Source organism: Paraburkholderia elongata (assembly GCF_013177735.1).
Classification (GTDB): domain Bacteria; phylum Pseudomonadota; class Gammaproteobacteria; order Burkholderiales; family Burkholderiaceae; genus Paraburkholderia; species Paraburkholderia elongata.
Genome location: NZ_WOEZ01000199.1, coordinates 1 through 56180 on the forward strand (window position 1 = coordinate 1; position 56180 = coordinate 56180).

Consider the following 56180-nt stretch of genomic DNA (forward strand, 5'->3'; position numbering starts at 1 on the left):
TGGACGCGCAAGGCAAGCGCCTGGGCGTCCCGGTCTCGACCCTTCTTGGCGGCGCTGTCCGCAAGACGCTTCCGGTCCTTTGGACACTCGCGAGCGGTGATACACAACGAGACATCGATGAGGCAGAAACGCTGCTGGCCGAACGTCGCCACAATACATTCAAGCTGAAGATTGGACGGCGTAGTGTTCGTGACGACGTAGCGCACGTATCGCAAATCAAAGCCGCGCTTGGCGACCGCGCCAAAGTCACGGTAGACGTGAATCAGGCATGGAATGAAGTTGACGCAGCGCTGGGAATCGAAGCGCTCGAAGCTGCTGGCATTGACCTCATCGAGCAACCCACTCCGCGAGAGCAACGCGGAGCACTCGCCAGACTTGCATCGCGTTTCATCGTGCCCATCATGGCCGACGAAGCAGTAACAGGCCCGGAGGATGCTCTTGAACTCGTACGCGGTGCATGTGCGGACGTATTTGCATTGAAGATTGCGAAGTCCGGTGGAATCTACGGAATGATGCGTACAGCCGCCATTGCGGATGCAGCCGGGGTGTCCCTGTATGGTGGCACGATGCTTGAGGGCAGCATTGGGTCGGTTGCATCGGCGCACGGATTTAGCGCTCTTCCGCAACTTGCCTGGGGTACAGAGCTGTTCGGACCTCTCCTGTTGAAAGACGACATCGTCACTGCGCGTCCCCAATATCGGGACTTCGACCTTCATATGCCGGAGGGACCGGGCCTGGGCCTCCATATTGATGAAGACAAGCTCGCCTTCTACCGTCGCGACAAAAACATCTGAGCGCAGGCGCTCAACGCAGAACTAACCACTTCGATTTTTTCCTGCCAGTGAACTAGCAGGAGCGTCGTATTTTTTTGGAAGAGAACCATGCTTTATCTCGTAAGAATGGATGTACACCTGCCACACGATATGCCATCTGCTCAGGCCGATGAAATCAAGGCTCGCGAGAAGGCATACTCGCAAGAACTTCAACGGCAAGGTAAGTGGCAACAGCTGCACCGCGTGGTCGGTGAATACGCGAACTACAGTGTCTTCGACGTCGACTCGCACGACGAACTGCACACCATCCTCTCAGGTCTGCCGTTGTTTCCCTATATGACGATGAAGGTGACCGCGCTTGCAAGTCATCCGTCGTCCATCCGCTGAAGCTGCAACAGTCACACTCCCTGCTATCACGTATATGGCGTCGGATTGGGAGCCAGGCGCCGCCCTGACTGCGGAGGTCGTCGTGGCGGTGTCTGTAACCTAATCAAAACGTCGTTCAGGTGATAGTCGCTTACCGTCCGACGCCACGAGTATGAAACCTTGCAAGTAGCCTGAAACGATTGACCGGCGTGTACTAGAGTGTACTTACGACGCCTTCAACGGAGTTTCTTCCATGGATACTCATTCGATTCTGGGCATGATTCACGCCGAAGAGGCTTTACTGGTCTCCATCGTACGGTCGTTACCACCGGACATAAGACGCAACGTCGCCAACGATTTTCATGAGCAAGTCCAGCTCGCCGGGACTTCGCACCTGAATCCGACAACCGATCGAGAAGCGAGCGACGCGTTCAAGGCTCACATCAGAAGGTTGTCGATCATGCTTGCCTCGCTGTCATGAAGAGAAGTCGACCAGTCCGAGGCGCCACGTGTGGCGTGCGCGAGCGAATTGCATTTGCGTCTTGCGCCGACCATACTCGTTCCGTCGTGCATCTGCGGCTCTTTGAGCTGACTGTCGCTAGTGTCTTCAGCGATTTCGGTTACAAGGCTGCTGCAACTGCTTATTCAAACGACGGAGGAATTGACGTGGTATTGGAAGATGGCACCGGGGGAAGAATAGGTGTTCAAGTAAAAAGACAAAGAAGATCAGTGGAAGTGGAGCAACTCAGAGCCTTCTTGGGTGCCTTAACACTGGGAGGCTTTACGAGCGGTGTATTTGTATCATCTTCCCGCTTTTGCAGAGGGGCGATTCTTGTAGCACAGAGAAGCACGGAACGCATTATGCCGATCGAGATCGTCGATGCAAATCGTTTCTTCGATATGCTTGGTTTCGCCCAGTTGAACCATGCGCCAGGGCCGGAAGATTGCGGTATCACTCGAACTGACCCCTTGAAATTTCGTTGCAACAACTACAGCCACTTAAACACTCTCTGACAGAATTTTAGGGCGCAACTTCCCTGTAAGACATGGAGACAGCCGATCTTCGCGCGCCGTGTACGACAAGGCTGAGTATGCCGCGCGCCGGCACATGCTTCAGGAGTGGGCGAATATGGTCGATGCTTGAGCGCGGGGCGACGCAGCTGGTCCTAAGCCGCAAGAGTTCCCTTACGTGATGAGTCGGAAGGTGCGCGTCGCGGTTTCTGGTGAGGTAGTCGATCACTGGCCGTGGATCCCCTGCCGGCCTGATTCATGAGCCTAATTCAAGCTGTCGGCCTTGAGGATCGAGTAATAGCTGTCGGCGGACGTCTCGTCGGCGCGGAACACCTTGCGCTTCACGCTGCCTTACCTTAAAGTAAGGAAAATGAGAATCAGGAGGTGAAAATGACTTCTGCCACCGTAACATCAAAGGGACAGGTCACGATTCCCGTGGACGTTCGGACCCGTCTCGGACTGGCGACGGGAGACCGGATCGAATTCGTCCTGAATGAGGAAACCGATCGGTACGAGGTGGTGCCAGCTACGCGCTCGGTAACCGCGCTTAAGGGCGTCATCCGCAAGCCCACCAAGCCGGTGACGATTGAGGAGATGAATGCGGCGATCGCCGAACAGGGGGCCTCGGCCCGATGATCGGTCTCGATACGAATGTGTTAGTGCGATATTTCGCGCAGGACGATCCTGTGCAGGCGAAAAAAGCGGGCGCACTCATCGAGTCCCTGACGCCCGAGCGCCCCGGCTACGTCACCCAGGTGGCACTCGTCGAGGTCGTCTGGGTGCTCGGCCGGGCCTACGACGTCGAGCGCGCCGAGATCGCGCAGGTGATCGAGACGCTGCTTCGCACTAAGGAAGTGGTTGTGGAGGCGGCGGAGACGGTATGGAAGGCGCTGCGACTCTACGCGGGCTCGTCCGCAGATTTCGCTGACTGTTTGATCGAGCGAGCGTGTCATGAGGCGCAGTGCGAATACACGGCAACGTTTGACATCAAAGCGTCCAAAGCAACCGGCATGCGTCTGATCAAGTAAGGGAAAGCAGGAAAAACGCCCTGCCGGGCGTCGCAATCAACCAGAAGAGTGTCTTGAACGAGCTGACGACGCTGACGCAGCCGGAGGATCAGCGGGAAGCGGCGCTCAAATATGCACTTGAGGTGTTGGGTGCTGGGAAGGTGGTGAGGCCGACGACTTTCTGCATGACTTTGCAGGATTCGATCCTCACACGGCTTGGTGCATTGAAGAGCAATTCCCGAATATTGTGATGAACGCGTATCTCGAACTGCGGAATGACCTGCAGGACGCGATCGCCTTTCGCGAATGGGCAACGGCATACCAGAGGACCGATACGGGCGACACATTCGGCGACGATCGCAATACAGTCAGTGATATGCATCATCGGTTCAAGCCGGACATGGACGTAGCTGTGAGACGAATGAAAGAGGGCGCTGGTCGGCTTGAAGGCGATCCAGAAGGAAATGAAAACTGCACTGGCACTTCATGAACTCAAGGCGTCGCGATCGAAGGCGTGATCCGGCAGACCAGCACCGACGACGTAACCCCGCTCGCGGCTCGCCCCCCACAGTCATAGCTTTGACGACTGCACACGGGGGGCGAGATGTTCTCGCACTAGTCATGCTGCCGTCCGGAAGGCACCCGCTCCATCGTTCGTGAACTTCAACACAAATCCGTAGAGGCAAGGGTTAAAGCAGGGCAAGCAATCAGGAGAGCGGCATGGCCAGCAGCACAGTGACCGCGGTAGAAGATAAATTCCTGAGTGCCCGGGCTTCACCTGGCGCGAGGCGGCACGAATCGTTGGCGCGCAATACCTCCGTACCGGCATCCGTTTCCACGGTCAGCTCCCCTGACAACACGACGTAGTGCTTCTCGACTGCAGATGCGGAAAACGACGTATAACCACCCGGCCGAATTGTGGAAACACCAAGCCATAGCGCGTCCGATTCTCCCGCCTCATGCCCTTGCAGCCTCACGCAGCGCATCAAAAAATGGTTCTCCGGGAAGTACTCGGGCGCCGAGTCGAATCGGGTGACGTTCATGGCTTGAGCAGGACACGGTCGGTGCTACCGCGCAACACTGCCTGATAGGCACGAACGGCATCGTCGATCGAGAATACAGACTCCTGGTTGATTGGAAACGGCTTCAGCTTTCCGCTGACAAACAGGGGGAGCAACTGGTCCAGGATTTGGGCGCCATCAATGCTGTCCAGTGCAAGCGTGTCGATTCCGACGTACGTGTGCTGACCACGGTAGAAAGCAAAGATGTCGAACGGGACCGCACGATCGAGCGTGGAGATGAAGATTTGCGTGCCGCGCTTTGCTAGTGCTGCGTTGGCCTGTTCGAAATACGGACTGCCAACCGTGTTGTAGACAATGTCGGCGCCGTGGCCGCCCGTATTCTCACGCACGATCTCTGCAATCTTTTGCGATGATGCATCGATCATGATCACTTCGCCATTCGCATGCCCGAGATAGTTTTGAGCGGTGCGTTCGACACCAAATACCTTTGCACCAGCGTTCGTCGCAAGCTGAATGGCTGCTTGACCCACTTTGCCGTTTGCGCCGAACACAAGTACGACATCGCCCTTTTTCGCACCCCCGGCACGTCGCAGTCCTTCATATGCCGTAATGAACGGAACGCCAATGGAACCCGCTTCCTCCATCGACAGATTGGCGGGCTTCTTGCGCACACCAGCAGTGGGAACGGTCAGATAGTGGCCATGTGAACCGTTGCGCCGAATACCGAGCTCTCCTCCGCTTCCCCAAACCGCCTGGCCGATCAGATCAGAAGGGCCATCGAGAACAATCCCTGCATAATCGCGGCCAGGTGTACGGGGCCACACCGCATGCGGCATGCCGCCAAGCACAGCCTTCACGTCGCTCGGGTTGACACCCGCGCTCACCACTTGTACCAGGCATTCTCCGGCGTCGGCGGTCGGTGCAGACTGGGGAGCGATATTCAGGTCGAGTGAATCTACGTTGGCGCTGGGCGCCGTAACATGCACTGCTTTCATCTTTGGTATTCCTAAAATGTCAAAGTAACGAATTGATTGGTCTTATAGCGATCAATAAGTGCGACATAGCGCGAAGCGGCCAAGCCCAAACTTGTGCGTTCCTCATCGGTGAGGGGGCGCAGCAAGCGCGCAGGGCTTCCCGCCCAAAGTTCTCCAGTGCGGACGATTTTGCGCGGTGACAGCACGGCGCCGGCGGCAAGCATGCCCCCGGATTGGACGACGGCGCCGTCCAGGACGCGCGCCCCGAAGCCGACAAAGGAGCCATCTTCGAGTGTGCAGGCGTGCAGGATCGCGCCGTGACCGACGGTGACGTCATCGCCAACAATTGTCGGCAGCCCGTTGGTCGTGCCGTGAACGATCGATCCATCCTGGATGTTGGTCCGTCGTCCAATTGAGATCTTCTGGACGTCACCGCGCAAGACACAGTTGAACCAGATGGACGACTGTTCGCCGATCGTCACGTCCCCGATGAGTTGTGTACCCCGAGCCACGAAAGCGCTGGGGTCGACTGACGGAACGAGAGGCAAGGAGCTCAGGGCTGTATTCACCGGCGCAGCCCCAACTGTTCGCGTGCTTCCTGGGCGGTCGCCAGCTCGCCGCCAAGGGAATGCACAATGTCGCTTGCCCGTTTGACGAGCGCGGCGTTGCTTTCCGCCAGCACGCCGTGGGAAATGTAGATGTTGTCTTCAAGGCCCACGCGGACATGACCGCCTGCCAGCCACGCCTGAGCAACCATGGGAAACTCGAAGCGGCCGACGCCAAACGCGGCCCATTGTGCGCCTGCGGGCAGCAGGCTACGGGCGTACATCACGGACTCGGGTGAAGCGGAGAATCCATACTTCACGCCCATCACGAAAGTCCACAACCCGGGACCTTCCAGAGCACCTGATTTGATCAGGTCCAGTGCGAGATGCATGTCGCCTGAATCAAAAATCTCGAGTTCAGGTTTGACGCCGGCTTCCCGGATCACTGCCGCCATGCGCGTGACGTTCTTCGGCGTATTGATGACGACATCCGCACCAGAGTTCATGGTGTTCAAATCGAGGCTGCAGATGTCGGGGCGCAGCGCCAGGATATGTTCGACACGATCTTCGGGGCGCATCAGCGTCGTTCCAAGGGCCGCAACTTTGGGATCGTCATCGCTCGGGATAAAGCGCCCACCAGGTCCCGTCGTCAGGTTGATGATGACGTTAGTGTCTTTTGCGCGAATGCGTTGAATGACTTCGCGGTACAGCTCAATGTCCATCGAGGGGCGACCGGTTTCGGGGTCCCGCACGTGGATGTGTACCACTGCCGCGCCGGCGCGTGCTGCATCGAGCGATGCGTTGGCAATTTGCTCAGGGGTAACTGGCAGGCCAGGGTGTTGCTCGGGTTTGGTCAGATTCCCGGTTACCGCGCAGGTGATGATGGTCTTGCGTGAATGCATTTGTTACCTCGGAACGAGTTTGAACTAGTTCAGTCGGCGACCGCCATCGACGACGAGCGTCACACCAGTCGTGAATTTCAGGTGAGTGGCGCACGCCTCGATCGCGGCTGCGATGTCATCGGGGGTTCCGATTCGACCGAGCGGGGTGGTTGCCGCCACCTTGTCATTGAAATCTGCCCCGCGGCCTGGCACGAATGTCGTATCGACAACGCCGGGAGATACATTCACAACCCGGATCCGTGGTGCCAGCGCACGGCCAAGAGATACCGCCATGATGTCGAGGCCGGCTTTCGCTGCGCAGTACGCGATGTTGCTGCCAACGCCGGTCGTGGCCGAGATCGAAGACACATTCACGACCAACCCGTCGCCCGACTCAGCGAGCAGCGTGTGGAACGCCCGGAGGGCGGCAAACTGACCTCGCCAGTTCACCTTGAACATGTCGTCGATCAGATCATCAGTCAACGCGTCGAGGTTGTCGTGTTTGACCGGTTGCGTGAAGCCGGCGGCGTTGACCAGGATGTCGGCACGACCATAGCGGTGGCGCACAGTGCCGGCGAGATCGTTGAGCGTAGCGCTATCGGTGATCGATGCAAGTGCAGCGCAATGTCCTTCCCCCGGCAAGCCTTCGGCCACAGTTCGCGCGTGCGAGAGATCGTCTCGACCGACTACGACAACGCAAGCGCCCGAAAGTGCAAGCCGGTGTGCCGTCGCGGCGCCAATGCCGCCGGTGCCGCCAAGGATGACTGCTACCTTCTCGTCTAACGTTTGGGACATGGGAAGTTCCTCCTATTTGATTGGCGGCGTGGGGTAGGTCGGAGCGCCTTCCGCGAGCACGAATTTGCAATGGAGCGTGTAGTACGGCGCCTTCTGCTCGGGATGAGGGCCGGTGCTCGCCTCATGGCGCTCGAATTTGCCAACCAGATCGCGCGTGACGCCGAAGACGACGTCGGAGTCCAGGTACTCGGCGTCGTCGGCAAAGATCTGCGAGATGAGTGTCGAATGGCCTTCCGCGATAACTACGAAGTGCAGGTGAGCCGGCCGGTACGGGTGTCGATGCTGTATGCGGAGCAGCTCGCCGACTGGTCCGTGGGTGGGTACCGGGTAGCCGGCCGGCCTCAAGCTCTGGAAATGGAACTGGCCGTTCGTGTCGGTAAAGAAATGGCCCCTCAGGTTCATGTCCGGTTGGGTCGGATCCTGATTCTCGTAAAGGCCGACCGGCGATGCCTGCCACACATCGATCTTCGCGTTGCGGATCGGCTCTCGCCGTGTATTCAAGACTTGCCCGCTGACAAAAATGCGCGCTCCAGACGCATTGTCCTGAACGATCGACGCGCCGAGCTCATAGTGCGGCGAGCCGCCACGAAAGAACGGCCCGAGCAAGGCGCCGCCCGTTCGCTCCTCATGCGCTGAGTTGTTCAGCACTTTGACCAGAGTGGACAGGCCAAGCACGTCCGCCAACAGCACGACTTCGTTGTGGCTGTCCGTGCAGGTCAAGCCCACGTTTTTCAGAAAATCCAGGCCCTGCTCGAACTCCTCGTCGCTCAGCTTGACCTGATTCAGGAACGCGTGGCCGTGTTCTACGAGCGCGTTCAGGATTTCCTTCAGGCGCGGGCTTTCGGTCTTGCTCATGGCGGCAAGTACGATGCCCGTCACCGATGCGGCATCGCTAACGATGCTGTTGCGTTGTTCAGATTCCGTCATCTCACGTCTCCTGTGCAATCGATTGCATGATAGTCCAACAGATTCCGGCTGTCAAAAACTCTTCTTTTACGTGCGTTATATGATCGAGGCGTGGACGGCTGGATGTGATTTGGAGCTATATTGGCAATCGTTTGCAGCATCAACTACGAATTTGCGGCGTGCTTAGGCTCGACGTAGGTGTGCCGCCGGGAAAAAGGGTCGGGAAGAACGCGCGGCACTACGCCGCGCGGACGGTGGCTATCTGGCGATCGTGGATTCGCGGACGACGAGTTCAGGCCTCAGTACAACGTTGACATATGCCGTTGTACTGCCATCGAGATTTTCCAGCATCAAGATCGCGGCACGAACCCCCATTTCGTACAGAGGGATGCGTACGGTAGTCATCGGAGGGGCAACGGAATCCATCAGTGGGATATCGTTGTGGCCGACGATTGAAATGTCCTGAGGGCACCGGAGACCGCGTGCGCGAATGGCGTCGTAGCAGCCGAGCGCAAGCAGGTCGTTGGCGGCGACGATGGAAGTGATACCGGGATGGGGCTCAAGCAGCATGTCGCATGCGGCACGACCTTCGTCACGGGAGAACGCTTTGGATTCGAACACCGGACATTCGGCTATCGTTAGGCCGTTCTCCCGGATTGCTTCAAGGAAACTCCGGTGGCGCTCGTAGCCGGTCGACAGATCACTTGGGCCGGCGACGTGAGCAATGCAGGTATGACCAAGCTCCGACAAATGCGTTACCGCCTGCAGCATCGCCAACTGGTTGTCACTGATGACACAGGAAGCGCGGCCACTGTATTCACTTCGATTGACGACTACTACCGGTATTCCCATCTCAAGACAATGCTCCAGGATGGGGTCGTTGCGGCCGGAAGTCGCCAGGATCAAGCCGTCAACCTGACGCTCGACCATCTGATCGATAACGAACAGTTGCCGTTCCTTTCCACCTTCGGCGTTTGCGATCAACGGAACGAACCCCTTTTTGGCGAGTTCGTCTTCAATGCCGCGCAGAATGGGTGGAAATACCTGGTTGGCAATATCCGGCTGCACGACGCCAATGATGCGGGAGCGCCCGGTGTGAAGGGTGGCGGCGTTCCGGTTTGGGGAGACATTCAGTTGTCTTGCAGTCCTGAGGACCTGCTCGACCACAGCTTCGCTGATCAGATGGCGAGTCTCAGGGTTCAACACGCGCGAGACCGTGGACATATGAACGCCAACGGATTCCGCTAATTCCCTGAGGGTCGTCCGCTTTTTTCTCGTCATGGTTACGATAACGCGGTGTCAGTTGCCGCGCTCCAGCTAGTTAAGGGTGCTTCCGCTGTGGCGCCTTGACGACGCGTGGTTCCTCCAAGTAGCATGCAATCGATTGCAACAGCCAAACAGGGTGGAACGTGGAAGGGAATCTGAATGCTTTTACTGTCCTCGGCTTCGAGGGCGCATTTAACTTGCCGATATGGGTTGGTCAAAAACGGCAGTACTTCGAAAAGTACGGACTGGACGTCGGTCTCGAGTATGTAAAGGGTTCCGTCGACATGATCAACCGCATGACGTCCGGCTCCGCGCACGTAGCCTTGACAAGTGTGGACAACGTACTCGCATACAGGGGCGGGCAGGGAGAGACCGCGGACGGAAGTGCTCCTGATCTGGTTGCATTCATGGGAGGCGATCATGGTTTCCTGTCTTTGATGGCGAAATCGGAGGTCACGTCTGTGTCGCAGCTGCGAGGCAAAACTCTTTCGGTCGATGCACTGACAACCGGCTTTGCGTTCGTGCTGAGGGAAATCCTTGTGGCGAACCAGATCGCGGTGACCGACGTGACATTCGATGCAGCTGGAGGCACCGGTAATCGCTATCGCGCATTGGTCGCCGGAAAGCACGATGGGACGCTGGTACGCTCTCCTTTTGAGCGCCTGGGAGAGCGCCAAGGGCTTAACGTGCTGGTGCATGGCAGTTCGCTGTTTTCTGACTACCTGGGTACGGTTGGTGCGGTCATGCAGTCGTGGGCCTCTAAAAATCAAGATCAACTTATCGCATTCATTCTGGCCTACCGGGAAGCATTGAACTGGATCTTCGAAGTTAGTAACAACGACGCTTCAGTCGAAATACTGCGAGAAGAGTTCGTTGACCTGACGGACGACGATGCCCGCGCAGTACTCGAGGATCTGATCGATCCGGCTCACGGACTCATTCGCGATATGAGCATTTCAGACGCGGCTCTGGAGCAGGTCTCGCGCATTCGCGATGCCCACGCGCTTGTATCGACAAACCAATCGCGCCACGGCTGTGTGGATCGTCAGTATCTTCAAATGGCCCAAAATTCGACTCGCTGGGCGCGTTAGGCCACGGTGCCGGACTGAAGCAATTGGGCGGAGATGCTCCTGCATCTCCGCCCGTTCAGGTACTCAGTCGACTACTGCAATAGCCTGCACCTCGATCAGCATTTCCGGTTTGGCCAAGCCCACCACCGTAATCAACGCGCTCGCGGGAAAGTTGTCCCCAAAAATCTCCTTGCGAATTTTGGTGAATTGATCGCCAAAGCGCGAATCCGTAATTGAAACCGTCATCGTGACGATATCCGCGAGCGTTCCACCGGCTTGATCGAGCGTCTTGGCAATCCGGGAGAAGATCTCCCATGCTTGCCCCGAAAAATTCCCTGCCAGGGAGTTGCCATGTTCGTCGTCGACCACAGTTTGTCCCGCCAACCACACGATCTTGCCCCCCTGCGTAATGACTGCCGGGGAGTACGCGCGCTCTTGCGCGCCATCGCGTTTGATATAGCTTCGAACGTGTTTCTTCTGCGCATCATTTGTCATACATACCTCGCTTTCATTGACTTGAAGTAAACCGGAACGTGCTGCATGTAGGTCGTGAGCGCCCCTCATGGTCGCGGAGACACGGCAGTCGCGAGTGACCGGGAGGCGCGAGTGACCGGGAGGCGCGCGCGATGCAGGCGGGATTGAAGCGGGTCGCTTAGCCGCGGTTGCGATCCCGAACTCCACGTTCACTACCACTTGAGACTGCAAACGATTGCAGCATAGTGATTGAAGCCAGAGTTGTCAAAAGGCTTTTGATCCAGGGTTTTCCCTTTCTACAGACGTAAATAGACCCTATGTGTCGCATTATTTTGAGTTCGCTCGGAGCAATTCTGCTGGTAAACCATAGTTTGTATTCTGCAATCGATTGCAATAAATTCGCTTTTGCAGACTTTTGGCACAAGCAGTCGCCGGAGCTGGCATGTGGGCCGGCGTTGCGTCAATAGCCAAACCCGGCGAACAAGATCTTTGACCTCAGGGGCGTTGCGTATGAAGTACACCGAACAGAACAAGCGAGACCAGTCCTTCTTTTCACCGGAGACGATGCAATGAGTACGGCCAGTAAAACGGTCCTTGCCGCAGCCGTACTTTCCGCTTCCGCTTCATGCATGGCTGCTGACAGCGTGACGCTGTTCGGCTATCTGAACACCGACATCGAGAACGTACGAGGGAGTGGCGGAAAGGGTATTCCGTCCACCTGGCGGGAGTCGAACAACCTGTCGTTCCTGGGCATGAAGGGAACGGAGGATCTCGGTGGAGGTTGGCGTGCGTTCTTCCAGATTCAGGGGAATGTCTTCCTCAATCGAGGGGCCGGTGGCGTGAATGACCGCGACACCTATGTCGGTCTTGGTGGTCCCTATGGTCAGGTATCGATGGGATTTCAATTGACACCTTACCGTGCCTCGACGTGGCTTCCGATCGATCCATTCTTCATGAACACAATCGCCGGTGCGAACAGCATCATGGGCAATGGCTTCTTCCCCGGTGGGAACGCACAGGGAAGTTCGTCGTTCGACCGCCGGCAGGCCAACGGCGTACTTTATACGTCGCCGAACTGGCACGGCTTGACGGGACAATTGATGTATTCGCTGCCCAATGAGAAAACAGCGACGCAAACGCCGTCGCTGTTGTCGACGTCTTTGGCATACCAGACCGGCTCTGTCTATCTGTCTTACGCGTACGAACAGCACAACAGCTATTTTGGGCCTGGCACCACGGATAGTGGACACCGGTTCGGTATCGCCTACACGTATAACAGTCTGAGTGTCCGCGGCGCTGCCGAACGTCTGCATTACGAGCCGACGCCGTCCACTTACACGAACCGTTGGGCATGGCAGTTGGCTGCCGTGTACCAATGGACTGTGCAATCGATCAAGGTTTCATACATCCAGGCGCAGGCGGCAACAGGGAATGCGACTGTTCCCATTGGCGGTATCGGACGGCCCGGTGTGGATTCCGGTGCTCGCCAGATATCGGTGGGTTACGACTACGCGCTTTCCAAGCGCACCACCCTGTACGCGGTGTTTAGCCGACTGATGAATCGAGCCGGTACTTCATACAACTACTCGACGAACCCATTGCCGGGTTCCGTGACCGGTATGACCCTCACCGGATTCGGCGTGGGCATCGCGCACTCGTTTTGATCTACTCGTTTTGGTCGATTACCCGAAGCGTTTCACACGCAATAGGAGCATTAGGATGCTAGCAACACAATCCATCTCGGTTCGAGCGTTCATTAACGGGCGGAAGATGTCGGGATTTCAGATAAGAACACTCGTTCTCTGTTTTCTGATTCTTGTCCTGGATGGCTACGACACGGTCGTGGTTGGCTTCATTGCCCCCGCACTCAAATCACATTTTGGGGCAAGCCCGGTGCACTTCGCGCCGGTGTTCGGCGCCGGATTCTTCGGCCTCGCCATCGGTTCGTTCGTCTTCGGGCCGGTTGCGGATCGCTTTGGACGAAAGACTACGCTGATTTGCGCGGTTCTCCTGTTCGGTCTGTTCAGCATTCTTTCGTCGACGGCCACATCGCTCGAGACATTGATCGCGCTGCGTTTCGTGACCGGCCTCGGATTGGGCGGAGCGATGCCGAACGCCTATACGCTGGCCGCTGAATATAGTCCGGACCGCATGCGCTCGACGCTCATCGCACCCCTTGGATGCGGCATCTCCGCAGGCGGTGTGTTGGGTGGTCTCGTCGCATCGCATATGATCAGCCACTACGGTTGGCAATCGATGCTGCTTCTGGGTGGCGTACTCCCTTTGCTGTTGTCCGTATTTCTGATCGTCTGGTTACCGGAGTCGGCGTGTTATCTGGTGGCACGTGGCCGCCAGTCCGATGCGCATGCCATCATTCAGCGCATCGAACCGCAAACGCCGCTGGGCGATACGCGCCTTACGCTCGATGAAGAACCCGCTCGGGGATTCCCGCTGAGCCATCTGCTGCGTCCCGGGCTTCGCGGTGGCACCATGCTTCTCTGGGTCACGGGATTCATGGCTTTGCTGGCCGTCTATTTTCTCGGCAACTGGTTGACCCTATTGATCCAGGAGAGCGGCGTGCCGTTCGGCCGTGCATCGCTCATGACGGCACTCTATTTGACTGGTAACGGTCTCGGTGCGATCTTCCTCGGGTTCTTGATGGACCGGATGAATCCGCAGTACGTGGTGGCCGGCGCGTTCCTTTGCGCAGCAATTTGCCTCGCGTCGTTCGGTCATCTGACGGAGATTCCGGCGCTTGCGCTGGTCGCGCTCTTCTTGACTGGTGTCGGCACCGGCGGCGCGATGACGGGAACAAGTATCCTGTCCACGAGTTTCTATCCGACAGCGACACGAGCCACCGGCGTGGCGTGGACTTTGGGGATGGGGCGAGTGGGCTCGATTGTTGGCTCGATGATCGGTGGTGTTATGCTCGCCGCGCAATGGGCGCCCACGGTGATGTTCGCCGTGGTGTCTGTTCCGATCGTTGTAGCCGCAGTCAGCGTCTACGGACTTGCATTCTATCGTCGTCGATATCCGATGCCCGTAGCAACGGTTCTTTCAACGCAATAAGACGGTCTGCGGCCGGGAAAGTCGGGGCAGGGCATCGATATCCCTGGATAGTGTGGCTCACATTGTTCGCTATGTGAGCCGCAGCGTCGAAATATCTCGACGTCCCCGCTCTGGGTCCGCTTTGCCGGTTACAGGGTCAGACGTTCCGAGACGCTTTGAATTGCTCTGCGGTGAATGGCGTTTTCCGAATGCGAACGCCCGTGGCGTGAAAGATGGCATTTCCCACAGCCGGGGCAATCGTCAGCGCCGTCGGCTCGCCTGCGCCGACCGGTGCCTTGTCCGGGCGGTCGATCAACGAGATGGTCACTTCTGACGGGCATTCGCTGAATCGCAGGATCGGGTAGCTAGCCCAGTCGAGGGTGAGCATTTCTTTCGAGCTAAAGCGCACTTCCTCCTTCAGCGTACGACTGAGCGTCTGCACGACGCACCCCTGAATCTGATTGCGCAAACCATCGGGATTGACGATCAGGCCGCAGTCATGCGCGACGAATACACGTGTCACCCGCGTTTCGCCACTTTTCATGTCGAGCGTTACGCTGCACACCGTTGCAACATAGGCGCCTCCCGGTTCGAGTTGCGCGACACTGACGCCGATGCCTTCCCGGCTCGGCGCTCCAGTCCGATTTGCCTGTTTCCGACGAGATATCCAGTTTGAGAGTCGCCTGACTTCCTCAAGCACCGCGATAGCGCGCTCGTCGCGCAGATGCGCAATTCGGAAATCGATCGGATCGCGATTCGCCAGATTTGCCAGTTCGTCGAGAAACGACTCATTGGCAAACGTGTTGGGAACGGCACCCAAACCACGCATGGCTGAGGGCCGCAGGGCGCCATCCGGAAGCCAGCGCACGACGACCCGTTCGTTCGGGAAGGTGTAAAGCGTTCTCGCGCAATGATCGCCGCCGATTCGGACCGGCTTGGGCGGTAAGCCCATCATTCGCCCGGGTAGCAGGTTCCCTGCGCTACCCATCGGACGGGAGATGTGGGTCGGTGTCGATACCATGTACGACCAGCTCCGGATCTTTCCGTCCGGACCGACACTTCCCTCTACTTTGGACTCCGTAGCGGGGCATTTCGGATCCCAGCCGTGCTCGTCATTGCGCATCCATTGAACGCGCACTGGGCGTCCGAGCGCCTGAGACACGACTGCCGCCTCGGCCGACGCGTCGTCAGCCCCATTCTGACCGTAGCAGCCCGCACCTTCGGTCCAAATCACGCGGACTTTGTCCTTCGGCAGGCCGATCAAGGCAGCAATGGCATCACGCAGCGGAAATGAACCCTGCGTGGCAGACCATACGACAGTGGAGTCGTGTTTGACATCGGCGACACCACACGACGGGCCGATCGAGCCGTGGGTCTGGTACGGTGTACGGTACGTCGCGCTCAAGCGCATCCTGCTTTGACTGAACGCAGTGTCAGCATCGCCAATCTTGCGTAGCTCGTCAACATGTCCATTGGCCGCGCGCATGGCGTCATAGACAGCCGAGCTATCAATGCCATTTGCCGGCGTTTTCCACTCAATGGTCAAAGCACGCGATGCGGCAACCGCCTGAAATTCCTGCTGGCAAACTACTGCAACGAAGTCGCGTTTGACAACGATATCGATAAAGCCCGGTAATTCCGCCACACTTTTGCGGTCCACCTTAACTAGCGTTGATCCGGTGATCGGTGGGTGAATGACACGCGCATGGACCATCCCGGGCAAGCGAAGATTCTGCAGGTAGGGATGACTTCCTTTCACCTTCCCAGGCAAATCCACGCGAGGCACCGGCTTGCCGATCACTGAGAATTCACGGACCCGCTTGAGTGGTACCGCTTCGTCTACCGTCAAGGTGGCCCATTCGGCGGGGACCAGGTCGCGATAGGCTGCGGATCGATTAGGATCGGTGGTCACGTAGACGCGCCCGGCGCGAGTCGACAACTGATCTGCAGGAATGCCGAAAACGTTCGACGCCCGGGCGATGAGAAGCGCGCGTGCAGTCGCAGCAGCTTTGCGCACCGGTAGTGTGCTGGATTTCATTGTCTGACTACCTACGGTCGGACCTTGATCAACCGCCAATGACGTATCGCCCATCGTGACAACGATGTTGTCTATGGATACGTCGAGCTCTTCGGCTACGAGCTGGGCCAATGCGGTTTGCATACCCGTTCCCAGCTCAACCTTGCCGGCGTGAAGCGTGACGTTTCCGTTGTTGCCTATCGCGAGCCAGGCGGCTACATGTGTGGGGTCCTGAGTTTTTCCCGCGGCGATTGCATCGGTGATGCCGCGGCCGCCGACTTCAGCCCCTTGCACGAGAGCTGAGCGCTCCAGCAAGACCACCGGCAGCGCGAACGAAATGGCGAGGCCGCCTCCAAGTCTAAGAAACTGGCGACGATTCGTCATGCCGGCTTACCTCCCGCCGCCTCTTCGACCGCGTCCAGAATTCGCAGATGTGTTCCACAGCGGCAGAGATTGCCATCGAGCGCCGCGACGATTTCATCTCGCGTCGCATGCGGCCTTTGCTTAAGAAGCGCTGCGGAGGCCATCACCATCCCATTGATGCAATAACCGCACTGGGCCGCCTGATGCTTGATAAAGGCAGCGATGACGCGATTCTGCGGGCGCTGCGCCGCCAGGGCTTCCACCGTTGTCACCGGTTGCGATACGGCGGATATCGGAATGACACAGGAACGAATCGCGTCATCGCCCAGGTGCACGGTGCAAGCACCGCATTGTGCCAAACCACATCCGAACTTTGGCCCGTTCAGCTTCAGTTCATTGCGCAATACGTAGAGCAACGGCGTTTCAGGACTCGACGTTGTATCGTGTGGCGCTCCGTTGACGATGATTCTCTTCATCACATTGACTCCGATCAGCCGGTATACCGAAGCAGAAAATCTCGCAGTGGACGATTGACGAATTGAGGATGAGTGAGGCAGGGCGCATGTCCCGCATTTTCCACGGTAACGAACTCCTTCAAATTCGGTAGTCCGTTCGCCAGCGATCGGCCATGCTCGATGTTGATGGCCGGATCGCACTCTCCGTGAAAGACAATGGCAGGACAAGTAATCTCGGCAAGGCGCTCCGTAATATCGTCCCGGCCGGTCAGTGCTTCGACAGGATGGTCGAATCCTGCCCGCGGAATTTTGTGCCAGGCGTCGACCCATCCGGCGGCGTCGAAATCTTCACCAATGAGTAGTGTCCGAAGGTTCTCGGCAACAGGACCGGCGCCGTTGTTCGACCACGTCTTCTTCAGATGGTTGAACGAATCAATGACGGGTTGTGCATCGACGCCGGATCTCGTCGAAATCAAACAGATTGCCCGGAAACGCGCCGGCTCGAGGAGTGCCGCGCGCATTGAAAGAAAGCCGCCTTGTGACATGCCAACCAACGCTGCGGATGCGATCTCGAGATGATCGAGAAGCCCGAGGAGATCGAGTGCCGAATCCCAGAAATCAAACGATTGGTGAACCGGGCCGGTCTTCCCGAAACCCCGTTGGTCCCACGTGATGCAGCGGAAATGGTCCTTCAATACTGCGATGTTGGTGTCGAACATCGACCCATCCATCAGAAAACCGTGTGAGAAGACGACGGCAGGTTTATCGACGTTACCCGTGTCCGTATAGGAAAGATGCAAGCCGTTCCGTTTGAATTGCGGCATGGTGGCCAGGCCCTCGTTGTCGTTAAGTGGCGGTGTGATGATCGGTGCAAGGTTGCAAGCACATTTCAACGTTTCCGCGGCTTCCCGACTTACCGGATGATCCGATTTTCATGGTGCCTTCAAACTGGACATATAGAGGGCGACCGCGCTGATTTCCTCGGGTGACAGCAGGGGGGCAATGGTTGTCATGGGTTTCCCCTTCGCTCCGCGGCGACCTTCCTTATACGCGCGGAGCTGCTTCTGAAGATACTCCGCATGCTGCCCGGCCAGACGCGGGAATGCCCCGGGGATTCCAGTACCGTTGGCGCCGTGGCATGCGATGCACGCCGGCGCCCCTTGCTGACTCCCGTTCGTGTATACCCGAAACCCACGCGCCAGCGTTGCGGCAGTCACTGAATCCTTGCTCGTTTCGTTACGCGGAACTTGCTTCGAATACCACGTTGCAAGCGAGTGAATATCATCGACCGAAAGATCTGCCGCTGCGCGCTCCATCAGCGGATTATGGCGTAATGGACCGTGACCATCCGATCCTTTGAACATCATAAGCTGGCGAGTAAGGTAGTCCGGATGTTGCCCTGCGAGTGAAGGAATCGTATCGACATTGCTGTTCCCGTCGACTGTATGGCACGCGGCGCAGCGCTGAACAGCGAGCTCCGGCGCTCGGCCCCACAATTCTTCGGCGTGCGCGTTGGTGGCGAAGAAGAGCAGCGCACTGGCACCCGTCACGAAGTGACGAAAAAATTCAGTATGACTTCCCATTGACGCGCCCGACCATGCTGTTTATCTTGCTGAAGGTTATTGCAGCAATCGCGCACCGGATGCTCAAATTGATCGGAAATTTACCGGATAGTCCTGCGATCGGATCCGTTGAAGTCGCGAGGCAACAGGAGAGAGGCATGGAACATTTGGACGATCCTATCGGGCACGGGAAGCCCGCGTGGATCCTGCAGGGCGCGTTTGGGCGCGCCAGCGTGAATTACACCCGGCGCGCACTGGTCGCACATGCACACGCGCAGTACCAGTTTCTATTCAAGCTCGGTGGCAGCGACAGTCACTTCCAGGTCTGTGATCGACCCTACGTCCTTTCAGACGGCGGGGCGATTCTCATCAATCCTTGGGAGTCCCACTCGAAGCCGGAGATTGGGGCGACTCCGGAAGTGGTGCTGTCGCTCGTCATAGAAGTCGACTGGCTGCGAGCGTCTCTTAAGCTTCCGGAAAGTCTCACGACACGTATCTTCCGATCGCCGTGCGTCGTCTGTACTCCGGACGTTCGACATCACGTGAACCGGTTGGCGGCGTCCATGACGAATCCCGTAGGCAATCACGGAGATTCTCAGACCATGTTGACCGATCTGGTAGACGCTGTGGTACGGGATTTCGCCGACCCGGAGCTGACGTCGGGTTTCAGGGGGACAGGAAAGGCGGCCGACTTTCGAATCCGGAAGGCGCTGGATTACATCAACAAGAACGCCGTGCAGAATCTCTCGGTAGCTACGGTCGCTGAGTATGTGGGGCTTTCGCGGTCCCGATTCTTTGAACAGTTCAGAAACTGTGTTGGCATCCCGCCACAGCGTTACATTGATTGGATGCGCATGACGTTGGCCATTGAGCTTCTCACGACCACAAGCCGGCCGCTTATCGACGTTGCGCTGGAGTTGGGATTCGAGCAGCACAGTCACTTTACGCGCTTCTTCACGCAGCATATGGCGCTTCCGCCCAGCGAATTTCGCCGCCGTGCCGTGAACGTCGAGGCCGATCCCATGGCTGAAACCTCTCCAGTCTGATCGGTGTGCCGGAAGACGCCACCGCTCCAGGCGGAGTCAGTGGCGCTTTCGAAAGCCGCGTACCGCGCATTCAGCTCGACTTATTTTCCGTCGATGATTGCGATCCCCTGAATTTCGATCTGGGACTGCCCCATCAATCCGTCAACGGTAATCAGGGCACTACCTGGAAATTTTCCGTCTGGAAAAAATTCCTTCCTGATGTCGGCGAAGTGGCCACCATTGCGGACATCGGTGATGAATACGGTCATTGATGCGATATCGCTGAGATCACCACCCGACTTCTTCAGCGTTTCGCGAATCTCTGCAAATACTCGCCGGGCCTGACCGTCAAAGTCCAGAATCGGCTTGCCGTCGGCGCCAAAGCGGCCTGTTTGGCCAGCGAAGTACACCGTCTTCGCGGAATGGTCGCCCGTCACGGCAAGCGAATAGGCGCGTGCCTGGGTCTCCGGGGTCGTGACATAGTCCTTTGCCTGAACCGCTTGCGCAGCCAGGACTCCAATGGACGCCGCTATGGCGGCAATAAGCGTTTTCGAGCCAATCATACGTTTCATCGTGCTGCTCCAAAGTACGGTATCTGGATCACTGCTGTCTTACGCGCCGAATCGAGGCATGAGGGCGAGGGCGTTGCCTCGTCCGATCGCAGCCAACTGAGCATCGTTGAACACACCGCATTCCGTGAGATTCTTGACGTGCTCGACGACGGTTCTGAAGGGGTAGTCGGTGCCGAAGAGAATCTGGGAATTTGGCACCAGCTTCGCCAACGCACCCATTGCCACATTGTTGGAAGTTTGGGCGGTGTCGTAGTAGAAGCGTTCGAGTTCATGGTTCAGACCCTTCGGCAGGCGCTTGGCAACTTGAGGGGTCTTCGCCCATCCGGCGAATCGCTCGATCAGGAACGGCATGGTGCCTCCCGCGTGGGAGAAGATGATGCGCACGTCAGGAAAGCGAGATGCCGTGCCGCTCGCGAGAATGCCGGCGATGGCGCGGGTCGTGTCGGTCTGATACTCGACGACATTGGGCGACACTGCCGCCTGGAGATTGCGGCAGCAGTCGGCGGTAGTCGGGTGCGTGTAGACGAGCGCCTTTCGACGATTCAACTCTGCGAATATCTCGTCAAATGCAGGGTCCCCCAGCCACTTGTTGCCATAGCTGGTGTATAGCCCGATTCCGTCGGCTTTCAGCACGTCCAACGCGTATTCAATTTCCCGCAAGCTGCCTTCCACGTCCGGAAGCGGAAGTGCGGCGAACATGCCGAATCGTCTCGGATAGGCCGCCACCAGTTTGGCTGCGTATTCGTTGCAGTCGCGCGCCAACTTTCTCGCCTTCCCGGTGTCACCAAACCAGATGCCTGGGTTGCTGATCGACAGGATCGACGTGCTCACGCCCGATTGGTCCATCTGATCGATCGACCGCTCAACAGTCCATCCTGCGAGTGCACGGCGGGGCGTGGCCGAAGCACCTGGCACGGCGTCATCTTCGGGAACCTGATTCAGGTATCCAGGTGGCACCAGGTGATGGTGCACGTCGATCCAGTTGCGCCTTGCCGATGTCGGATCGCTGGTCTGGCTTTGTGCGGAAGCGGTCCCGACCACCCCTGCCGATGCGATTGCGACGAGTCCGGTGAGGAATTTCCGCCGACCGGGCCCGCAAAATTCACAATGATCGGTTGTCATTGCCCCCCACCACAGCGATCGCCTGAATCTCAATCAAGGCACCGGGCACGCCGAGATTGCGAATTGCGATCAGCGCGCTTGCGGGGTATTTGCCCGGTGCAAAGAACTCTTTTCGAATGTCGGAAAAGTGACCGCCGTTGCGGACGTCGGTAATGAAGACGGTCATCGAGACAATATCGCTTAGCTTGCCGCCGGCGGCTTCCAGGGTCTTCTCGATACGTTGGAACGCGGCTCGCGCCTGACCATCGAAGTCACCGGGCAGCGGTTTGTTACCGATGTCGGCGATGTTCAGTTGCCCCGCGAGGTAGACGGTTTTTCCGCCTCGTGTCGACACTGACAGCGAATAGGCGCGTTTGTCGGTCTCGGGAGTGGTCAGAAACTCGTTCGCTTTTACCGGTAGCGCCGATGTCATCATGACGAAGGCAGCGGCGGCGGACACGATCGGGACCAACGATCGTCTGATTGCTTGGGACATCTTGCGTTCCTCTATTTGCACGTGTTGAAGATGCAGTCAAACTGCGTGGAAAAGCGACGCCGGCAGCCACCGGCGCTCGCTGGGATCAGGTCTGTCTCGTTGGCACGCCCGCACGCGTATTGGCGGCAATGCGCTCTCGCATCTCCTGGGTGAATACCGCTTTCGGTAGCATGCCGTGCACCGCTTTTGATGGAACGACGCTGTACGCGCTTGCAACCTGATCGGCGTACTGCGTAATGCGGAAGCTTCCCGCCATGCTCCACATGGCATACGCATCCAGATCGCTGATGCCTGCGCTGGCAGCGAGCCATTTGATCAAACCGCGCAAACCGGAGGTGAGTGCGCTCTCTATCGAGTCCCCGAATCCCAAGCCAATCCAGTGGGTAGATGTCTCGGCCATTGGCGCGGGCAACGATGCGTTTTTGTGCAGGATGTACTGAATCTGCAAATCCTCCATCGCCGTTTCGATGGTGGTCTGATCGACCTGGCCATCGCCTTGTGCGGCGTGGGAGTTGCCGGTCCAGACCATCGCACCGTCGCGTGAGACGGGAAGAAACAGCGACGTTCCTGCCACCAGCTCGCTCAGTGCAATATTTCCCCCATTGGGGCCGGCAAGAATCGCGCTACGCGTTTCATCCGAGGCCGGAGCGGTTGCGATGAACCCTTGAATCGGCTTTAGAGGAATGCGGATGCCGGGGCAAAGTCGGCGTACTTGCGCTCCTCGTCGAATCGGAAATACTTGAGATAAGGTTTGTCGAATTCTCTCGGCAACGCGCCGACACCGCGTGGCGCGGAGTTCCACCCCCAACTGATGGGCCGCAACTTGATCATTCGGCATTCGACCAGATCGCCTGGCTGCGCGCCTCTGATCGCGACCGGCCCGACCAGGGAGTACGGCCCTTGCGGATACTTTCGACGAATGGGCTCGCGCTCGGCGAAGCTCATGCCGTACTTTGCCTCGTTACCCCAGTTGATCCATGTATTGACGTAACGGACCACATCTCCCGATTCGATCGTCAGGACTGCTTCTGCTTTCGGATCGACGACGCCTACCCGAACGGTTTTTTCATTCGACTCGACGACATGCTGATGTCCTTCCGGTGTCGCGATGCTGGCCTGGGACGTGGAAGGGGCGGCGAACGGCATCGCCAATCCCAGGAGTCCCAGTGAACTTCCAAGCTTGATGGCTTTGCGGCGGCTTGCCGACGGCACCTTGCCGTCTATTCCGGATTCTGTGTGGTTCATTGCGGTGTATCCTGGGCACCAATCGCGGCGATACCGGTGCGAACGGCCAGTTCATCGAGTTCCGACGGCGCGCCGCTCGCGCCGATGGCGCCGATCAGCGCGCTCCCCAGGTAGATGGGCGAACTGCCTCGCGCAGGGAGTAGAGGCGCACCGTAACCGAGCGACGCGACGTTGCCCCACACCATCGGATTCTCTTCGTAGCGCTTCGCGAGAACATCGCCCGGCGTACCTCCAGTGGCAACGACAGCAAACGCTTTGCCACGCGCGATCTCGATGGTCACGAATCCTGCGCCGTCCATCCGCGCGGAGGAAACCACGTGCCCACCGGTATCGAGCACAACAATGCTCAGGCGCAGGTTCTTTTCCTGTGCAAACGCGATCGTTGCTTCTATGACTTTGCTTGCCTGCGCGTACGATATGGTTGGGCGCAGCAAGACGTCTTGATGGCTGGTGGGGGTTGGGTGGGTCATTGTGTTATCTCCGGAAATCGGAAGGCGTTGCGACGATATGGCATCGTAGGTCGTCGATATCGTGTGTCTTTATCGTTAAGTCCGTTTTTTTGAACTTGCTCCACATGCATGGATCGCCTCGGCTTCCCAGAGCTTCGTCTGGAAAAAGAGCCGCAATCCGGCCAGACAGGGCGGTGTTCCATCAGTCGAAAGTGAATCCGTGTTTCGTCAACGGCAGCGCGTGGACACGTTCTCCGGTCGCCGCAGCGATGGCATTCGCGAGCGCGGGAATGACCACTGACAAAGGCGGTTCTCCGACCCCGCCCCAACTTCCTCCGGAGGGGAGTAATAGAGGCTCGACGATGGGCATATGGCGCATCATCATGACGGGCGTGTCCGAGAAATTGCTTTGAACGACTTTGCCGTTGCGGATATTGACTTCGCCGAAGAAGGCGGCGCTCAACCCATACACGACGCATGACTCGATCTGAGCGGCTACCGTGTCGGGATTGACTATGTGGCCGCAGTCGATAGCAACAATCACGCGTTTGACTTTGACCAATTTATTGGACGCGACTTCGACTTCCACTGCCGCTGCGACATAGGTCTGATCCATCTCATTGACCGCGATGCCGACGCCATGTCCCTTCGGGCGCCGATTGTGCGAACGCGACGACCTGGCTACTGCATCAAGGAGAGGAACAAGCTGCGAGTGATGTGCAAGCATCTGGCGTCGGTAGATGACCGGATCCTGCTGCGTATTGGCGCAAATCTCATCGATAAAGCATTCGCGGGCAAACGGGTTCTGCGAGTGATACACCGCGCGCCAGAAGCCTACCGGCACGGCGGTGTTACGCATGGCGTAATTCACGTCCAGGTTCGAAATCGCATAGGGCATGTCGCGGAATCCGTCGGTCGGCATCAGGTCGATGCCATTCTTCAGTGCGCCGGGACGCAGGACACCTAACACTGAAGGCGACGCGACGTCGACTTTCCAGGCGATAACGTTGCCGTCCGCGTCGAGTGCGACACGTTGTCGAACAATGGAGGCTGGGCGGTAGAAGTCGTGTTGCACGTCTTCCTCGCGACTCCAGACCATTTTGACGGCGCGCCCCAGGAATTCTCTCGCGATCAGCATCGACATGCGTACATAGTCCTGGCTGATGCCGCGTCTGCCGAAACCTCCTCCCAAATACAGTCGATGAACCGTTACGTTCGCTTTCGGCACGCCGGCAATGTCTGCGGCAATGCCGAGCGAAATATCCGGACCTTGACTGGGCGCCCAGAGATCGACTTTCCCATCGGCAATGCGAGCCGTGCAGTTCTGCGGTTCCATCGTCGTATGTGCGAGAAACGGCGAAAAGTACTCGCTTTCCAGCGTTCTTTGGGCACCACTCAATATGGCGCCGGCGTCCCCCTGCTGCAGTATCGGCTTCAGATCGCTCACGAATCCTTCTGCGAGATAGGATCGAATGCTGGCGTCGTCCGATGTATCGTGTTCGCCAAAGTCCCACGTGACGTTCAGAAGCTTCGCGGCCTGCTGGGCCCGCCACCAGTTGTTGCCGACGACGGCAATGAAATTGTCGATCACGGTGACTTTGACAATGCCGCGCTTCCCGTCGACAGCGCTGCTGTCAACAGAGAGAGGTTTTCCGCCAAAAACCGGGCATTGAACAACGGCTGCATAGAGCATGTCCGGTACGTGCACATCCATGCCGAACTCGGCAGTACCGTTTACTTTGGCTGGCAGGTCGAGACGCTGATACGGTTTTCCAAGCGTAGTCCACGCGGATCTATCTTTCAGTTTCACGTCTTTGGGGACGGGAAGCGCGCCGGCCTCGCTGGCCAATTCCCCATAGGTGAATTGGCGGCCGCTCTTCGCGTGGATGATTTTGCTTTGGCCTGCGCTGCATTCCGTCACGTCGACATTCCAGCGCTGCGCGGCGGCCTGTTTGAGCATCTGACATGCGTTTGCGCCGGCTTGCCGCAAGTATTGCTGCGAATCCCGCACACTCCGGCTGTCGCCGGTAATCATCGTCACGAATACGTTGTTGCGGGCCAGGTTCTCTGCCGGTGGAGCGAAAACCATTCGCACGTCCTGCCAATTGCATTCCAGCTCCTCCGCAATCAGCATGGGAAGTGCCGTTGCAACGCCTTGGCCCATTTCGACTCGGGCGACTTCCAGAGTGATCTGGCCATCGGCGCCGATACGGACCCATGCATTGACTTCGGCCGGGTCCGCCGAGGTGCCCGAGATGATGGATCTCCCCGCGGAAGCTACGGGTAAGTGAAAGCCGATGGCGAGGCCAGGGACAACAGCCGCAGCGACCTTCAGAAACATGCGTCGGGAGTGTCGTGGCGTGTTCTTGGCGATAGCCATGGTGTTTCCTTACGCCTTCCGACGTGAAATGGCGGAGGAGGACGGCTTGGACGTGCCAGCGCCTGAGACCGCATGAATGGCACGCCGGATCCTGGCGTACGTACCGCATCGGCAGATATTGCTCATTGCCTCGTCGATCGCGGCGTCGTCAGGAACGGGGGTGCGTGTAAGGAGGGCGCTTGCAGCCATCAACATGCCGCTTTGGCAGTATCCGCATTGCGGAACCTGCAGTGCTACCCAAGCCTTCTGGAGGTCGACGCCTTTGCCCGTAAGCCCTTCGATGGTTGTCAGTTTCTTGCCCTGTGCAGTGGAAGCCGGCATAACGCAGGAGCGCACGACCTGGCCGTCAAGATGAACTGAACACGCCCCGCACATGCCGATTCCGCAACCGAATTTCGTGCCGGTCAATCCGACCACGTCACGGATCACCCACAGGAGTGGCATTTCCGGTTCCACGTCCACGTCATACGCCTTGCCGTTGATATTCAGATTCATTGACGTCTCCAACTCATGCCGGCCGAATTGAACATTAGAAGTATTTACGCAGACCTAACATGAGGCCGGTTTGGTTGATTCCGGGGTTGGACGGAAACACGCTGGCCACGCCCACCGTTCCCCTGGAATGATTGCGCGCGATTCCGCCTTCCATGTATACATCGGTTGCCTTCGACAGCAGGTAGTGGGCACCCAGCTTCATGTACATGCCATCACGAGCCGCGACCTTGTCAGCGAGAAAGGTGTAGTCCGCTACGATGTCAAAGAACGGCGTCAGGTAATAACTCGCGCCTGCGGAGTAGAAGGTCTGATTGGTTCGGATCTGAGGATTTCGGAAGTTCGTTGCATTCAGGCTCGCTCTGAAGCTGGTGCCGGAATAGAGAGCCCCCACGGCGTAGGATCGCGCGACCAGACTGCTGCCTGCCGTTCCCCCCGGATTGTTGGCATCCAGATACGCACCGTTGATCGCGATGGGGCCGTATTTATAGAAAAGGGCTGCGGATCGCATGCGTCCAGCAGCAAAGTCGCCGGCCACACCTCCGATGCTTTGCATCAACTCGGCGCTGAGCCCGCCGAACTCCGGAGAGAGATACTTCACCGCGTTGTTACCCCAGGTGTATTGCGCCCCCGTAATGCCGCTCAGATTTTGATAGATGGTGTTGGAAAGCGATGCGAAGTTCGCGTATCCGCTGGCGTCCGTTTGATAAAGAAAGTCAGCGAACGGTGTGAAGTTTCGTCCGAGTTGAATCGATCCTAACTGAACGGACTTGAAACCCACCCAGGCGCCGCGATCGAAAAGAAAGCTGCCTGACGTCGTTGGGAGCCGCGCATTCGTGGACGCGCCGTTCCCGAGCAGAAAGCCGGCGGCAAGATAGAAGTACGTCGAATAGCCGCCGCCAAGATCTTCTGTACCTTTAAGGACAAACTGGCTGGTCTGTACGGCTCCGGACTGGAATCCCCATTGCGTGTTCCCTTTTGCGTCGGCGCCTGTCCGGAATCCGATACCCCCGTCAACAATCCCCGCTAAGGTCACAGCCGACTGCGCATTTGCCGTGCTGATCACTGGAAGCAGAATCGCCGACGCAAGCAGATACTTTCTCATCATGTTCTCCGTTGTGCGCTACTTTTTATTGATATCGAAACGAAGTGACCCGCGAGACCGATCACTATCGGCTCGCTTGCCACGAACCGAAAGTACGCAGGCAAAAAATGCGCAATTGACCTGATCGTCTGGGAAGTTACCAACGCGTCCGATTGATTGATGATCTAGGTGAAGATCCCGAGCGCGTTCTAGCGAAAGTCGCGGATCGGCTGGCATTGTGGCCAAGGAGCAGAACGAGGACTGAAGCACACACGCACGGAACGCTCAAGGCGAGGTAAATGTCACGCACGCTCCAGTTCAGGGCGAGCAGATGCCCCGCGAGCACCGGCCCGGCAATCGAGCCTAGGCGGCCTATGCCAATGGCCCAACCGATACCTGTCGAGCGGGCTGATGGTGGATATGTGCTCGCTGCGATTGCGATAAGTCCCGCACAGCTCGCCGAGAGGAAAAATCCAGCTAGAGCGGAGCTGACAAGCACGTAGCTAAGCGCGGACGTGAGCATGCCGAGTGCTGCGACGGCCCATGCGGATGCGAAGAAACTGAGCACCAGAACCCGGAAATTGCCGAAACGCTGCATCAACGATCCGATCAGGATCGTGCCGATGACTGCTCCGCTGTTATTGAACAGCAGCGTAACGGCTGCCGCGGAGGCGGTGAAGCCGACATTCTGGATCAGTGCCGGCGTCCAGAACGACACGACGATCAAGGCCATCCAGGCCATGAAGCAGAGCATCCACAAGTACAGCGTGCGCGTTGTCTGGCCGTGAGCGAAGAGCTGTCTAAGCGATACACCTCTGCTTTCCTGCTCGCCGACAACGAAACGGGTTGCCTGCGAAGCAGCGTGACTCCCTATTCGCCTCACGATCGAACGGATCTTCTCCGTTGAGCCGCCGCGCGTCACCAGAAAAACGGTCGACTCAGGCAAAAGGAAAATGAGCAGTATTGAAACTAGCAATGGCAAGATTCCACCCACGTAGAACGCGGCCTGCCAGCCGGACCTTTCAATGAGGATGGAACTCGCCATCGAGCCGAGCATTCCGCCAAGAGGAACGGCGGCCCAGAGTGCCGTGATGAACTGAGTGCGTCGACGTAAAGGCAGATATTCCGCCGCGAGCCCGATGAAAGACGGTGATGCACCGCCCAGAGCAAGACCTACGATCAGGCGGCAGAGCAACAGGAGGGCGAATGAATGCGCATACGCCGTGAGCAGCGTAAATGTCGCGAAGATGGCTGTGGTAATGATCAGAATCCATCGCCGACCCCAGCGGTCGGCGGCCGGCCGGGCCGAGCGTCAGCGCGCCGATAAAGAAGCCTACTTGTGAAGCACTGAATACCGGCCCGAGATCGGCCACCGGAAGTTTCAATGAATGTGCGATAGCAACCGCGGCCGGTCCAAGCAACTGGCTGTCGAAACCGTCAATCAAGGCCACCAGCGCGCAGAGAAGAAACACTTTGATCTGGAAGGGCGTCAGTTCCCCCTGCTCGATCAGCCTCACGACGTTGATTGCGTCGACATCCGCCGAAGCAGCCGTTTGTTCTCGTTGATATTCCAATGCGAGCCTCTCAATTCGGTTCCGTCGCCTGGCAGATCGATTCTTCCAGCAAGGAAAGGACGACACGATGAACGTGACGTCCCGCTTAGCTGCGAAATTGATCAGAGATGGTCTGTCATCCAATCGGCGATCAGGCTGACAGCCGGCTCCTGTCGGTCCAGTTGAACGTGAGAAGCACCGCCTTCAGCCCGCGTGAAGACTCGCAGTTCTTTTGATGTCGAGCCGATTTCGTCATACAGCTTTTGAGCGTCGGAGAGAGGCGTTTGCTTATCATCCTCACCGTGGACCAGCAAGATATCGCAGGTGATGTTCTGCGCCACGCCCTTGAGCGTGAACGATTCGAACTTTCGCAGCGCTTCGTCGAAGTCAGTTGCACCGATGATGTTCAGAAGATGCTTGCCGGTCGTACCGAGTGCTGCGCGGTAATCGACGGTTGCCTTCGTGCCCGGTTTGAGGTTCAGACGTCGCACCCAAACGGCGTGATAGTCATAGATCGCCCCCCATGCAACGCATGCCTTGATGCGCTTTTCGAAGGCCACGGCGCGCGGCGCGTAATATCCGCCCATGCTGGCCGCGATCAGGCCGACACGATCCGGATCGACGAGATCGGAGCGGCTCTTCAGGTAGTCATACGCAGCGCCAGCAGCGACCTCCGAGTCGTGGCGCGCTTTCAGCCCCTTCAAGCGCAGCGTCGCACCCTGGCCAGGATTGTCCACGGCGAGGCACGAGATTCCGCGCGAAGCAAGCGCTTGCGCCATCAAGACCATCTCTTCCTTGGTCCCGTCGAGGCCATCCGACAGAATGACTGCAGGTGCGGGACCGGAGACACCTTCGGCCTTCACGAAGTAGGCGGTGAGCGCTGTTTCTCCGAACGGAACCTCAACGACTTCGATCGCGTTCGGAAGCAGGGCGCCGGCGTGGCGGAAGCATGCGAGATGGCGCTCGTAGGATTGCGCCGCGCGGTCGTCGCCCGGCTCGATGAACGCTTCTGCCCATTGCCAGTAGTGCGCCGCTCGCATCAATGCGGACGCCGCGGTTTGCATCTTGTCGTCCTCGAGTGCCGTTCGGCCGATGCCTTCTACCTGAACGGCTAGTTTCTTCCAGGCTGCGTGCCAAGCTTCAGTGTCGCCTTGAGGCGCAAGCTTTGCTGCATCCTGCAGGTCTTGAAGCGCCCAGTGAATTTCTCCGAAATGACCGCCACTGGCAAGACAGCGCATAACGGAAAGAGACCACATGTAGTTGCCTGGAAAGTACTGAAACATTTCGAAATCCTTATCTAAATGCGTGGGAGCAAAGTGCGACAGCCTGTTCCAGCAATCAGCTGGAGAGTTCCACAAGCGGCGTGTCAAGATCATCGTACGGGTGGGGGACGTCCATCGCTTATCTGAATGTCTCGCGATTGCTCTTAATGTCCTCCCGCTGCCTATTGGACGGATCGGCGACTTGCTGGATTGATTCAACCAGGCGGTACCGATCGATTTTCCATTTGATGAACATCGATGCAGTGCAGGCATATCCTTGTTTTCTCTGGCGTTTGGTTGCATTCCACGTTTTCGTTATGCGCGAGCTACTATCAAATGAGTCACGCGAGTACTAGACTCCCGTCGTAATAATTGAATAGGGACAAAGATGGCATCCACGTCGAGGTCGGTAGAACGCTCGCTGCAACTTGTGCGTCTGCTCGCGACAGCGGGGCGCCGTGGTCTTGCGTTGACGGATCTGGCTCGCATGACGGACTTGTCTCATTCGACGGTTCATCGGTTGTTGCAGCAACTGATCTCTGAACGTTTGGCCTTTCAAATGGATCGGTCGAGACGTTATGCGCTTGGGCCGTTGGCATACGAACTCGGCATCGCCGCGGCGTCCCGCTTCGACGTTTGGCAGCCAGCAAGGGCGTTGATGCGCGCGTTCGCCGAGGATGTTGGCGATACCGTGTATCTGGTCGTGCGCAGCGGCATGGAAGCCGTGTGCCTCGAGAGAGTCGAGGGGCCGTCGCCGGTACGCGTTCTGACGCTCGACGCGGGTAGCCGCCGCCCTCTTGGCCTCGGCGCTGGCGGGCTTGCGATTCTTGCCGCGCTGCCTGAAGACGAGCGCGAGCTGGCGATAGATAGCATTGCATCCGCCGTATTCGCTCCGGGAATGTTGACGAGATCGAGCTTGTCTGCATCGATCGACGAATATCGCCGCAACGGCTATGCCCACGTCCGTAATGGCGTCACGCTTGGCACGTCGGCAATCGGCGTACATATCGGCGACATACTCGGCGGTCCAATCGCGGCCGTCAGTGTCGCGACAATTGACTCCCGGATGGACCGTCAACGAATCGCGATGCTCGCGAAGCAGTTGCAAGGTATGGCGAGGCAGATTCAGCACACGTTGAGGGATTCAAGCCCTCATTGGAGGGCTTGACCTGCTGTTGCAGGCGATATCCGTCATAGAACCTCTGGCGCTTTACCCCGCAAATACGCGGCCTGATACATGGGCTTGCTGGAGAATCGCCACCAGGAGAAAGAGCAATACGAACGGATATTGCATCCGCATCCATTCTTTCGATCTGCTGAATGACACAAGGATCCCCAGCGTAACCACAAGAAGTATCGAGGCCCCAAGCCACTGCGTTCCAGGCGTAAACAGCAAAATCGACCCACCGAGTTCAACGGTTGCTATTGCCACTCTGAACCAGCCCGGGTAACCCCATTTTTCGAACTCGGCGCGGATGGCAGGAGGGCCTGTCAAGTTGACAATGCCCGCTGCGAGGAACGCTAGAGCGATGATGAGATTCACGTATTTCATGGTTCGAACCTAGTGAGGTGAGGGCGCCAGGCTAGACTGGGGTGCGCGCAATGCCGATCGGAGGACACTTCTCTTTCCACGTCATGTGGAGCCTGGATGCAAGGCCCGACTTCGTGATGATTTCAGTGGCAAGCTGCTCGACGCTGCTGAGGACTTCCTTACGGTCCTTGAACTTCGTGAAATCCCCTTCACGGAACACGATTTCGCCGTTGACCATGACATATTTCGCATCCGTTCCCTTGCCGGCGCCAAGGAATGCAGACAATGGACGCTGAAGTGAACCGACGTGGGGACCTCGCATATCGAAGACCGCGATATCGGCGAGCTTTCCCGCCTCGAGCGAACCGAGCTCGTCGGCGACACCGAGAACACGAGCACCATTGATGGTCGCCATTTCCAGTGCTCGCTCGAACGGCATGCGTGTCGGATCGAGATGACGTTGGTGTTGGAAGAGCACACATGCCTTGACCTGCTCGAGCATGTCGTTTGTGTAGTCGACCATGGCACCGTCGGTGCCGAGTGCCGTCGGAACGCCCGCGCGCAATGCATTCGCCGCGGGGGCGATGCCGCCGCCGCGCATGGCTTCGCTGGTTGGTGTGTACACCAGGCCGGCACCCACGTGGGCCATTTGCTCGAGATCCAGCTCGGTGCAGTGGATGCCGTGAATCAGCATCCACTGTTCATCCAGCACGCCGAGTTGCATGAGATACCGCACATCCGTGCGGCCGGTCTCCCGCAGATGCTTCAGGAAGCCTTTTTCGGTGGAGAACGTACCCGCTGCGATGTGACTGCTGATGCGAACATTCAGCTTTCGCGCCAGCTCCGTACCCCGGATGATGAGCTCTTCGGTGCTCATGCCAGATGAAGTCCAATGGGCGTTGGCTTCGATAACCATACCCATGCGAATCAGGCCGTCCTGTTTCCCGTCCCAGCGGCGGATATCCTCTTCAGCCGCCGCAAGCGACTCGTCCAAAGAGAGCGGGTGGTCGAGGAATCGGCTGTTGCGGCAGCGCAGCTCTTTACCGAAGAATTGGCGGATGCCTATTTCTGCCTGGGACTCGACGCTCGATTTCACGATCGCTTCGTCGCTTACCGACACGGAGTGGTTGAATGACGTCGTCGTGCCGGTTGCAAGCATCTCGAGTCCGCATTGATATCCGGACAGACGCATCGCGTCGTTTGACAGATTGCGAACCAGAGGAAAGACCAGATCGTTGATCCAGTCTTCGAGCAGCATCCCGTCCGCGATACCCTTGAACATCGAGTACCACGGATGTTGATGCAGATTGATCAGACCAGGAATGACCAGGCATCCGGTGGCGTCGATGGTTTCGTCGAAGCCGTCGATCGGCGTATTTTCATACGCGTAGACGCCGGTGATGCGCTTGCCTTCGACCGCGACTGCGCCGCGCTCGAATACCTCACGCTCTCCGTTGACGGTGGCGACATAACCGTTCTTGATGAGAATCTTCTTCATAGTGTCTGTTCCTTAGTGCCTTGAAGTGGACACCGGTGTCGTCCGTGCTTGTCTCCTGGGACGACACCTGCATGCCTTGCTAGCAGCAACCCGCTAGAGCATTGCTTAGTCTTTCGGCGGCCACGTTGGAATCGGTGCCTTCCCGGACGGGAAGCGGACGTTCTTCGAGCGCACAAATTCCTTGAGGGTTTCCGTCGCGTTTTCACGGCCGAATCCGCTGCCTTTTACTCCACCGAACGGCGAACCGAGGAATGCCCTGCGCATGTAGTTATTGACGAAGATCATCCCGGCTTCGAGGCGCGGCGCGAGTTTCCACGCGCGATTCTCGTCTGTCGTGACAATTGCCGCGGTCAGTCCATAGGCCGTGCCATTTGCGATCTCGACCGCTTCGTCCTCGGTTTTGAAGCGCATCAAGCAAGCGACCGGCCCAAAGATCTCTTCCTGCGCAACCGTCATGGTCGGCACGACATCTCCAAGTACGGTAGGCGGTACCCAGTAGCCACGTTCGTATTGCGCGTCGGTCGGCAACTTGCCTTGCGTCACGAGCCGTGCGCCTTCACGCGTGGCGATGTCGATGTACCCCATCACGCGATCGCGTTGCTTGCCGTCTACCATCGGACCGATATCCGTTTTCGGATCCAGTCCGTCGCCGACAACGAGCTTCTCCGTTGCGCGCGCAAATTTGTCTTCGAATTCGGCGTACCGGGATTCATGGACGAGAATACGCGCCGTCGACGTGCATGCTTCCCCTTGGTTATAGAACATCCCTTCAAGGGCTACGTTGAATGCCACCTCCATGTCCGCGTCTTCCAGAATGAGGAGGGCGTTCTTGCCGCCAAGCTCCATGGTCGCGTAGGTGATGTTCTTCGCGGCACTCTGCAGAACGCGACGGCCCGTAGCGGTTGCGCCGGTAAAGCTGATGCGTTCGACCTTGGGGTGCGACGCCAGGGCGGGACCGGCCTTGATGCCTGGAACGACGTTCAGGACGCCGGGGGGAAGAATCTGATTGGCCAGCTCGACCAGCCGCATGACGGTCAGCGGAGCCTGTTCACCCGGTTTCACGATGACGGTATTTCCGGCGGCCAGTGCCGGCGCGGACTTTTTCGCAAAGTGAATCGGTGGCCAGTTGAACGGAAGGATGGCTGCGACCACGCCATACGGCTCGAACAGCACGCGCGCCTCAATCGCACCCTGGTCAAGGATTTCACCGTGGAGCGTATCGGCCAGACCTGCGAAATAATCGAAGCACGCATGACAGTAGGACACGTCAAAGCGAAGCGCATCGCGTTTCGGTTTCCCGACTTCGCGTGCCTCGAGTTCGGCGAGTTCATCGGCGTGCTCGCGAATCTTCGCCGCAACCTGATGCAACAACTGGGCGCGCTCGCGAGGCGAACGTTGGCGCCAGTCATTTTCGTACGCTTGCCGCGAATCGGCGACCACTCGGCCTACGAGCGTTTCGTCTGCGGACACCACGCGTCCCAGCGGGTTCGCGGTCGCGGCTTCCTCGACAACGAAAAACTCTTGTTCACTGCCAGCCTCGACGACCTTGCCGCCAAGGATGGCGCCCCAGTACGGGCGTTTGAGGTTTGATCTATCCAGCGAAGCTTCAGCCATTTGGCTTTCTCCTTACAATCGATTGCAGAAAACGAAACCAGCAGTGGCTTATGGACTGCGGCAGGTAGGTGCAGCAGAGCCGTTGGTACGAAGTGCCTTTCTGCGCCTGGGCTTGGGCAGGTGTGGCGTTCGCCGGGAGTCCGGGCGAATGGCGCGCGGCGCAACTAGCGCTGTTGGCTTCTGAATGCAATGTACTGCAATCGATTGCAGAATGCAAGCTGGAGATATAGGGTGCCTTGGCACTCAGGTTTTTTGCCTTTCCGGGCGTGATTGATACAATCGATTGTATTGAAGTGCACGCCCACCCACGTGCACGGACCGACCCCGCCATATTCCAGACTGAACCAGAGCAGGCTTGTCGTGAAAGAGAAAACAACTCAACCTGCCAATCGGCGGCCGGTAACCATGAAACAGGTCGCCGAACTCGCCGGGGTCCACGTTTCAACGGTATCGCGCGCATTGAATCCGGCGACGCGTTCTGTTGTCGTGCCCGAGGCCGTGGCGCGAGTCATGAGGGCCGCCAGCAAGCTCGGGTACCGGTTGGATCCCGTGGCGGCGAGTCTGCGAACCGGGCGTTCCAAACTTGTCGGCATTCTGGTTCCACAGATCGCAACGAGCGTATTTACCCCGATCCTGGCGGGCGCGACGGAGCGCCTTGCGGCGCACGGGTACTTCGCGATCGTCGGGTACGTCGACTCCGACAGCGAGGCCCAGCTGGAATTTGCACACGGCCTCATCGCGCGGCGAGTCGACGGGCTTATCCTCGCCACGGTGACACGCCACGATCCGCTGGCGTCGTTTTGCATCGAAAGAGGCGTGCCTACGGTGCTGGTGAACCGGGCGGAAGACGACGCGAGATTGTCGGCTGTCGTTTCCGATGAGCTGCTTGGCGCCCAATTGGCCGTTGACCACCTGGTGGAATTGGGGCATGTGAAGATCGGCCATATTGCCGGTCCCGCGGACAATTCGACGGGCTTCCTGAGGCGTAAAGGTTTCGTGCAGGCACTCGCATCACACGGCCTGGACGGCAAGGGTGCGCCATGCGAGGTAGCCGAGGCCTATAGCCGGGAACACGGAGCGGAAGCCATGCGGCGCTTGCTGAGTGCACACCCGGAAGTGACGGCGATCGTCGCTGCCAACGATTCGCTTGCGCTTGGCGTGTACGACGCGTTGCGCGAAAGTGGACTGCAATGCCCTCGCTACATGTCCGTGATCGGGCACAACGATATGCCGCTTGTGGACATGGTCGAACCGCCTTTGACGACCATCCGCATCAGCCATGAGGAGATGGGGCGCCAGGCGGCCGATCTTCTTCAGCAGGCGATTGACGTTCGCGAGCAGGCGGTGCGTACAGTCGTGCTGCCACCCAAACTGATCGTCAGAACGTCGACCGCTGCGCCTCGCAAGGGGAAGTGACGCGCCGGTATTAACCCAGGAGGGGCGGTAATTCGTCCTTCAGGAAGTCGACCAGGGCGCGTACCGCAGGCATCATTCCGCGGCGCGTTGGGAACAGCACCGCCAATCGCCCCTCTCTCGGGCGCCACTCCGGCAGTACGACGCACAAAGTCCCCATTTCGATCTCACGCGTGCACGCATAGAGAGGCAGGCCCGCGATGCCCATTCCCGCCAACGCGGCTTCCTTCAGCGCTGCAATATTGTCGCTCTGCAGGCGGGGTTGGATAGTCCGCATGGCAACCTCGCCATTTGTGCCGGTCAGGCGCAGTACGGTCGCCGGCTCATTGATCGACGCGTAGATCAGCAGATCGCCGTGGGGTAGCGCGTCCGGCTCACCAATCATCCCGGTTTCAGCCAGATACACGGGGCTGGCCACCAATCCCCAGCGCACCGTGCCTAGCGGGGCCTGAACCAGGCTGGCAGACTCCACTTCAACACCCAGACCACGTACCACCACATCGACATGGTCCTCGACAAGGTCAACTTGCCGGTTACTTGCCTCGATTGCCAGTCGGACCTTGGGGTAGCGCAACATGAAACGGGGCAGCAATTTGGACAGCACGATGTCTGTAATCGCGACGGACATGCTGGCCCGCACTAGCCCCGTGGGCTCGGCAGTCCGACGCCGAACCGCTTCTTCACCCGCCTGCGCTTCGGAAATCATGGCTCGACAATGCGCGTAAAGCTCCTGGCCGGCGTCGGTCAGGCTAAGTCGGCGTGAGGTTCGTTGAAGCAGTCGAACGCCGAGGGTGGCTTCCAGATCGGTGATCCGCCGGGAGAGATGGGACTTGCTTACGCCGAGCACCTCTCCTGCGGCGGTAAAACCGTGATGCTCGATCACCTGAGCAAAAAAATAGAGGTCGTTCAGGTCAAGAGATACGGGCTTCATCCGACGTCCTGGTGTCCTTGGGTTGGCTTATCTATCGTTTCTGGTGGGCAACGATAGGTTGAGAAATACCATATTTATCGTTTGTCGTTGAGTAAATATGATTCATCTCAACCGGCGCAGATGTGCACCGGACAGTCCGGCGGGGGCGTCCATACGCCGATGCCGTATCCAAATGCCAACGGTAATAAAGACCATGAAAATCCTTACTCTCCTGAAAGCTGCGGTTCTCCCTTTAGCTATCGTCGCCACATCCGCTGCTACGGTCCAGGCGGCTAGCGCGGCGCCTGCGACCAACGCGGTTGCTCCTTCGGGTGCTCCGTACTCCTTGCTGTCGCGAGACAACACGGTGCTGGTGTTGGTTGACCACCAGGTTGGCCTGTTCACCGGCGTGCGCGACATCGATGTCGGTCAGCTCAAGCATAACGTGGTGGCCTTGGCCAAAGCCGCGAAGACGCTCGGTATCCCGGTCATTGTCACCGCTACGATGCCCGACGGCATGTGGGGCCCCACCATCCCTGAACTGACCGCCGCGCTTCCGGGCGTGCCGGTGATCAGCCGGACCTCGATCAACGCCTGGGATGATCCGAATGTCCGGGCCGCCATCCAGAAGACTGGCCGCAAACAGATTCTGATCGCCGGCGTTTCGCTGGAAGTCTGTGCCACCTTCCCGGCGCTGACGCTCAAGGCCGCAGGCTACGACCCCCGTGTGGTGCTCGACGCGTCGGGTACGTTTAGCGATGCGAAGCGCACTGTGGGGCTGCAGCGCCTGGCGGGTGCCGGCATCCCGGTGACCGACTACGCCACGGCTGGTGTGGAAATGCTGCATGGCAACGACGATCCGAAGGCGCAGCAAGTGTATGCCGATCTCGATATGCCATTTGCCAACCTGGTGTGGCAGTTCAAGAACGCTGCAAGCAAGTGACGTAACAACCCGATTCGGCGAGGGCGCACAGCGTCCTCGTTCGAACAACCTCGAAGCCGTCCGGGCCTGAGTGTCCGGATGGCCTCGGGGCTGAACTATGGCAAGACGGAGTATCACCATGGACAAGTTTGTGCGCGTGTCGCATGTCGTCGCCGGTCACGATCTGACCATTGGCGAAGCGTTTTGGGCAAAGCACTTCGAAGAGCGATCGTTCGACGGATTGATAGATCCCGTTGTCATGCTCGATCATTTTCACATGACCAGTTCGACCTTTGCGGCGCATCCGCATGCCGGAATTTCGGCGGTGACTTACGTGTTCGAGGACGCGATAGGGGCGCATGTCAATTACGACTCGCTGGGGAACCAGGGGCCCATCAATCCGGGTGCGTTGCATTGGTTTGCCGCCGGCCGCGGGGCAGTGCACACCGAACAGCCTGAGGGCGAGGAGCAGCACGTTCACGCGCTGCAGATCTTCGTGAATCTGCCGGCCAGCAAGAAATTCAACGCGCCCTATGCCGTTCATGTGGAGCCGCATGAGATCCCGGAGTTCAAGGCTCCGGGTGTTCGTGTGCGTGTAGCTTCGGGCAGCAGCAATGGCGTGAGCGCTGCCCACTCAGCACAACTACCTGAACCATTCACGTTGTTGGACGCCTTCCTTTCACGTTCATCTGCATTCAGCCACGAGCTATTGCGCGGCTGGAGCGGGATGATTTACGCCGTCTCGGGAGCGTTACGGATCGAGGTTGGGGGCGAGGTGCGACAGCTAATGGCCGGAGAGGCATTGGGTGTGGCTTTGGATAAGGGCGCCGCCGACAGCGCGGCAGCGATTCGGTTCTTCTCTGACGAAGGCTGCCACTTTGTCGTTCTTTCCGGTCCGGCGTTGAACGAACCGATTGCCAAACACGGGCCACTTGTCATGAACACTCGTGAGCAACTTGAAGATCGGATCAGAGCTTTCCAGAACGGCGAATTCGGACAACTCGTGATGCCGCAACCTGTCGAGCAGTGATCTTTCACAAGCCATTGCGTCGTGGACTGTGAGACGCCTGCCGCACACATCAAGATGTGATTCGTGTTCGGTAAGCGGAAATTGACGGTGACGGCTCCGATGCAGCGCCTATGATCAAACGCACGAAATCGCGTTGATGAAACTTAGGATCGGGAGCTTGAACAGATATGAAACTGGCGTCATTGCGTTCTGGGCGGGACGGTGAGTTGGTGGTGGTCAGTCGAGACTTGCGGCATCTCGTACGTGCGAGTTCGGTTGCACGTACTTTGCAGGCGGCGCTCGACGACTGGGAAGCGGCAGCTCCTAAGCTCGAAGCGATCTATACGGCTCTGAACGCGGGGAAAGCGCAAGGCGCCTTTCCTATCGAGTGGAGCGAAGTTGGACCGCCTCTGCCGCGTACCTATCAATACCTTGACGGCGCAGCCTATGTTAGCCACATCAAGCGCAACCGCGCTGCCCGCGGCGAGGCGCTTCCGGACGATCTGATGGAGAAGCCGCTGGTCTACCAGGGGATTTCGCATGGCTTTTTCGGCTGGAACGACGACATTCCGCTGCCGTCAGATGCGTTAGGTATCGATTTCGAAGCGGAGATCGCCGCAGTGACCGGGGACGTTCCCATGGGTGTAAGTCCGCAGGAAGCGTGTTCCTATATTCGGCTCTTCATGCTGCTCAATGACGTGTCGTTGCGCGCGCTAATTCCTGGCGAGCTGAAGCGGACTTTTGGTTTTCTGACGGGCAAGCCCGCATCGAGTCTCGGCCCAATTGCCGTGACGCCCGACGAACTTGGCGAGCTTTGGTGCGATGGGCTTGTGGGAGGGAAGATGCAGTGCTCAGTACGCGGCGAAGCGGTTGGCAGTATCGACACCGGTATAGATACGCCGTTTCACTACGGCGATCTGATCGCCCACGTCGCTCAAACGCGGGCTTTCGAGCCAGGCACGATTGTCGGACTTGGCACCGTATCGAACGAGGATGAGTCGGTCGGGTGCGGATGCATTGGCGAGATCCGGGCGCTCGAGACATTGCGCGACGGCAAGGCATCGACACCTTTCTTCAGCTTCGGCGAGCGCGTGCGTATTGAGCATGTGGGCCACGACGGCGAATCTATTTTTGGCTATATCGACCAACGGTTCGTGCCGGCGACACGGTAAGGTTCGGCCGGGTCGCGTACCTCAAAGGAGAACACACGATGCTTTGCAAGGGTTTGCATCACGCAGCGTTTCGTTGCCGGGACGCACGTGCGACAGTCGACTTCTACACGGAAGTGCTTGGCCTGAAGTTTATCCATGCGATGGGTGAGGATCATGTGCCCTCGACGGGCGTCTATAGCCCGCATGTTCATATCTTCTTCGAAATGGAGGACGGCGCCTGCATCGCATTCTTCGAGTTGCCCGCCGACGAGGGGGAGCCGTCAGGCAGAGATCCGGGAACACCGAACTGGGTGCAGCATTTTGCTTTTCGCGTGGCAGACAAAGAAACGGTTGACCGAGCCAGGGAATCGCTGATCGCACGGGGTATCCCGGTTGTAGGGCCGACCAACCATGACGATTTCCTGTACTCGATCTACTTCTTCGATCCGTCCGGGCACCGCCTTGAGCTGACTGCCGTGACTGCCACGGCGGAGCAGGACGCGCAATTCCGCGAGGAGGCCATGGACGTACTGCGTCTGTGGGAAAAGACGCACGACTGGTCGCAGCGCGCGACATTGTTTGGCGGCGCGAAAGGCTATCGGCGCTAAACTCCGTCGTTGTCCGCGCATTGCGCTACGCTACGTCTCGATAGCATCCTGGGAAATGCAATCAATGGACACAAGAGAGTTCGGACATACGTTTTCTTTCAGCCAGGACGGCGAAAGCTTCCTGCTCGACGGCGAGCCTTTCCAGATCCGCAGCGGGGAGATGCATCCCGCCCGCATCCCCGCCGAATACTGGCAGCATCGGATCCAGATGGCCAGGGCGATGGGGATGAACTGCATCGCCCTCTACGTCATGTGGAATTACCACGAAACGAGTCCGGGCGTTTTCGATTTCCGCACAGAGAACCGCGACATCGAAGCATTCGTTCGACTGTGCCAGCAGGAGAGGATGTGGGTGTTGCTGCGGCCGGGTCCCTATATCTGCGGCGAATGGGATCTGGGCGGCATTCCGTCGTACCTGTTGAGTTATCCGGACATTCAGCTCAGGACCGACTCCGCTAACGATCCTCGCTACATGGCGGCGGTCGCTCGCTACATCAGGGAGCTGAGCCCGCGGATCGCACCACTGCTGGTGAGTAACGGCGGACCAATCCTGATGATTCAGATCGAGAATGAATTCGGCTCGTACGCCAGCAACCCGGCTTACCTCGAAGAGATACGGCAGCTCTGGATTCGGGAGGGGGTACAGGGGCCGTTCTATACCGAAGACGGCATCAAGCAGCTTGAACAGAATCGCACGAACGTCACCGGCGGCGCGATTGCATTGAGCAATGGCGATGCAGAGCAAATCGCGGCCGTCCGGCAGGAATTTCCGGCCGTTCCGGCGATGGCCGGTGAAGTGTATCCAGGGTGGCTCACCCATTGGGGCGACGAGACTTTCAAAGGGACGGCCGCCGATATCTCCGGCACGCTAGACGCGCTCATGCAACTGAAGCTGTCGTTCAACCTCTATGTCATTCACGGCGGCACCAGCTTCGGCTTCTATGCCGGCGCAAATGTGGATGCCGATTCAGGCGAATACCAACCCGACATTACCAGCTACGATTACGCGGCACCCATTAGCGAGCAAGGCGTGGCGACGTCGAAGTACATGAAGTACCGCGGCGTCATCGCCCGCTATCTCTCGGCTCCGCTGCCCGAACTTCCGAAACCCGTTCCGACGATCAGCCGCAAAGGCGGCCAAGCCTTGATGCCGGAACTTTGCACGTCCATTTGGGACAACCTGCCTGCCGCGCTCCCGGCCGAGCAAACTGTCGACCCACAGCCGTTCGAGTCGTACGGCCAGGCGTTTGGTTTCGCGCTGTATCGCAAGAAGCTGCAGGGCTACCGCGGTGGTGTGCTGGATATCAAGGATGTTCACGATTACGCGACCGTTTTCGTCGGCGAGCAATACGTAGGCGGCGTGTCGAGAGCTTTCATGCCAGAGCACCGCGCGCAGCCGCTGAATGTCACGCACCACGCGCCGCTTGCATTGCCGTTCTCGCCGCCGTCGTCCCTGCCGGACAGCGACGTATCATTGGATATCCTCGTCGAGGGCATGGGGCGTGTTAACTATGGCCACGCGATGATCGACCGCAAAGGCATTCTCGAACCGGTCACGCTGGAGGATGCCGGAGGCTCGAGCGACACGCTCACCGGCTGGGAAGTCTTTCTGTTGCCGATGGATACCGCGTTTATCGAGAACTTGCGCACCGTCTGCGCGAACCCTCGTAAGGCCGGACTATTCTTCAAGGCGTCTCTGCCGCTGGATACGATCGGCGATACCTATCTCGACATGCGTAACTGGACCAAAGGTGTGGTCTGGGTCAACGGGCACAATCTGGGTCGCTACTGGAATATCGGTCCGCAAAAGCGCCTGTATTGTCCTGCTCCCTGGCTAAGGCTGGGTGACAACGAGGTCATCATTTTCGATCTGCACCAGATGGAAGCGAAACCGGTAGAACTCGCGCGCACGCTATCGTAAAGAAGGCACCGGAAGCCAACACGGGGAAATCCGCGGCAGCTTCGATTACCCTTCGCCACCGGCCGGTACCAGCTCCAAAGTGAGCACTTCGAAAGGCACGAGTGAAATAGTCTGCGGCTGGTCCGCGTCCAGCATCGGCGGAATATCCGAGGCATGGCCGTGCCATAAGCTGCGCGTCAGGAATTGTCCGGCCGCGCTGGCCGGCAATTCCAGTTGCCGTCGCAAATCGAGCACGAAGTTCTTCACCCGGCTGTCGGGATTGCGCAGCGTGATGATCGCCTTGACTGGCGACCATGCAGCCCAGCCGTACACTTCGAGCGCATCCGGCGCACCGCCAATCCAATGGCTGTCGCGCAGCACCTCGGCGTTTGCCCGGGCCCATCTGGCAGACTCGGCGAGAACGTCCCAGTCGCCGTCGCCGAGCAGCGACGGCGTGATGTACAGCTCCTGCAGTTGTGCGCCGCTGCCGAAGTACGAACGCACTTCGTGAGCGAAATCCTGGCCTTGAGCGGTGTTCAACCGATCGTTGAACTGCGCGTAGATGATGCCGTGGAGCATCAGCGAGTTGAGCGGAAACAGCGGACTCCTGACTACGACATTGCGGTAAGTCTGTGCGTCACGGTAGGTAATCCAACGTTCGCGATTGCTGCCTACGCCGGCCAGGTCGTCATCCTTGCCGCCGCGCCAGATCGAATCAGCGTAGCGTAGCCAGAACGGCGACGGATACGTGCCGACGGTGAGGTTGATGAAGGTATCGGGTCTGGCCTCGCGGATGTCCTCGATCAGCTGAATCGCCGCGTCCCAGTCGCTGCTGAAGCGGCTGCCCGGGACCACCTTGTCGACATTGCCGGTGCCATCGAATTTGAAATGATTGATGCCGTGCTGCGTGAGCAGTTCCATCACGGCCTCATGGAAGCGTCGATAGTATTTCGGCCCGGACAGCGCGAAGCAACCATCGATGATCTCGTATCCGGTTGTGTGGCCTCGCGTCGCGCGTTCCTGCCGCGTCGAGCCATAGCCGCCCCACGGTGACAGCCACACGCCGGGCGCCGCGCCGTACCGGGCGGCGGCGTCGCGCAGCGGTACGAATCCATGCGGAAAATCCTGGCCGAAATGCCAACTGCCGCTGTAGTCGTCCCAGCCGTCATCGAACAGAAAGGAGTCGAGTTGTACGCCGCGCTTGTCGTGCAATTCGCGGCCGATGTCGTCGATGCGTTCGAGCGCTTGCTGCTGCGTGTACGGCGTGAGGTAACCGATGTCGGACCAGCAGTTGTAGTGCAGGAACGGGCGGTACGGATGCGCTCGTTCGCGTTCGAGATAGGCTGCGAAATCGCGGCGTAGCTGGCCGTCGCGAGCCACACCCGCCACCGCCGAGAAGATACTGGTCTTGCCCTTTTCCAGTGGCAAGGCCCGCGACAGGATGAACCTGACGGTGTCGCCGCGTACCTGGCTTTCCGACAAGGGAAGCTCGAAACCGAGGTAGACGTTGCCCGCGACCACAGGCGTTCCCTTGAATTCGCCGCCGGTTTGCGCACCGGACGCATGCGTCTCCAACAGCGAAACGGTGGCAATGTGCTCGTCCTTGCCGATCGCGGTAATCGCCACTTGCAAGCGCAAGTACTGCGAGTTTTCGCGTTGCTCCACGCTCCAATCCACCCGCAACCGATCCTGTTCGTCATCGAGGATTGCACGCACGCGTCTGCCCGCGATCCGTTCGGCCAGTCGAGACGCCTTGGGATTTGCCGTCAGCATTTCTTCGCGCAGCGGCGCAAGGAGCTTCAGGTCGGCAATGCCCAGTGTGCGACCGTCGGCCAGCGATAGCGCAAACGGCGCGGTGACCCGCAGCGTACGCATGTGCACGCGGTCGGTCAGGACGAATTCGGCTAGATGCTGGTGCCTGACGGTCCAGTTCAACGCAATCGCCGCGTTACCGAAGGAATGCCAGTCGCCGTTCGTCTGGAACGCGGGCATGCCCGGATGCGTGGACACAGTTTCTTTGGCGTGCATGGAAGAAGCCCAGGATGAGGCGGTTGCCTGATCCATAGAGTACTTCAGGCGGATTCAGCAAGTGCGAGCCGACATTTGGGGCGACGCCGGTCGCACAGCGTCTGCTCGCTGCGCCGGTACGTACGATTTTGATACTTCATCGTGCGAAACCTAAAGCACGCCCGGACGAGCCGCGACATCATGGTGACAAGCAACCCGAGGCCGCCGGCACACGTGCCTGCATGCCTCGTCACCGGGAGAACGAGATGCTGAAAGGATACACAGTACCGCGGACGCCGCTCGGCAAGTCGTCGTTGAATCCGCCGCCGCCGTGGCATTACTCGGGCGACGTGATCGGCGTCGAGTTCTGGGCCTCGCCGGACGCAACCGCAGCGACGCTGCCGCAGGGCCTCACACCGGACCCGGACACCAACGGTCATGCGGTCGTGCTCTTCATCGACTGGCAGTTTACCGGGGAGCAAGACGAGTATCTCGATCCCGCGCGCTACCAGTACCGCGAGTTCCTGCTGCTGGTGGACGCCAGATACGGCGACCGGCGCGTCGCATGGTGCCCGTACATCTTCGTCGACAACGATGCGGCACTCGCGCGCGGCTGGATTCAAGGTTTCCCGAAGCGCCTCGCGAGCGTATACCAGACGCGCAGCTACGTCGCGCCAAGCAAGGCCGCCGCGCCCGTTGCGCCCGGCGGCCGCTTCGGCGCGAGCATGTCGGCGAGCGGTCAGCGGCTTGTCGAGGCGCGCGTGACGCTGCGTGAGCCCGTCGCCGATCCGTCGACGCTGCTGTCGCGACCGACCGTGAACCTGCGGTATTTCCCGAGCCTGTCGGCCGGCCAGCACGACCAGCCGGCGATCAACGAACTGGTGCTCTCGATCACCGACGACCTCAAGGTGGTCGACGCCTGGGTCGGCGACGGCACGGTGACGTTTCCCGAGGCGGCGGGCGAGGAACTGTCGGCGCTCGCGCCGGTGCGCAATGGCGCCGGATTCCGCATGGGCATCTCGTACACAGTCACGGACCTGCAGCTGCTCGAGGACCTGACGCAACGCGACGCGGGCTGAGAGCGCCTGCCATCAAGGAGAGACGGCGATGTCGAGTGTTTTGCGCCCTGGGCGCCATGCGTGGACGCTCGTGTTGTCGTGCGCGACGCTGACTGCCTGTAGCGACGCGCCGTCGGTCGGCGTGCTGGGCGCGTATTTTCCGGACTGGCTGTTCTGCATCACGGGCGGCGTGCTGCTGGCCGCATGCGTGCACGTGCTGCTCTCGCGCAGCGGCCGCGGCGCCTGGCTCGCGCCGCCCGCGATCGTCTACCCGGCGCTGACGGTGTTGTTTTCGATCGCGCTCTGGGTAGCAGGCTTCAACCTTTAATCGCTTCAACCCCTTCAACCTTCAACCGACCGTGTGACCATGACCGCTGCCCACAGCACGGACGCAGGAACGCAGCGTCCGCGAATCTGGCCCGCCTTGCTGCTGATCGTGCTGGCGGGAATCGCGGTAATCGCCGTGATCTGGCGCGTGGATACCGCGCCGCGCACCGACGACGCCTATGCGTACGCCGACACGATCGGCGTCTCGCCCGAAGTCAGCGGCAAGATCGTGACGCTCGCGGTGCGCAACAACCAGGCGGTGAAGCAGGGCGATCTGCTGTTCGAGATCGACCCGCGGCCGTATCAGTTCGCGTTGCAGCGCGCGCAGGCGGCGCTCGCGCAACTCGATGCGCAGATTCCGCTGACGCAGCGCACCGTCAATGCGCAAGGATTCAGCGCCGACGCTGCAAAGTCGGCGGTCGTGCGTGCGCAAACCGCCGCGAAGCAGGCGGGGGACACGCTGGCAAGAATGGAGCCGCTGATTGCGAAGGGCTACATCTCCGCCGACGAACTGGAGCGCGCGCGCACCGCGCAACGCGCGGCGCAGGCCGAGCTTGAGGCCGCGCAATCGCAGGCGCGCGAGGCGCAGGCGGCGGTCAGCAGCGTCGCCGCGCTCGTCGCGCAGCGCTCGGTGCTGCTCGCCGAAATTGCGACGGCGCAGCTCAACCTCGAATATGCGACCGTGCGCGCTCCGTTCGATGGCCGCGTCGTCGAGCTGCGCACGTCCGTCGGGCAATTCGTGTCCGCGCAAAAGCCCGTCTTCACACTGATCGATACGCGGCACTGGTACGTGGTCGCCAATTTCCGCGAGAACGAGCTCGCCAACATCCGGCCCGGCACCCGTGCGACCGTGTACCTGATGAGCAATACCCGCATCCGTTTCAGCGGCTCGATCGACTCGATCGGCTTCGGCGTCGATCCGCAGGACGGCGGCGGCACCGCAAACGGTCTGCCGAACATCCAGCAAAGCATCAACTGGGTGCACGTCGCGCAGCGCTTTCCGGTGAAGATACGGGTCGATCATCCCGATCCGCAACTGTTCCGGATCGGCACGTCCGCTGTCGCCGTGCTGCAACCCGAACGTCGCGACGATCGCAACAATCGCGCGACGCCCGATGGAGCGCCGTCATGAGCGGCCTTGATGGCGTCGGGCGCAGTCTCGCATGGCCGCGGCCGCTCGCGGAGCTCGCAGCCTTCCTGCGCGACGAGCTCGCCGCGTTTCCGGGGCGCGGCAACGTGACGTTGCGCTGCGTGCTCGGCAGCGCGATCGTGATCGTCCTGTCGATGACCTTGCAGGTACCCGAGCTGGCGGTGTCGCTGATCGTGGTGTTCTTCGTCACGCAGGCGAACATCGTGCTGACCCGCGTGGTCGCATTGAATCTCGTGATCGGCACGACGTGTGCGATCGCCTCCACGATCGGTCTCTACGCGCTGACGTTCGACTATCCGCTGCTGCGCATCATCGTTGCGAGCGCAATCTTTTTTTGCAGCACTTACCTCATGCGGGCCGTGACGAATTTCGGGCTCGTTTTCTTTCTCGTCTCGCTGGTCGTGATTTACGCGCAGAGCTTTGGCGATCTGACCGATAACGCGGAAGCGCTAGTGCGTAACTGTCTGTGGCTGTGGTCGGCGGTCAGCTACGCCGTTGCATCGTCGCTGATCATCAATACGCTGTTTCTGCCAGCCGAGCCGGAGCGGCAGTTGCGCGCCGCGATGCAACGGCAGCTCGCGACGGCCAATGCGCGGCTCGCCGCCGTGATTGACGCGCATGCGCCGGCCGTGCGGATCGGCTCGCTCGATCTCGAGCAGGGCGCACTGTCGTTGCAGAAGCTGTTGCGCTTCTCGACCATGCGTCACCGCTACAGCAAGGAGGACGCGTCGGCGAGGCTGGCCTGCGTGACCGCGGTATCACGCATCTTCGAGGCTGCCGCGGTGCTGCCCGACCATGCCGTCGCGCACGGCGCTGGGCAGATCGATGCCATCCGCGCGGTGCAGGACGAACTCGTGTCGCTCGATCACACGATCGGCGATGACGCGCAATGGCTGCACTGGAGCGCACCTACGCACGCGCCGGTATCGACGTCGATAGCGGCCATAGACGCGATGCAGCGTGCGCTCAACGCGTTCGCCGATGCAACGCGGGTCGCCGCACCGGCGCCGCCGGCCGATGCAACGCGGAGCACCGCGCCGACGCCGTCGGACGATGCGGCCACCGGCGCTGCAGCGGCCGATCCGGCGAAAGCGACGAAACCACCGGCGCGCTCTGCGCTGCTCGAACCGGGCGTCTTCGCGAATCCGCGCTACGCGCGCTTCTCGCTGCGTACGCTGCTGTCGGTACTGATCTGCTATGTGTTCTACAACGCGGTGAACTGGCCGGGCATCCACACGATCATGCTGACGTGTCTCATCGTCGCGCTGCCGAGCCTTGGCGCGTCGAGCCGCCATGGCCTGCTGCGGATCAGCGGCGCACTGGTCGGCAGCGCGCTGGCGCTGCTCATGGTCGCGTTCGTGATTCCGCACCTGGAGAGCGTGACGGGGCTGCTGCTGATGAGCCTGCCCGTGATCGCGCTCGGCGCCTGGGTGTCGGCGGGTTCCGAGCGGATCAGCTATGCCGGCGTCCAGATCATGTTTACGTTTGCGCTGGCGTTGCTCGAATCGTTCTCGCCGCCGTCCGATCTCACCGAGATCCGCGACCGGATCGTCGGCATTCTGCTAGGTGTCGGCGTGGCAACCTTCATCCAGATGTCGATGTGGCCGGAAGGCGAAGCCGATGCGCTGCGCACGCAACTGGCCTCGGTGCTGCGCAAGATCGCGGCGCTGGCGCGCCTCGAGGCGAGGGCGGTGCTCACCGGTCCGCGCGCGACGGATTCGGCGGCGGTGGTCGAAACATGGGCCATGCTCGCGGACTGCGAGACGGTGCTGGCACGCGTCGCGCTCGAACCCGACTGGCGCGAGGGCGAGACGGCGCGCATTACGCCCCTGTCGCAGACGGTGCTCGCGCAGAGCCGGGCGATGCTCGTCGCGATCGAAGCGTTTCACCACGAGGCGATGACCGGTGCGTCAGCAGGCGCGTCGATGGAGCGCGCAGGGAGTTTTCAGTCGGAGGTCGCGGATGCGCTGGAGCGATACGCGTCACAACTCGCGGCCGAGCCACCGGCCGCGACGACTCCAGCGCCGCTCGACCCGAGTGGACTGCGCGCCGCGCCGACAGGGGCAGCGGGCGCCGCAGGCGAAGAAGCGCTGGAACGGCACGCGCAACGGATCGATGCGGCGCTCGCCGGGTTGCCGCGCTGGTCGGCCGGAGAGCATGGGTCCGGCGAATTCGCGAGTGCGGGGTGATCTGCGATGACGCGCTTCGCCTGCATTCTCCACCGCCTGCCGCGCCTATTGGCTGCACGACCGGCTGCACGACGGGCCGCACGACTGGCTGCACGACTCGCCAACCACTGGCTCGCGTCGCTCGCGCTGCCGTTGCTCGCCTCGTGCGCGCTCATTCACCACGACAGTCCGCCCGCCGCGATGATAGTGCCGCAGCAGATCCGTCTCGCCGACGACATCCATCTCGCGAACGAAGGCTGGCCGTCGGCGCGCTGGTGGGAGCAGTATCGCGATCCGCAGCTCGATACGCTCGTCGAGCTGGCGCTCGCCCATGCGCCGACGCTCGCCATTGCACGCGAGCACGTCTCACAGGCCAACGCGCAGGTCGAGCTGATTCGCGCGGGGTCCGGTCTGCAGATGTCGGCGCTGGCGGATGCCGATCGCGAGCGGGTCTCGGGGCACGGTTTCCTCAGCGCGTATGCGTCGCACGACCCGGCGATCGGAGCCTACGGGCCGTGGTATTGGACCGGGCTGGTGGGCGTCGACGCTCACTACGACATCGACATCTGGGGCAAGCAGCGCGACCTCGTGCGTGCGGCGATCGGCGAGCAGAACGCGCGGCGCGCGGAGGCGGCGCAGGCCGAGCTCGAGCTGTCGGCAGGCGTTGCGCAGCTCTACTACAGCATCCAGATCACCTACGCGAGCCTCGACCTGTTGCGGGAGCTTCGCGAAGTGCGCGTGTTCGAGCTCGACACGCGATCGGCGCGGCACGAACGCGGCCTCGAAGCGCTGACCCAGACCGCCGAGGCGCGCTCGCAGTTGCTCGCGATCGACCAGCAGATTGCGTCGAGCGAGGAGCAGGTCGTCCACGCGCGCGAGGCGCTGCGCGCGCTGGCGGGCGCCGGTCCCGACGATCTGCCGGCGATCGCGCCGGTGCCGTTGCCGGCGCCGTCGGCTTCGCTGCCGTCGACGCTGTCGTACGAGCTGCTTGCGCGGCGCCCGGATCTGCAGGCGATGCGCTGGCTGGTGCAGGCGTCGTTCGATAAGATCGATGCAGCGAAAGCGGCGTTCTACCCGAGCTTCGACATCACCGCATTCTTCGGTTTCAACGCGCTGCGAATGCGCGACCTGTTCATGCATTCGAGCCAGCAGATCAACCTGATTCCCGGCCTCACGCTGCCGATCTTCGACGGCGGCCGCCTGAACGCGAACCTGCACGGCGCGCGCACGGCCAGCAACACGCTGATCGAGCAGTACAACCAGGCGGTGCTCGACGCGGTGCGCGACGTCGCGCAGAGCGGCAGCGAGATCGACGACCTCGATCATCGTGCGCATCTGCAGCGTGAGCGGATCGACGCGTTGCGCTTTGCGAGCGACAGTGCCGAGGCGGGCTACCAGACCGGCCTCGGCGACAGGACGACCGCGATGCAGGCGAAGGCACCGGTAATCGTTGGGCGCCTCGGGCTCGTGCAGCTTACCGGCGACGAGATCGAGGCGGGCATCGTGCTGACCAAGGCGCTCGGTGGCGGCTATCGCAGCGACGACCTGCCGGGGGACCCGGCCGGCACGAAGGTGCATTAGGGCACGTTCGCAAGCCTGTTATTAGCGTGAACAGGCCCTAAACGGCGAGCGCCGGGTTCGTTGCTGCTGCCGGTTGTCCGTGCGAGCGTGGCGACCCCCGTTCGGGGGATTGAGCGCCATGCCTTCCGACCCTAACGTGACCGATGACGCGCCTGCAAGGGAGCCGAGTCATGAAGAATAATGATGCTTCGGGAATCAGCACTCCATTTCGGGAAATGCCGCTATTCCGCCGGGAACCGTTGATCGGTCGAGGCGGGGCGTGACGGAGGACATCGATCTGATCGAGCTCACCGCCGAAATCGTGGCGAGCTTCGTGTCGTGCAATCCGTTGCCGGCGGCCGATCTGCCGGCGTTCATCGCGAGCACCTACGCTGCGCTGGCCGCATTGCGTACGGCATCGGCACCGGCCGCGCAGCAGCGGGCTGCGGTGCCGATCGAGGAATCGGTGCACGACGATTACCTCGTCTGTCTCGAAGACGGACGCAAGCTGAAGTCGCTCAAGCGCTACCTGCAGCGCCACTTCGCGATGACCCCCGACGAATACCGCGCGAAGTGGGGCCTGCCCGCTGCTTACCCGATGGTCGCGCCGGCTTATTCCGCGCTGCGCTCGTCGATTGCGAAGCGCCATGCGGCGGGCGCAATCAAGCCGCGTCGCGACAACCTGAGATGAACGCACGAACAGGCGACGCCGCTCCCGTCGCGCTCCCCCAAAGAGGGGATGTCGTGCTGCCGCCAGACTGCGCAAGATGGGGACCGTCGAGATCTGCCCCACGAAGCCGTCCGGGTTTCGGTACGGGCGCATCGACGGAGGCGCACATGATCACGCAGACATCGAATACAGCCATGCAGGCCGACCTGGCGGATGACGAACGCTGCCGCGCCGCGCCTGCTCGACGGCTGAGCACCAGCCGCATCACAAACCACGGTATCGATCGCTTTCGCTTCGGTTGCTGCTCGAACAACACCGGACAATACCGGGCGACAACGCATCCTTTACCGAAAAAGAACCGAATCATCACGCTTTTCCGGACGGTCATCTCTAGTCTGGACGGTACTGCGGTCGTCAAGCGGTTGCGACGATCTGGTGTCCAACGGAGCGTGGAATGAACGAGGCATTTGTCTGCGAAACTCATCAGGAAGCGGCGCATCCTCATCCCCGTGCGGCGCCGCCGCGGGCGCAGTCCGAAGCGCTCGCGATGCGGGGGCTTCACGTCGTGCCGCCCGTGCCGGTGTACGTCGACGAAAGTCAGTCATCGGCGCGCGTCGGCCGGGAACGGCCGGCGGTGAGTGTGGCGCGCATCCATCTGGATCTTGCGCGCGCGTGGCAAATGCTGATCCGGCTCATGGCCGCCGAAGCGCTGCTGATCGCGCAGCGGATTGAAGGACAGGTCGGCCCGTTGCCGGGACCGGTCGCGCTTGCGCTGCGCTGCGAGATCGCGGCCGTGCGGGCCGCGGCGCTCCTGCTGCAGGACGACGCGGGGGCGGCCTTGGCCGCTGCGCTTTGCGCGCTGCGGCTCGGCTCTGCAACGCCCACCGCGCGCGTCGCGCTGACCGTGTGCCGCTGCGCTTATTGGCGCCTCGGCGATCCTGAGAGTTCCTACACGCTGGAACGCCGCGAGCTGAGCGAGCCGGGCGAGCGGCCGGGCCGGCTGCGCGCGATCACCGCGATGTTCGACCTTGCGCTCGACGCCGCGATCGAATTCGCTCAGATGCGTTTCCATGGCGCGCGCTTGCTGGCCGACGACGCGCTTGACGTCGCGCGTCGCTGTCGCGCCGGCTCGGCGGCGCTCGACGCGCTGCCCGCCTGCGTGATGGCGCAGGTGCTGTACGAGGAGGGCCGCGTCGACGAGAGTGAGGCGCTGGTCGCAGCAAGGCTGCCGGGAATCCGGCAGGGTGGCACGATCGAAGGCGCGTTGCGCGGTTACGGACTGCTCGCCCGAATTGCTGCGAAAAGGCGGCAACCGGGACAAGGGCTCTTGCTGCTGGCCGAGGCGGATGCGCTTGGGATGAAGCGCAACTGGCCGCGGCTGCGCGCCGCCAGCCTCGCTCAGCAGGTCGAGATGCACGTGGCTGCGGATCGCATCGACCAGGCGGCGCTCTGCGCACAACGGCTCGCCGTGCTGGACGGGCAATGCGACGCGGCGAGCAGCAGCGCGCGCTTCGAGATCGCGCGCTACCACGTGCTCGCGCAGGCGCGGCTGGCGCTCGCGCAAGCGCATTCTGAAGCATCCGCGCAGGCGCATTCCGAAGCATCCGCGCAGGCGCATTCCGAAGCATCCGCCCAGGCGAATTCTGAAGCATCCGCCCAAGCACCCGCCGCGGTCGATCTCGCGGCGCTGCGGCAGCTCCATTGCGATACCGTTCTGAGACGCGATCGATACGGCGCGGTGGCGATCGCGCTGTTGCTGGTCGAAGCGTTGCTGGTCGCAGGTCTGCGCGATGAAGCGGTCGAGGTGCTCGTCACGCTGCTGCTGCAGGCGGCTTCGGTAGGACTGCATCAGACGCTGGTCGACTGCAGTGAGCGCGTTGCGAAGCTGATCGACGGGATCGTGCGGGGTTCGATCGCGCCCGCGGGCGACGTCCGCGAACTGCTTCCCTACGCAGGCGCATTGATGTCGCGACGCCGGCGTGGCATCGCCGATGTGCAACCGGGGCGTGATACGGCGCGGGACACGGCACGATCCGTTGCCGCCATGGGCCTCAGCGAACGTGAACGCGCAATCATCGGACTGATGGGGCGCGGGCTGACCAACAAGCAGATCGCGATCCGGCTGCGCATCGCGCCCGAGACGGTGAAGTCGCACGCAAAGCATCTGTATACGAAGCTGTCGGTGGGGAACCGGATCGAAGCGGTGACGCTGGCGAGCCGTCTGGGTCTCGTCCGGCTATCTGGAAGTGGCGTCGATTGAGTTAAGGGATTGCAAACGCGTCATGTGTGGCGGTAATGCGGGCAGGACCATTCCACTACCAAATCAAGACCCAAAATTCACCCGTCTGGATTTTGACCGCCTTACTTTGACGGCAAGAATGTGCGTCTCGCCCTGGGCGTAGCATGCGCCGCGACCATCGACGACGTGTCGGCGTTCAGACAGTTGCAATTTGGGCCTAATCAAGGTGTGAGGAGCAAGGTTGGTATGAAGGCGCAGTCGAGCACGCTATCTTTGGTCGGTTTCGAAGGCTTTCGTCTGGATACGGCGAACGAATGCCTTTGGCGGCTGGATTCCGACGCGACACCCGAACGGATCGATCTGACGCGCAAGACCTTCGGCGTTTTGCGGTTTTTGATCGAGAATCGCGGCGCGCTGATTACCCACGACGCGCTGCTCGAAGCGGTGTGGCCTGATGTGCACGTGCAGCCCGAAGTCGTGAAGGCCCACATTCAGACGATCCGGGCACGGCTTGGCGATAGCGCGCAGTGCCCTCGCTACATCGAAACGCTGCGCGGTCGCGGCTATCGTTTCGTCGCGCCCGTAGAGGTCCCAACAACTACGCCGCTGCCGGTCGTAAGCGAGGAGAGCTTCGGCCGCTTTGTCGGGCGCACGAGCGAACTGCAGCAACTGAGCGCCGCAATGGACCGGGCCAGATCCGGAAACGGCCAGGTCGTGGTGGTTGCCGGTGAGCCAGGCATCGGCAAGACAACGTTGCTCAAGCAGTTCGTTGCCGCCCAAAGGTTCGAACATCGCGATGCGTGGGTCGCTGAAGGGCGTTGTGTCGAGGGCTATGGTGGCACGGAGCCGTTTTATCCGGTTCTGCAGGCTCTCGGGCAACTTTGCCAGGGAACCGGCGGCAGCGAAGTCGTGAAAGCGCTGGTGACGCTGGCGCCCACGTGGGCATTGCAGCTTCCGGGCCAGGTGGCGAGTCATGTGCGCGAGTCCCTGCATCGGCAGATCCTTGGCGCGTCGCGCGAACGCATGCTGCGGGAGATCAACGGCTTGCTGAGCTTTCTGACGCAGACGCAACCGCTACTTCTGATATTCGAAGATCTTCATTGGGCCGACTACTCAACCATCGATTTGCTGGCGGCGATTGCGCGTGAGCCAGGAGCGCTGCGCCTGATGATTGTCGCCACTTACCGGCCGGACGAGGCGGCGCTGGCTGAACACCCCATCGAGCAACTACACCACGAGCTTTCGCTGAGGGGCCTATGCCGAGATCTGGCGCTTGGCCCGCTGCCTCGCGACGCGGTGGTTTCGTGGCTGAAAGAGCGCGATCATATCGACCCTGTCGAGGAAGAACTGTCTCATCTCATCGTGCAACGTTGCGGCGGCAATCCGCTGTTTATGCGGGCGACCCTCGCAGATCTCGTGGAGCGCAACATGCTCCGCGAGACGGCGACGGGCTGGCGGCCCCTGGCACCATTGGGGACGATCGGCGCGGCAGCGCCACACACGATAACCCAGGCGCTCGAGGGCAGAATCCGGCGCTTGGGCGCCGACGAACGGAATCTGCTTGAAGCCGCTAGCGTTGCAGGGCTGTGCTTTTCATCCGCGACCGTGGCCGAGGCCGCGGGTCTGTCGACGGAGCAGTTCGACGATCTGTGCGAGGCGCTGGCACGCAATCAACGCTTTATTCAACGTTGTGGAGTGAAACGCTTACCCGACGGGGGAGCGGCGGCTATGTTCTGTTTCGACCATGCCCTCATTCGCCACGCGTTCTATGGGCGTCAAGGGCTGACTCGCCGTTCCCGTTTGCATCGGCAAATCGCGGAACGGCTCGAGGCGATCTATGCTCGTGACCAGAGAGCGGAGGTGGCACATGAGCTCGCACAACATTTCGCCGACGCGAGAGACTGGCTCAAAGCGATCGACTATCTACGCATTGCGCTGCAAACCGCAAAGCTTCGCTTTGCGTATCGCGAGGCGCAGTCGATTCTCGACTTTGCCGCTTCGCTCACTGCAAAGTTGCCGGCTGATTTGCGTCCGCTTAAAAGCTTTGAGTTTGCCGAGGCACGCGCGTCGCTTTACGCGGCGGCCCATGATCCGCGCGCCGAGGCGGCCTGGGTCGAACTCGAGGAGCAGGCACGTACGATTGGCCGGCTCGATGCGCAATTGCGCGCCATGCTCGGCCTCGCCTACGTCTTTAGCTGGAGCGACAGGCAACGTTGCCTTGATGTGCTAGACGAAACGCTTACGCTCAGTG

Annotated in this window: 56 protein-coding genes and 1 pseudogene (1 of these 57 running past the window's edge); 29 read left to right on the forward strand and 28 right to left on the reverse strand. The window is 60.0% G+C overall.

The window, feature by feature from the left end:
• The 8 genes from GNZ13_RS35685 to GNZ13_RS35720 form a co-directional block, all read left to right on the forward strand.
• A partial coding sequence (locus GNZ13_RS35685; protein WP_172173386.1) for a muconate/chloromuconate family cycloisomerase occupies nt 1–794 on the forward strand: 794 nt, incomplete at its 5' end.
• 87 nt (nt 795–881) lie between these two features.
• On the forward strand, nt 882–1160 hold the full coding sequence (catC, locus tag GNZ13_RS35690; protein ID WP_172173389.1) for a muconolactone Delta-isomerase: 279 nt from the start codon (nt 882–884) through the stop codon (nt 1158–1160).
• A gap of 232 nt (nt 1161–1392) precedes the next feature.
• Nucleotides 1393–1620: a hypothetical protein gene (locus tag GNZ13_RS35695; protein WP_172173392.1), complete on the forward strand. Its 228-nt coding sequence runs from the start codon at nt 1393–1395 to the stop codon at nt 1618–1620.
• A 35-nt stretch (nt 1621–1655) separates the two neighbouring features.
• On the forward strand, nt 1656–2153 hold the full coding sequence (locus GNZ13_RS35700) for a restriction endonuclease (RefSeq protein ID WP_172173395.1): 498 nt from the start codon (nt 1656–1658) through the stop codon (nt 2151–2153).
• Between the two features lie 387 nt (nt 2154–2540).
• On the forward strand, nt 2541–2786 hold the full coding sequence (locus GNZ13_RS35705) for an AbrB/MazE/SpoVT family DNA-binding domain-containing protein (protein ID WP_172173398.1): 246 nt from the start codon (nt 2541–2543) through the stop codon (nt 2784–2786).
• The gene (locus tag GNZ13_RS35710) at nt 2783–3178 is read left to right on the forward strand and encodes a PIN domain-containing protein (RefSeq protein WP_172173401.1); all 396 of its coding nucleotides are present in this window, start codon (nt 2783–2785) and stop codon (nt 3176–3178) included. Before GNZ13_RS35705 ends, GNZ13_RS35710 begins: the two co-directional genes overlap by 4 nt.
• Before the next feature lie 53 nt (nt 3179–3231).
• A complete protein-coding gene (locus GNZ13_RS35715) occupies nt 3232–3408 on the forward strand; it encodes a hypothetical protein (protein WP_172173404.1) in 177 nt (58 codons plus the stop codon).
• Complete coding sequence (locus GNZ13_RS35720) at nt 3408–3647, forward strand: hypothetical protein (protein ID WP_172173407.1); 240 nt, start codon at nt 3408–3410, stop codon at nt 3645–3647. The genes GNZ13_RS35715 and GNZ13_RS35720 overlap by 1 nt, the downstream gene beginning before the upstream one ends.
• A gap of 217 nt (nt 3648–3864) precedes the next feature.
• Here the strand turns inward: GNZ13_RS35720 and GNZ13_RS35725 are convergent, their stop codons facing one another.
• From GNZ13_RS35725 to GNZ13_RS35755, 7 genes are all read right to left on the reverse strand, one after another.
• Nucleotides 3865–4200 (reverse strand): cupin domain-containing protein, encoded by a 336-nt coding sequence (locus GNZ13_RS35725; protein ID WP_172173410.1) that lies wholly within the window; start codon nt 4198–4200, stop codon nt 3865–3867.
• Nucleotides 4197–5174, reverse strand: a complete 978-nt coding sequence (locus GNZ13_RS35730) for a quinone oxidoreductase family protein (protein WP_172173413.1) — start codon at nt 5172–5174, stop codon at nt 4197–4199. Before GNZ13_RS35730 ends, GNZ13_RS35725 begins: the two co-directional genes overlap by 4 nt.
• Before the next feature lie 11 nt (nt 5175–5185).
• Nucleotides 5186–5635, reverse strand: a complete 450-nt coding sequence (locus tag GNZ13_RS35735; RefSeq protein WP_328807347.1) for a gamma carbonic anhydrase family protein — start codon at nt 5633–5635, stop codon at nt 5186–5188.
• Between the two features lie 83 nt (nt 5636–5718).
• Nucleotides 5719–6600: a BKACE family enzyme gene (locus GNZ13_RS35740; RefSeq protein WP_172173419.1), complete on the reverse strand. Its 882-nt coding sequence runs from the start codon at nt 6598–6600 to the stop codon at nt 5719–5721.
• A gap of 24 nt (nt 6601–6624) precedes the next feature.
• Entirely contained in the window at nt 6625–7374 is a 750-nt protein-coding gene (locus GNZ13_RS35745) for an SDR family NAD(P)-dependent oxidoreductase (protein WP_172173422.1), read from the reverse strand.
• Between the two features lie 12 nt (nt 7375–7386).
• Nucleotides 7387–8301, reverse strand: coding sequence for a dioxygenase family protein (locus GNZ13_RS35750; RefSeq protein ID WP_172173425.1), 915 nt, complete (start codon nt 8299–8301; stop codon nt 7387–7389).
• Nucleotides 8302–8538: 237 nt separating this feature from the next.
• The gene (locus tag GNZ13_RS35755; RefSeq protein WP_172173428.1) at nt 8539–9561 is read right to left on the reverse strand and encodes a LacI family DNA-binding transcriptional regulator; all 1023 of its coding nucleotides are present in this window, start codon (nt 9559–9561) and stop codon (nt 8539–8541) included.
• A 128-nt stretch (nt 9562–9689) separates the two neighbouring features.
• Between GNZ13_RS35755 and GNZ13_RS35760 the strand changes: the two genes are divergently transcribed.
• Nucleotides 9690–10637 carry an ABC transporter substrate-binding protein gene (locus tag GNZ13_RS35760; RefSeq protein ID WP_172173431.1) on the forward strand — a complete coding sequence of 316 codons (948 nt, stop codon included), beginning with the start codon at nt 9690–9692 and terminating at the stop codon, nt 10635–10637.
• Between the two features lie 63 nt (nt 10638–10700).
• On the opposite strand, the gene GNZ13_RS35765 is transcribed toward GNZ13_RS35760, so the two are convergent.
• Nucleotides 10701–11111 carry a RidA family protein gene (locus GNZ13_RS35765; protein ID WP_172173434.1) on the reverse strand — a complete coding sequence of 137 codons (411 nt, stop codon included), beginning with the start codon at nt 11109–11111 and terminating at the stop codon, nt 10701–10703.
• A gap of 548 nt (nt 11112–11659) precedes the next feature.
• Between GNZ13_RS35765 and GNZ13_RS35770 the strand changes: the two genes are divergently transcribed.
• Complete coding sequence (locus GNZ13_RS35770) at nt 11660–12754, forward strand: porin (protein WP_172173437.1); 1095 nt, start codon at nt 11660–11662, stop codon at nt 12752–12754.
• 55 nt (nt 12755–12809) lie between these two features.
• Nucleotides 12810–14159 carry an MFS transporter gene (locus GNZ13_RS35775; protein WP_172173440.1) on the forward strand — a complete coding sequence of 450 codons (1350 nt, stop codon included), beginning with the start codon at nt 12810–12812 and terminating at the stop codon, nt 14157–14159.
• A gap of 136 nt (nt 14160–14295) precedes the next feature.
• Here GNZ13_RS35775 and GNZ13_RS35780 read toward each other — a convergent pair whose 3' ends face one another.
• From GNZ13_RS35780 to GNZ13_RS35795, 4 genes are all read right to left on the reverse strand, one after another.
• Nucleotides 14296–16539 carry a xanthine dehydrogenase family protein molybdopterin-binding subunit gene (locus GNZ13_RS35780; protein ID WP_172173443.1) on the reverse strand — a complete coding sequence of 748 codons (2244 nt, stop codon included), beginning with the start codon at nt 16537–16539 and terminating at the stop codon, nt 14296–14298.
• Nucleotides 16536–16994, reverse strand: coding sequence for a (2Fe-2S)-binding protein (locus GNZ13_RS35785; protein ID WP_172173446.1), 459 nt, complete (start codon nt 16992–16994; stop codon nt 16536–16538). Before GNZ13_RS35785 ends, GNZ13_RS35780 begins: the two co-directional genes overlap by 4 nt.
• Before the next feature lie 14 nt (nt 16995–17008).
• A complete protein-coding gene (locus GNZ13_RS35790; RefSeq protein WP_172173449.1) occupies nt 17009–17797 on the reverse strand; it encodes an alpha/beta fold hydrolase in 789 nt (262 codons plus the stop codon).
• Between the two features lie 108 nt (nt 17798–17905).
• The gene (locus GNZ13_RS35795; RefSeq protein ID WP_172173452.1) at nt 17906–18556 is read right to left on the reverse strand and encodes a c-type cytochrome; all 651 of its coding nucleotides are present in this window, start codon (nt 18554–18556) and stop codon (nt 17906–17908) included.
• A 14-nt stretch (nt 18557–18570) separates the two neighbouring features.
• On the opposite strand from GNZ13_RS35795, the gene GNZ13_RS35800 reads away from it, so the two are divergent.
• Nucleotides 18571–19581: an AraC family transcriptional regulator gene (locus GNZ13_RS35800; RefSeq protein WP_172173455.1), complete on the forward strand. Its 1011-nt coding sequence runs from the start codon at nt 18571–18573 to the stop codon at nt 19579–19581.
• 80 nt (nt 19582–19661) lie between these two features.
• Here the strand turns inward: GNZ13_RS35800 and GNZ13_RS35805 are convergent, their stop codons facing one another.
• The 11 genes from GNZ13_RS35805 to GNZ13_RS35850 all read right to left on the reverse strand — a co-directional run bounded on the left by GNZ13_RS35805 (nt 19662) and on the right by GNZ13_RS35850 (nt 30215).
• Complete coding sequence (locus GNZ13_RS35805; RefSeq protein ID WP_236002334.1) at nt 19662–20132, reverse strand: RidA family protein; 471 nt, start codon at nt 20130–20132, stop codon at nt 19662–19664.
• Nucleotides 20133–20171: 39 nt separating this feature from the next.
• Nucleotides 20172–21254: an amidohydrolase family protein gene (locus GNZ13_RS35810; protein ID WP_172173458.1), complete on the reverse strand. Its 1083-nt coding sequence runs from the start codon at nt 21252–21254 to the stop codon at nt 20172–20174.
• The gene (locus GNZ13_RS35815) at nt 21235–21729 is read right to left on the reverse strand and encodes a RidA family protein (protein WP_236002335.1); all 495 of its coding nucleotides are present in this window, start codon (nt 21727–21729) and stop codon (nt 21235–21237) included. Before GNZ13_RS35815 ends, GNZ13_RS35810 begins: the two co-directional genes overlap by 20 nt.
• A gap of 85 nt (nt 21730–21814) precedes the next feature.
• On the reverse strand, nt 21815–22303 hold the full coding sequence (locus tag GNZ13_RS52970; RefSeq protein WP_328807348.1) for a hypothetical protein: 489 nt from the start codon (nt 22301–22303) through the stop codon (nt 21815–21817).
• A gap of 101 nt (nt 22304–22404) precedes the next feature.
• Nucleotides 22405–22974 (reverse strand): acetamidase/formamidase family protein, encoded by a 570-nt coding sequence (locus tag GNZ13_RS52975; protein WP_236002336.1) that lies wholly within the window; start codon nt 22972–22974, stop codon nt 22405–22407.
• Entirely contained in the window at nt 22971–23444 is a 474-nt protein-coding gene (locus GNZ13_RS35825) for a GlcG/HbpS family heme-binding protein (RefSeq protein ID WP_172173463.1), read from the reverse strand. Before GNZ13_RS35825 ends, GNZ13_RS52975 begins: the two co-directional genes overlap by 4 nt.
• 181 nt (nt 23445–23625) lie before the next feature.
• Nucleotides 23626–25803, reverse strand: a complete 2178-nt coding sequence (locus GNZ13_RS35830) for a xanthine dehydrogenase family protein molybdopterin-binding subunit (protein WP_172173466.1) — start codon at nt 25801–25803, stop codon at nt 23626–23628.
• A 9-nt stretch (nt 25804–25812) separates the two neighbouring features.
• A complete protein-coding gene (locus GNZ13_RS35835; RefSeq protein ID WP_172173469.1) occupies nt 25813–26298 on the reverse strand; it encodes a (2Fe-2S)-binding protein in 486 nt (161 codons plus the stop codon).
• A gap of 34 nt (nt 26299–26332) precedes the next feature.
• Complete coding sequence (locus GNZ13_RS35840; RefSeq protein ID WP_216675166.1) at nt 26333–27400, reverse strand: porin; 1068 nt, start codon at nt 27398–27400, stop codon at nt 26333–26335.
• Nucleotides 27401–27536: 136 nt separating this feature from the next.
• Nucleotides 27537–28649 (reverse strand): MFS transporter, encoded by a 1113-nt coding sequence (locus GNZ13_RS35845; protein ID WP_172173582.1) that lies wholly within the window; start codon nt 28647–28649, stop codon nt 27537–27539.
• Nucleotides 28650–29054: 405 nt separating this feature from the next.
• A complete protein-coding gene (locus GNZ13_RS35850; protein WP_172173475.1) occupies nt 29055–30215 on the reverse strand; it encodes an alpha/beta hydrolase family protein in 1161 nt (386 codons plus the stop codon).
• 367 nt (nt 30216–30582) lie between these two features.
• Here GNZ13_RS35850 and GNZ13_RS54435 point away from each other — a divergent pair.
• Together GNZ13_RS54435 and GNZ13_RS35855 are read left to right on the forward strand one after the other, a co-directional pair.
• Nucleotides 30583–30732 (forward strand): annotated as a pseudogene (locus GNZ13_RS54435) (helix-turn-helix domain-containing protein); the annotation flags it as partial.
• A 21-nt stretch (nt 30733–30753) separates the two neighbouring features.
• Nucleotides 30754–31362: an IclR family transcriptional regulator gene (locus tag GNZ13_RS35855; RefSeq protein WP_236002337.1), complete on the forward strand. Its 609-nt coding sequence runs from the start codon at nt 30754–30756 to the stop codon at nt 31360–31362.
• Nucleotides 31363–31404: 42 nt separating this feature from the next.
• Here GNZ13_RS35855 and GNZ13_RS35860 read toward each other — a convergent pair whose 3' ends face one another.
• The 3 genes from GNZ13_RS35860 to GNZ13_RS35870 form a co-directional block, all read right to left on the reverse strand.
• Nucleotides 31405–31746, reverse strand: coding sequence for a DoxX family protein (locus GNZ13_RS35860; RefSeq protein ID WP_172173481.1), 342 nt, complete (start codon nt 31744–31746; stop codon nt 31405–31407).
• Between the two features lie 31 nt (nt 31747–31777).
• Nucleotides 31778–33223, reverse strand: coding sequence for an amidohydrolase family protein (locus GNZ13_RS35865; RefSeq protein WP_172173484.1), 1446 nt, complete (start codon nt 33221–33223; stop codon nt 31778–31780).
• 105 nt (nt 33224–33328) lie between these two features.
• Nucleotides 33329–34837: an aldehyde dehydrogenase family protein gene (locus tag GNZ13_RS35870; RefSeq protein WP_236002338.1), complete on the reverse strand. Its 1509-nt coding sequence runs from the start codon at nt 34835–34837 to the stop codon at nt 33329–33331.
• A 405-nt stretch (nt 34838–35242) separates the two neighbouring features.
• Between GNZ13_RS35870 and GNZ13_RS35875 the strand changes: the two genes are divergently transcribed.
• On the forward strand, nt 35243–36253 hold the full coding sequence (locus GNZ13_RS35875) for a LacI family DNA-binding transcriptional regulator (protein WP_172173487.1): 1011 nt from the start codon (nt 35243–35245) through the stop codon (nt 36251–36253).
• Nucleotides 36254–36263: 10 nt separating this feature from the next.
• On the opposite strand, the gene GNZ13_RS35880 is transcribed toward GNZ13_RS35875, so the two are convergent.
• A complete protein-coding gene (locus GNZ13_RS35880) occupies nt 36264–37181 on the reverse strand; it encodes a LysR substrate-binding domain-containing protein (protein WP_172173490.1) in 918 nt (305 codons plus the stop codon).
• 325 nt (nt 37182–37506) lie between these two features.
• On the opposite strand from GNZ13_RS35880, the gene GNZ13_RS35885 reads away from it, so the two are divergent.
• The 5 genes from GNZ13_RS35885 to GNZ13_RS35905 all read left to right on the forward strand — a co-directional run bounded on the left by GNZ13_RS35885 (nt 37507) and on the right by GNZ13_RS35905 (nt 42771).
• The gene (locus GNZ13_RS35885) at nt 37507–38103 is read left to right on the forward strand and encodes an isochorismatase family protein (RefSeq protein ID WP_236002339.1); all 597 of its coding nucleotides are present in this window, start codon (nt 37507–37509) and stop codon (nt 38101–38103) included.
• Nucleotides 38104–38221: 118 nt separating this feature from the next.
• Nucleotides 38222–39112 (forward strand): pirin family protein, encoded by an 891-nt coding sequence (locus GNZ13_RS35890; protein ID WP_172173493.1) that lies wholly within the window; start codon nt 38222–38224, stop codon nt 39110–39112.
• 167 nt (nt 39113–39279) lie between these two features.
• Entirely contained in the window at nt 39280–40263 is a 984-nt protein-coding gene (locus GNZ13_RS35895) for a fumarylacetoacetate hydrolase family protein (protein WP_172173496.1), read from the forward strand.
• Nucleotides 40264–40301: 38 nt separating this feature from the next.
• Complete coding sequence (locus GNZ13_RS35900) at nt 40302–40850, forward strand: VOC family protein (protein ID WP_172173499.1); 549 nt, start codon at nt 40302–40304, stop codon at nt 40848–40850.
• Between the two features lie 64 nt (nt 40851–40914).
• Nucleotides 40915–42771 (forward strand): beta-galactosidase, encoded by a 1857-nt coding sequence (locus GNZ13_RS35905; protein WP_236002340.1) that lies wholly within the window; start codon nt 40915–40917, stop codon nt 42769–42771.
• A 45-nt stretch (nt 42772–42816) separates the two neighbouring features.
• On the opposite strand, the gene GNZ13_RS35910 is transcribed toward GNZ13_RS35905, so the two are convergent.
• The gene (locus GNZ13_RS35910) at nt 42817–44814 is read right to left on the reverse strand and encodes an alpha-galactosidase (protein ID WP_407945683.1); all 1998 of its coding nucleotides are present in this window, start codon (nt 44812–44814) and stop codon (nt 42817–42819) included.
• A gap of 209 nt (nt 44815–45023) precedes the next feature.
• Here GNZ13_RS35910 and GNZ13_RS35915 point away from each other — a divergent pair, with 209 nt between their 5' ends.
• The 9 genes from GNZ13_RS35915 to GNZ13_RS35955 all read left to right on the forward strand — a co-directional run.
• The gene (locus GNZ13_RS35915) at nt 45024–45836 is read left to right on the forward strand and encodes an acetoacetate decarboxylase family protein (protein WP_172173505.1); all 813 of its coding nucleotides are present in this window, start codon (nt 45024–45026) and stop codon (nt 45834–45836) included.
• Nucleotides 45837–45864: 28 nt separating this feature from the next.
• A complete protein-coding gene (locus tag GNZ13_RS35920; RefSeq protein ID WP_172173508.1) occupies nt 45865–46143 on the forward strand; it encodes a YtcA family lipoprotein in 279 nt (92 codons plus the stop codon).
• A 39-nt stretch (nt 46144–46182) separates the two neighbouring features.
• Nucleotides 46183–47274 (forward strand): multidrug transporter subunit MdtN, encoded by a 1092-nt coding sequence (gene mdtN, locus GNZ13_RS35925; RefSeq protein WP_172173511.1) that lies wholly within the window; start codon nt 46183–46185, stop codon nt 47272–47274.
• The gene (locus GNZ13_RS35930) at nt 47271–49481 is read left to right on the forward strand and encodes an FUSC family protein (protein WP_172173514.1); all 2211 of its coding nucleotides are present in this window, start codon (nt 47271–47273) and stop codon (nt 49479–49481) included. Before mdtN ends, GNZ13_RS35930 begins: the two co-directional genes overlap by 4 nt.
• 6 nt (nt 49482–49487) lie before the next feature.
• On the forward strand, nt 49488–51041 hold the full coding sequence (locus tag GNZ13_RS35935) for an MdtP family multidrug efflux transporter outer membrane subunit (protein ID WP_172173517.1): 1554 nt from the start codon (nt 49488–49490) through the stop codon (nt 51039–51041).
• 259 nt (nt 51042–51300) lie between these two features.
• Complete coding sequence (locus GNZ13_RS35940) at nt 51301–51711, forward strand: MucR family transcriptional regulator (RefSeq protein WP_172173520.1); 411 nt, start codon at nt 51301–51303, stop codon at nt 51709–51711.
• A gap of 146 nt (nt 51712–51857) precedes the next feature.
• The gene (locus GNZ13_RS35945; RefSeq protein ID WP_172173523.1) at nt 51858–52148 is read left to right on the forward strand and encodes a hypothetical protein; all 291 of its coding nucleotides are present in this window, start codon (nt 51858–51860) and stop codon (nt 52146–52148) included.
• Entirely contained in the window at nt 52145–53950 is a 1806-nt protein-coding gene (locus GNZ13_RS35950; RefSeq protein ID WP_172173526.1) for a LuxR C-terminal-related transcriptional regulator, read from the forward strand. The genes GNZ13_RS35945 and GNZ13_RS35950 overlap by 4 nt, the downstream gene beginning before the upstream one ends.
• 225 nt (nt 53951–54175) lie before the next feature.
• Nucleotides 54176–56180, forward strand: the 5' portion of a protein-coding gene (locus GNZ13_RS35955) for an ATP-binding protein (RefSeq protein ID WP_172173529.1). The gene runs 1088 nt beyond the window's last position; the window shows 2005 of its 3093 coding nt (coding positions 1–2005); it begins with the start codon at nt 54176–54178; its stop codon lies beyond the right edge, outside the window.

What these genes read in the sequence shown, in the direction of transcription:
- catC (WP_172173389.1), top strand. Translation starts at nt 882, where the DNA reads ATGCTTTATCTCGTAAGAATGGATGTACACCTGCCACACGATATGCCA.
- GNZ13_RS35695 (WP_172173392.1), top strand. Translation starts at nt 1,393, where the DNA reads ATGGATACTCATTCGATTCTGGGCATGATTCACGCCGAAGAGGCTTTA.
- GNZ13_RS35705 (WP_172173398.1), top strand. Translation starts at nt 2,541, where the DNA reads ATGACTTCTGCCACCGTAACATCAAAGGGACAGGTCACGATTCCCGTG.
- GNZ13_RS35710 (WP_172173401.1), top strand. Translation starts at nt 2,783, where the DNA reads ATGATCGGTCTCGATACGAATGTGTTAGTGCGATATTTCGCGCAGGAC.
- GNZ13_RS35720 (WP_172173407.1), top strand. Translation starts at nt 3,408, where the DNA reads ATGAACGCGTATCTCGAACTGCGGAATGACCTGCAGGACGCGATCGCC.
- GNZ13_RS35725 (WP_172173410.1), bottom strand. Translation starts at nt 4,200, where the DNA reads ATGAACGTCACCCGATTCGACTCGGCGCCCGAGTACTTCCCGGAGAAC.
- GNZ13_RS35730 (WP_172173413.1), bottom strand. Translation starts at nt 5,174, where the DNA reads ATGAAAGCAGTGCATGTTACGGCGCCCAGCGCCAACGTAGATTCACTC.
- GNZ13_RS35740 (WP_172173419.1), bottom strand. Translation starts at nt 6,600, where the DNA reads ATGCATTCACGCAAGACCATCATCACCTGCGCGGTAACCGGGAATCTG.
- GNZ13_RS35745 (WP_172173422.1), bottom strand. Translation starts at nt 7,374, where the DNA reads ATGTCCCAAACGTTAGACGAGAAGGTAGCAGTCATCCTTGGCGGCACC.
- GNZ13_RS35750 (WP_172173425.1), bottom strand. Translation starts at nt 8,301, where the DNA reads ATGACGGAATCTGAACAACGCAACAGCATCGTTAGCGATGCCGCATCG.
- GNZ13_RS35755 (WP_172173428.1), bottom strand. Translation starts at nt 9,561, where the DNA reads ATGACGAGAAAAAAGCGGACGACCCTCAGGGAATTAGCGGAATCCGTT.
- GNZ13_RS35765 (WP_172173434.1), bottom strand. Translation starts at nt 11,111, where the DNA reads ATGACAAATGATGCGCAGAAGAAACACGTTCGAAGCTATATCAAACGC.
- GNZ13_RS35770 (WP_172173437.1), top strand. Translation starts at nt 11,660, where the DNA reads ATGAGTACGGCCAGTAAAACGGTCCTTGCCGCAGCCGTACTTTCCGCT.
- GNZ13_RS35775 (WP_172173440.1), top strand. Translation starts at nt 12,810, where the DNA reads ATGCTAGCAACACAATCCATCTCGGTTCGAGCGTTCATTAACGGGCGG.
- GNZ13_RS35780 (WP_172173443.1), bottom strand. Translation starts at nt 16,539, where the DNA reads ATGACGAATCGTCGCCAGTTTCTTAGACTTGGAGGCGGCCTCGCCATT.
- GNZ13_RS35785 (WP_172173446.1), bottom strand. Translation starts at nt 16,994, where the DNA reads ATGAAGAGAATCATCGTCAACGGAGCGCCACACGATACAACGTCGAGT.
- GNZ13_RS35790 (WP_172173449.1), bottom strand. Translation starts at nt 17,797, where the DNA reads ATGCCGCAATTCAAACGGAACGGCTTGCATCTTTCCTATACGGACACG.
- GNZ13_RS35795 (WP_172173452.1), bottom strand. Translation starts at nt 18,556, where the DNA reads ATGGGAAGTCATACTGAATTTTTTCGTCACTTCGTGACGGGTGCCAGT.
- GNZ13_RS35800 (WP_172173455.1), top strand. Translation starts at nt 18,571, where the DNA reads ATGCTGTTTATCTTGCTGAAGGTTATTGCAGCAATCGCGCACCGGATG.
- GNZ13_RS35805 (WP_236002334.1), bottom strand. Translation starts at nt 20,132, where the DNA reads ATGAAACGTATGATTGGCTCGAAAACGCTTATTGCCGCCATAGCGGCG.
- GNZ13_RS35810 (WP_172173458.1), bottom strand. Translation starts at nt 21,254, where the DNA reads ATGACAACCGATCATTGTGAATTTTGCGGGCCCGGTCGGCGGAAATTC.
- GNZ13_RS35815 (WP_236002335.1), bottom strand. Translation starts at nt 21,729, where the DNA reads ATGTCCCAAGCAATCAGACGATCGTTGGTCCCGATCGTGTCCGCCGCC.
- GNZ13_RS52975 (WP_236002336.1), bottom strand. Translation starts at nt 22,974, where the DNA reads ATGAACCACACAGAATCCGGAATAGACGGCAAGGTGCCGTCGGCAAGC.
- GNZ13_RS35825 (WP_172173463.1), bottom strand. Translation starts at nt 23,444, where the DNA reads ATGACCCACCCAACCCCCACCAGCCATCAAGACGTCTTGCTGCGCCCA.
- GNZ13_RS35830 (WP_172173466.1), bottom strand. Translation starts at nt 25,803, where the DNA reads ATGGCTATCGCCAAGAACACGCCACGACACTCCCGACGCATGTTTCTG.
- GNZ13_RS35835 (WP_172173469.1), bottom strand. Translation starts at nt 26,298, where the DNA reads ATGAATCTGAATATCAACGGCAAGGCGTATGACGTGGACGTGGAACCG.
- GNZ13_RS35840 (WP_216675166.1), bottom strand. Translation starts at nt 27,400, where the DNA reads ATGAGAAAGTATCTGCTTGCGTCGGCGATTCTGCTTCCAGTGATCAGC.
- GNZ13_RS35850 (WP_172173475.1), bottom strand. Translation starts at nt 30,215, where the DNA reads ATGTTTCAGTACTTTCCAGGCAACTACATGTGGTCTCTTTCCGTTATG.
- GNZ13_RS35855 (WP_236002337.1), top strand. Translation starts at nt 30,754, where the DNA reads ATGGATCGGTCGAGACGTTATGCGCTTGGGCCGTTGGCATACGAACTC.
- GNZ13_RS35860 (WP_172173481.1), bottom strand. Translation starts at nt 31,746, where the DNA reads ATGAAATACGTGAATCTCATCATCGCTCTAGCGTTCCTCGCAGCGGGC.
- GNZ13_RS35865 (WP_172173484.1), bottom strand. Translation starts at nt 33,223, where the DNA reads ATGAAGAAGATTCTCATCAAGAACGGTTATGTCGCCACCGTCAACGGA.
- GNZ13_RS35870 (WP_236002338.1), bottom strand. Translation starts at nt 34,837, where the DNA reads ATGGCTGAAGCTTCGCTGGATAGATCAAACCTCAAACGCCCGTACTGG.
- GNZ13_RS35875 (WP_172173487.1), top strand. Translation starts at nt 35,243, where the DNA reads ATGAAACAGGTCGCCGAACTCGCCGGGGTCCACGTTTCAACGGTATCG.
- GNZ13_RS35880 (WP_172173490.1), bottom strand. Translation starts at nt 37,181, where the DNA reads ATGAAGCCCGTATCTCTTGACCTGAACGACCTCTATTTTTTTGCTCAG.
- GNZ13_RS35890 (WP_172173493.1), top strand. Translation starts at nt 38,222, where the DNA reads ATGGACAAGTTTGTGCGCGTGTCGCATGTCGTCGCCGGTCACGATCTG.
- GNZ13_RS35895 (WP_172173496.1), top strand. Translation starts at nt 39,280, where the DNA reads ATGAAACTGGCGTCATTGCGTTCTGGGCGGGACGGTGAGTTGGTGGTG.
- GNZ13_RS35900 (WP_172173499.1), top strand. Translation starts at nt 40,302, where the DNA reads ATGCTTTGCAAGGGTTTGCATCACGCAGCGTTTCGTTGCCGGGACGCA.
- GNZ13_RS35905 (WP_236002340.1), top strand. Translation starts at nt 40,915, where the DNA reads ATGGACACAAGAGAGTTCGGACATACGTTTTCTTTCAGCCAGGACGGC.
- GNZ13_RS35910 (WP_407945683.1), bottom strand. Translation starts at nt 44,814, where the DNA reads ATGGATCAGGCAACCGCCTCATCCTGGGCTTCTTCCATGCACGCCAAA.
- GNZ13_RS35915 (WP_172173505.1), top strand. Translation starts at nt 45,024, where the DNA reads ATGCTGAAAGGATACACAGTACCGCGGACGCCGCTCGGCAAGTCGTCG.
- GNZ13_RS35920 (WP_172173508.1), top strand. Translation starts at nt 45,865, where the DNA reads ATGTCGAGTGTTTTGCGCCCTGGGCGCCATGCGTGGACGCTCGTGTTG.
- mdtN (WP_172173511.1), top strand. Translation starts at nt 46,183, where the DNA reads ATGACCGCTGCCCACAGCACGGACGCAGGAACGCAGCGTCCGCGAATC.
- GNZ13_RS35930 (WP_172173514.1), top strand. Translation starts at nt 47,271, where the DNA reads ATGAGCGGCCTTGATGGCGTCGGGCGCAGTCTCGCATGGCCGCGGCCG.
- GNZ13_RS35935 (WP_172173517.1), top strand. Translation starts at nt 49,488, where the DNA reads ATGACGCGCTTCGCCTGCATTCTCCACCGCCTGCCGCGCCTATTGGCT.
- GNZ13_RS35945 (WP_172173523.1), top strand. Translation starts at nt 51,858, where the DNA reads ATGATCACGCAGACATCGAATACAGCCATGCAGGCCGACCTGGCGGAT.
- GNZ13_RS35950 (WP_172173526.1), top strand. Translation starts at nt 52,145, where the DNA reads ATGAACGAGGCATTTGTCTGCGAAACTCATCAGGAAGCGGCGCATCCT.